We start from the raw sequence: 57,671 nt of genomic DNA on the forward strand, positions 1-57,671 counted from the left end.
TCTATCCTCTACGGCAAAAAAAGAAACAGCGGCGCTCAGGGCGTTCAGCTTCAGCATGTTCTCCACTCAAGCGCTCGTCGTATCCTTTATCCCGCTGTATTTCCTATCGAAAGGCTTCACCGAAAGCCAAATCGGCATTATCTATTCCTCCGGGCTGTTCATGTCGATCTTCGCCAACATCATAATGGGCATTGCCAGCGATAAATTCAGAACGATCCGAAAGCTGTTCTTCGTGCTGCTGTTCGGTCAGCTCGCGATGGTCGCGTTCATGTATTCCCTGAACGAATTCATCGTGATTTGCGTCATCATGGCAATATTCTACTTCTTCCAGACGCCGATGAATCCGCTGAGCGACAGTCTGTATCTCATGTCCAGCAAGCATACGGGAACGCCATACGCCTTGATACGCATCTTCGGCTCTCTGGGCTTCGCCATCAGCTCGTACGGCTTCGGCTTGCTGCTGAAGGCGATCGGCTCCCAGCATACGCTGCTCGTAGCCATGTGCACGATCTCCATTACGCTCGTGTTCGCTTACTTCATTAAGGATTATCATGGAGCGGCCAAAAAGGTCGAATATTCCGGCTTCTTCAAGCTGATGAAGCAACGCAATATCGTCTTGTTCTTCATGCTCATCCTTATCTGCTCGACCGCGCACCGCATGTACGAAAGCTTCCTTGCGGTAACGCTGAGGCATGCGGGAGCAAGCGATTCCTTGATCGGACTTTCCTTGCTGATCTCCGCAACGAGCGAAATTCCGATTCTGTTCCTGCTCGGCAAATACGGCCACAAGCTGAAGGAGCTGCCCCTGCTCATGCTCGCAGCGCTCATGTACGCGCTCCGGCTTTGGCTGCTCGGAGCGGTGAACGATCCGCGTCTGCTCGTCGCGACGCAAGCGATGCACAGTATTACGTTCGGCATCTTCTTCTCCACGTCGCTGCGTTATATCTCGATGCTCATACCGAATGAATTCCGGGCGTCCGGACAAGCGCTTTATACCGTCATCTGGACAGGCGCGGCAGGTCTTATCAGCGGGCTGCTGGGCGGCTATATTTACGAGCAATTTGGACGAGCGGCCTTCTACCATACCGCGGCGGGCATTGCGATTGCGGCCGCCTTGGGCTTCCTCCTCTACTTTCTGCGAAGGTGGGATCGGCTCGAGTGATAAAAAGAAAAGGAAACGTCCCTGCTGCCACCCGGCCGCAAGGACGTTTCCTTATGCGCATTACGCTTCTGTCATGCTTTCAATCCTATAGTTTATGGACGTTAGCCGCTTGAGCGCCGCGATTGCCTTCGGTAATATCGAATTCGACCGCTTGACCTTCCTCCAGTGATTTAAAGCCTTCGCCTTGGATGGATGAGAAATGTACGAACACATCTTCTCCGTCCTCTACTTGGATGAAACCATAGCCCTTCTCTGCGTTAAACCATTTCACTGTACCTTTCAACATGCACAACCTCCTAAAATGTAAACACTGCTGCTGCAGTGAATAGACCCATTATAACGATCCCAAAATCAAAAAGCAATTTCAGCGAATTCAGGGATTTATTAGGCGATTAATTCTCAAGTAGGATTGCGATCCGGGAATAAACGGCAGCTTGGACGGCATGAGCGTCGCCTCTGCGTCCGAAGCTCGAATATGCTCGATCAGCTCCTCCAGCTGCGGATAAGGCTTCCATCCTAATGAAAGCAGCGGATAGATGCGAATTTGACCGCCGGGCTTGCACACCCGCATGAGTTCGCTTACCGCGTCCAAGTGGAAGTCGAAATCGAATTGATCCGCATATAAAAACAAGAAATGACTGCATAAAACGAGCGAAAAGCTGTCATCCTCATAGGGAAGCTGCGGGAGCCTGCCCCCCTGATAACAGAGCCTGCCGTCGCAATCGTTCACATGATCGGCGAACAGACCCAAAGAGCGCTCTCTTCCCGCTCGATGATGATGAATGGATCCATAGTAGCTCCAATCGAAATGCTCCTGAAGCGCATCCAGTTTATTCGTCGATGTCTCGATCTCGTCAGACGCTTCGCGAATCCAATTCGCAATGTCTCCCTCATATCGCGGATCCGCTGCGCTCGCTTCATATCCGCGCCGCCTCGCTTCCGCGACAAAGGATGAGCTTCCTCCCGCGACATCCAGTATCTTGCCTCGATCCAAATCCTCTTCCAACAGATCAAACATTTTGCAATACTCGTCAAAGCTTCTGCAGGTCATGGCTACGCCAATCTGCTCGTAACGACTGCTGGCCATACTTTCACTCTCCTCATCTCATCTCGTCTCGACTCTTGCACGCTCTATCCCGAAGAGTCGTAAGTTACTAGCGTAATCTGCGTTCCATATTGATTAAGGATCGAAGAATAGCTATCATGTTACTATATACCAATACGCATGAATTGGAAAGAGGTGGGACTGCCATGTTCAAGAAGCATCAGATTTACAAAACGGACAAATATAATATGCTTACGGTCGAGGTGCAAGGCAAAACGCTCGTGCTCCGCGAAATTTCCGATCAATGGGGCGAGGATTGCCATACCTTCGTTAGCAGACAGGAAATGCTCCATTGGGCTCGCAACCGTTTCCGTCCCGAGGATTTCGCCGGACGCGAGGACGAGCTCGACAACATCATGTCCGCTTTCAAGGAAGTCTAGATGAAACGAACAGCACATAACTAAGCCGCGATCGGCATAGTTAACGATAGGAGGCAAGAAGCCGGCATGGATACGACAGCGGCTGTTATTTTTATTATTGCGGCTTTCTCATTAGGAGTTATCATCATTATGAAACGCGACAGCCTTCCCCAGCGCTCGCGCCGCACTCTTGCGCTGCTCTCCATTACGTTGATCGCGTTTGCGTTCTTCTTTATCGTGTATTACCTGTTCAACCTGGGCGCTTGACCATGCATATTACGGGACCGCCAAGGGCATAGTAGCGACAAACTGTGTCTTTGGGGGGATGGAAGTTGAAATGGCTGTCCTTATTGCTTGCGCTTGCGATAGCGCAAAGCGCGGCGACGATTCCGGCTGCGAGGGCCAAGCAAGCTGTTGAAAAGCAAGATCAAATCAACCCGAGGAGGAATACGATGAGTCAATTGCCAAAACGTTCAGAAACGGCCGAGGAGTTCCGTTGGAAGCTGGAGGATCTATTCGCGGACAGAAAAGCCTGGGATCAGGAATACAGCGCGGCAAAAGCATTGATCGAGAAGGCATCTCGATTCCAGGGCAAGCTGAGCGATCCGGCTGAGCTTAAGGCCTGCTTCGAGCTTGAGGATGAGCTCTCCCTTCATGTGGAGCGACTCTATGTGTACGCCAACATGCGCCATCACGAGGATACGGCCGAGGCAGACTATCAAGCGCTGTCCGACAAATCGAAGAAGCTCAGCGTCGAAACCGGCGAAGCGTTGTCCTTCGTCACGCCGGAGGTGCTTAGTCTCAGCGACGAGGCGCTCTCTGCGATGATCGACGACCCGTCGCTTGCGAAATATCGTCACACGCTGGAGGAAATGCGGCGCCAGAAGGCTCATGTGCTCAGCAAGAGCGAGGAAGCTCTGCTTGCTCAGGTTGGCAATGTAAGCTCCGCGCCAAGCACAATTTTCGGCATGCTGAACAACGCGGATTTGAAGTTCCCCAAGGTAAAGAACGAGAAAGGCGAAGAGGTCGAGCTGACGCACGGCAGCTATATTCAATTTCTGGAAAGCCGCAATGGGAAGGTTCGCAAGGAAGCCTTCGAGGCGGTCTACGATACATACGGCAAGCTGAAAAACACGCTCGCTTCCACTTTGAACGCGAATGTGACGAAAAATACCTTTTACGCAAAGGCCCGCAAATACGATTCCGCTCTCGACATGTCGCTCTATGGCGACAATATTCCGAAATCGGTATACACGAATCTGATCGATACCATTCACAAGCATTTGCCGCTTATGTACCGATACATGGAGCTGCGGAAAAAGCTGCTCGGGGTTGACGAGCTGCATATGTACGATTTGTTCGCTCCGCTGGTCGAGGAATTCGATATGGAGATTTCCTTCGAGGATGCGAAGAAAACGATTCTGGAGAGTCTGAAGCCGCTCGGCGACGATTATTTGGCGGTGCTGAGGGAAGGCTTTGAGGAGCGCTGGATCGATGTGTACGAGAATGAAGGCAAGCGAAGCGGGGCTTACAGTTGGGGCGCTTACGGCACGCATCCTTACGTGCTGCTCAATCACAAGGATAACCTCAACAGCATGTTCACCTTGACCCATGAGATGGGTCATGCGCTGCATTCCTATTATTCGGACAATGCGCAGATCTATCGCGATGCGCAATATACGATTTTCCTGGCGGAGGTCGCATCGACGTTGAACGAGGCGTTGCTGATGAATTATTTGCTGGACAAATCAGACGATGTCAAGGAGAAGATGTATCTTCTGACCTACTATGCGGATCAATTCCGCACTACGGTGTTCCGTCAAACGATGTTCGCTGAATTCGAGAAGATCGTTCACGAGCGCGCGGAAGCCGGAGAATCGCTCACGCCGCAGGAGCTCAGCAAGATCTATTATGATCTCAATGTGCTCTACTACGGTCCGGGCATGGTTGTGGATAAAAATATCGAGATGGAATGGGCGCGGATCCCGCATTTCTACACCAGCTTCTACGTGTACAAATATGCGACGGGCTTCTCGGCGGCCACCTCCTTCTCCAAGCAAATTCTCGACGAAGGCGCGCCAGCCGTGGAGCGTTATCTGGGCTTCCTGAAAAGCGGCGGCAGCGACTTCTCGATCAATATTCTGAAGAAGGCCGGCGTCGATATGTCTACTCCTGAGCCGATCGAGCAAGCGATGAGCGTGTTCGAGGAGCTGATTGGACAGTTGGAGGAGCTTACGGCGAAGAAGTGAGCGATTGAAACGAATACGAAAAGCGCGGCCAGTATCTTAAGCTCGGCTGCGCATTCCCTCTAAGATTGATGAAAGCGAGCTCCGGGAGGATTGCCTCTTGGAGCTCGTTTTTTTGTTTAGGAAAGAAATACAGAGTCAGAATGCGGTACAACGCAGGTTGACTTAGATTGCAGCTATGAGGTGCTGGTGGGCGCTGGAGCACCTATTAGGTGCGGATTTACAGTTAGATCGCAGTAGGGCCGTGCCCCGGTGCCGGCTTGGCCGCAGAATTTAGAGCAGCCGGCCAATGACGCAAGCCAGCAGGCCGGCGAAGAGCGACGACAGGAGGTTCACCCTGTCGTTGGTCAGCGCGGCGAAGCCGCGCACATGCCGAGCGGCGCTGCCGCAATGCTCGGCGCGTTCCGTATCGCTGCCGCATACCCGGCAGCGATACTGGGCCTGGCAGGCCGCGCCGAGCAGCGAGTCGGCGAAGGCGCCTGCCAGGCCTGCCGCTGCGCCAGCGGCGATGTACGCCGCCGCTGGCGCAGCGGCCTCGCCCGCAGCAGCCCATGCGGGCTGCGGGCCGAGCCGCAGCAGCGCTGCGGCGGCGGCGCCGATGAACGCGGCGCCGAGCAGCGCGGCTGCGCTGCCGAGCGGCGAGACGCCGCCGCTCGTGCCTGGCGCTACGCGCTTGCCGCTCAGAAGCGAGCGCGGCTTGCTCCGGCTCAGGGCACCGATTTCGGTCGCCCAAGTGTCCGCATTGACTGCGGCCATGACGCCGACATAGGCAAACAGCCAACCCTCCGCCGGCCCAATAGAGTTAGCGACGCACAGCAGCAGACCCGCTCCGCCGTTCGCCCACACTTGCCCGGCATCGCGTCTCCCGCTCTTCGCGTAGCCGGCCTCCGCCCTCTTCTTGACCCGACTCTTGCGCTTCCACCTCGACCAGAGCGAGGAGGAGACGAAGAAAGCCAGCAGCAGACCGAACCAAATCGGCTCGCCAAGCGTCACAAAGCCCGTCCCCATAATGAGGGCCGACCATGCGCCCGAGCCGGACAGCGAGCGAGCGCGATAGGCGAGCAGCGCAATGAGGCCGCTGCCGATCAAGCCGGCAAGCAGCCTCAGCCACCATTCCTCCCAAATCCCGACCATGCTCAATCACCGTCCCTGCACTGCGTCTGTGGCATGCCGGCCGTCAATCACTTCTCTCCAGCGGTCCGGAAAATTCGTGCAGATCATAAGCTCGGGATCAAGAGAGGCAAGCTTGCGAATCGTTCGCTTCTCATTCGCCGTCCAGGCCATTACTTGAGTACCCGCTCGATGAAGCTCGGCCAGACGAGCCTTGTTGAGCTTCGAATGTCCGATGGAGAGGAAATCCGAATGGAGATCCTCCAGCTCCTTCACCAGCGTAGAACGCCAATGATCCAGGATCAGTCCGATTCTCACTTGCTTCGACAGCTTTCTGATGCGATACAGCGTTCCGATATCGAAGGAGGTAAGCACAAATTCCTCAGTGTCATACGCCTCGAGCAGCTCCAAAACCTTGTCTGCGAGAAACGGATACCGAATGCCGTCCGTTTTCAGCTCGATATTCAGCTTGCAGCGTCCCTTCGCTTCCCGCAGCACCCCTGCCAGCGTCGGTATTCGCTCGCCTCTGAAAGCCGGGGAAAACCAAGCGCCGGCATCGAGCTCCGAAAGCTCGGCCGCCGTCTTGTCTCTTACCTCGCCGCGTCCATTCGTCGTTCGCTTCAAGTTATAATCGTGAATAATGACCGGAACCGCATCCTTGCTTAATTGCACATCAAGCTCCACCCACTCTACATCCTGCGCCTCGAATGCCATCCGAAAGGCCGCCATCGTATTCTCGGGCGCCCTTCCCGACCAGCCCCGGTGCGCTACGCATGTATTTCTCATCAGAAGCTATTCCTCCCTCTCGAGCCCTTTCAAGTCCAGCCTCTCACCCCGAGCACGGGTTACTCAGCCGTGATTTTCCCGTTCTCATCAAGCTTCGCTCCGAAGGATAGAGAAGATAGACGGGCAAGCATTGCCTCTGAGGCTTCTCCCTCCAGCGGATTCGGCTGTCCCTGGACAACAATCATCGGATTGAAGGCGAGCTCGCATTCGCCGTCCTTGGAGCATCTGGCGTCAAGCACGCCCGTTTCCGCGTTCGCGCCCTTGGGATAGGATGAGAAAATAAAGTTTCCTAAACTGTATGCGATCCATTTGCCGTTATACCTCTCGAAGCCCTGCAGCACATGGGGATGCGAGCCAATCACCAAATCCGCGCCGGCATCGATATACGCTCTTGCGTATTGCTTCTGATAATCGACGGGCATATCCTTGTTATCCTCGCCCCAATGCACCATGACTACCGTAATATCCGCTTCCTCTTCGGCAGCCTGTATCGCTTTCACTGCGCGAGTCGTTTCGTAGGTTTCCGCGATGCCGGGAACGTTGCTGTCCGCTTTGAGCTCTTTATACGGAATAACCTTGCTAACCCCGATGAACGCCACTTTAATGCCCTTTGCCTCCATCACATACGGCTTGAACGCTTCCGTATCATTATTCCCGGTTCCCATATGCCCTAGACCAGCTTCGTCCAAATACGCAATCGTATCCCGCATCCCTTCCACGCCTTGATCCATCGCATGATTGGTTGCCAGACTAAGCACGTCGAACCCGGCTTTCTTCAAAGCCGGCAGCGCGTCGGGCGAGCCTTTGTATACATATTGCGTCCCTTCGATCGGCGTACCTCCGAGCGTAATCGGAAGCTCCAGATTTCCTGCTGTAATATCGGGCTCGCTCAAATAGAAGAACGCCTTCTCGTAAGGATAGCCAAAGCCGTTCTGCTCCATCAGAGCATTCAAATATTCGCCCGGAAGCACATCGCCGACAAAGGATAAGGAAATGCCGGCAGCATCCCCTCCCTGATTCGCAGCGGCGTTCTCCTCGTTATCTCCATTATCGGACGACACAGCTTCATCCGTTCCTTGATTCGACGCTGCGTTCCCGCTGTCTTCATGGTTATCATCCAACGTAAATCCGTATGAACCGCCATTATTCCCATCATTTGATTTCGAACCGTCAGTGACAGTCTTCGGAGCGCTGTCCTGGTCCAATCCGAAAAGAGATGACAGCTTGCCGCCATTCGCCGCTGTTAACGCGACGCCTGTAAACACCAATACAATGCCGGCAGCCACGAGCGTCAAGCTCATATATCTGCGATTTTTCCGTTTTCGATTCTCTTTTTCCCGTTGACGGGCGGCAGATCTGGATAAGGTCATAAGGCAGACTCCTTCTGATTCGCGCAGCAGCATAAGCTTCTGCCGCTGAATTTCGCATCATTTGACAATCTACCCCATTATACAATCTATTGGAATTTCAGGCTATGATTCTAAGAGATCTATTATGAATGCGGTCATTGGGAGAGAATAGCAGCAGCCGCTTCCTTGCCCTGACGGATGCAGTCCGGCAAGCCGACGCCGTCGAACGCCGCGCCCGTCACCCAAACGCCCGGCAGCTTTTGCGCAAGCGCCCCCCGAAATTTCTTGATATGCTCGAGATGCCCGACAGGATATTGCGGCATCGAAGCATTTAATCTCGTCATTTCCGTGAAGAGCGGCTTCGTCTTAATACCCATGGACAGCTCCACATCGCGGCGAACAGCGGCAATCAATTCCTCGTCGGGAAGCTTTACCGATTCCTGATCCTCCGAATGTCCGACATAACAGCGCAGCAGCACCTTGTTCTCTGGACTGGAATGAAGCCATTTGCTGGAGGTCCAGGTGCAGGCCGTAATATGAAGTCCTTCCGAGCGCGGAACGAGAAAGCCCGAGCCATCAAAATCCAGTGGAAAGGCGGCTTTGTCGAACGCCATAACGACATTCGCCACCGACACATATCGCACTTGCCTCAGCATATCGCAATCGACATGCGACTCCAGCAATGCAGCCGCCGCGAACGCAGGCGCGGTCATGACGATGCGATCCGCGCCAAGCTCGCTGCTGTCGCTCAGCTTCAGTCTGTATCCATCCTCCGCTCTCTCGATTGCGGCAACGCGCACGCCGAGCCGCTTGTCCGCTGCGCTCAGCGCCTTCTCCAGCTCCTTCACCAGCGTCGTGAGGCCGCCCTTGAACGTCAGGAAGGCGCTGCTTTGCCGCTCGGCTCCCGCAGCTGCGGCGGCCGCCGCCGTAGTCCGTCTGTTATGCTTCATTCCTTTGATTAGGCTCCCGTATTTCTTCTCCGAAGCGGCGAATTGCGGGAAGGTTGCCTGCAGGCTCAGCTTTTTCAAATCTCCCGCATAGATACCGGCCAGAAGAGGCTCTGCAATACGACGCATCACTTCTGTGCCAAGCCTGCGCTCCAGAAATCCGCCGAGCGACTCATCCTGCTCGGACGGACGCGCGGGCAGCAGCATATCCTGCAACGCTCTAAGCTTCCCGCCCCAAGACAATAACCCCGATTTCAGGAAAGGCCGGATTTCGGTAGGGATGCCGAGCACAAGTCCAGGCGGCATCGCATGCAGCTTTTTGTCCCTCATAATATACGTCTTCTTGGCATTCGGATTCGTCCCGGTAAGCTCCCCCTCGATGCCAAGCTCCTTCGCCAGATCAATAATGGCAGTCTTGCGCGCAAGGAACGAATCCGGTCCCTTCTCAATCACAAAGCCATCCTTGCGCAGCGTATTGATCTTCCCGCCCAGCGAATCGGAGGCTTCCACAATCGTAAGGCTAACGCTTCTGCCTTGCCGCTCCGCTTCCTTCTGCAAATAAAAAGCGGAGCTCAGTCCGCTGATCCCCCCGCCAATAATGACAATTCGATCAATTGCGTCTTTGCTCCGCATGCTGCTCAATCCTTTCTCCCGGCTGTTGTCGCTTTGATAACCGTTTCGGCCAATGTTTCCATATATAACGGATCGCGATTCAGCATCGCAATTCTCTCTAAGGTCATCTCCAGACGGCGCGCTTCCTCTTTCGCCTCCAAATCCAGATCATACAGCACTTCCAGATGATCGGACACAAAACCGATCGGAGCAACGAGCACCGCCTGCACGCCCTCTTCCTTCAACGACGGCAGCGTCTCCAATATATCCGGACCGAGCCATGGCTCGCGGGTGCGTCCTGCGCTTTGCCAGGTGAACTGCCAGTCCTTCACGCCTGCTGCTTCCGCTACTGCTCCCGAAGTCTCCAACAGCTGCTGCTCGTAAGGATCGCCGAGCTCTCTAATTCGGACAGGCAAGCTGTGCGCGCTGAACAGCACCTTCACCGGAGTTTCCTCCCCTGCCGACTCCGCCGCAAGCTTCAGGCCGGCTTCGACACGATCCGTCAACGCTTGAAGCAGCTTTGGATGCATATGATAGCTGTCTATGCATGTCAATGCGATGCCAAGGTTCTCCGCCTTCTCCAGCGCGCGCTTATTATAGCTGCCGACGCTCATGATGGAATAATGAGGCGCGAGCACAATGCCGATCGCTTCCGTAATGCCGTCCGCAGCCATTTGCTCGACGCCGTCTTCAATATAAGGTTGAGCGTGCTTGAGGCCTTGATAGCACACGTAGGTGCCGGGAGCAAGCTGCTCCAGCTTATCCTGCAAGCCTGCAACCTGTCCATCCGTGTTCTCCCTAAGCGGGAATACGCCTCCGACAATAGCTTCATAACGCCCCTTCAGCTCCGCCAGCTGTTCCTCAGTCGGAGGATGGCCGCGTCTGATATGCGTATAATAAGCCTCTACATCTTCCAGCGACTGCGGCGTTCCGTAGGACATGACGAGCACGCCGATCTTATCCTTATGCTTAGACATAACCCGCTTCCTCCTTGCTCTGAGATGCGATTTTCTTCTCGGAATAGGCGTGTACGAACGCTGTCAGCTCCGCCAGCTTCTCAAGCGACGCTTCCGGGAACAATCCATGTCCCAAATTGAATACAAAGCCGTTTTCGGTTAGGCCTTGATCAATAATATCCGCCGCATACTGCTCGATCACGGGCATTGGAGCCGTCAGCACCGTAGGATCCAGATTGCCTTGCACCGCCGTACGGTGATTGAGCCTTCTTCTGCCCTCTGCGATGGAGACGCGCCAGTCGAGTCCGATCATATCGGCCTTCACCTCGCCCAGCTCCGGCAGTAGCTCGCCTGAGCTGACGCCCGGGAAGTAAATCTTCGGCTGAGGGAGATCCCACAGCTCCGCGAAGATTCTCTCTATCGTCGGCAGCACGAATCGGCGGAAATCGCCCGGCGTCAAAGCGCCTACCCAGCTGTCGAACAGCTGAAACGCCTTGCCTCCGGCTGCCATATGAGCGCGCAAATAAGCGATCGCCATATCGCCGAGCTTGTCCATCAGCTGAAACCAGACCTCGGGCTCGCCGTACATGAGCGCTTTCGTTTTCAAATAATTTTTCGAAGGACGTCCTTCTATCAAATAGCTTGCAATCGTGAACGGCGCGCCCGCAAAAGTAATAAGCGGCACCTGGAGCTCGCGGTTCAAAATCTTGATCGTCTCAAGCACATGACCCAAATCGCCCTCCACATCGATCGGCTTCAGACGAGCCACATCTCCGGATGATCGAATCGGGTTATGAATGACGGGACCGATGTTCGCGACGATGTCGAAATCAATGCCGAGCGAGGCGACCGGATTCATAATGTCGGAATAGAGAATAGCGGCGTCGACGCCAAGCTTCTTCACCGGCATCATCGTTATCTCTGCCGCCAGCTCAGGCTGTTTGCATATTTCAAGCAGCGAATATTTTTCTTTTATTTTGCGATAATCGGGATCGTATCTTCCTGCTTGTCTCATGTACCACACAGGCACACGATCCACTTGCTCCCGACGGCTTGCCCGAATGAAACGGTCGTTATAGGTCATTCCCGTTCCTCTTTTCTATGTAATTTCACCTGCTACCATTATGCCCTTTTTCCTCAAGGCAAACAACCATAAGCACGCTTGTTCCTATGACAATAGTATGACAATCAGACATGTCCAAATGACGTATGGAGATGATTATCAAAGTCTTATAATTAAAACAAAGACAGGACCTAGCCCTGTCTTCATTCCTGTATCGATATTCAATCAGCTATAAAAGCGGCCATGAATATGACGATCTAATCGTTGAACTACACATCATATTCCAACTGTTTCCTGGCTACAACGATGAAATCCAATGGAGTCGTAATCGTTTCCGGATTATAGAGAGTAGCGCCAATCTTGAAACTCAATTCAATTCTTTTTTTGTCTGTTTGTACTGTTGTGTTCAATTCGCTAGCTCTTTTTCTTAAACGATCGATGACGTTTTTAGCGCCTTCTTGATCTGTGAAAAGCAACATTCCCCATGTAGGATTATCTTTATTAAGCAGATATAAGGAGTCATTCGTGCGTATACTCGTCTGGCCGATTTGGGAAACATTCCTAATTGTCTCCGTCATAAACTCTTCGCTTATCATTCCCTTTAAATCATTCCAATATTTAATATTAATGACCATAAGCACAAGAGGAATATTGTATCTCACAGATAAAGCCATAAATACTGTAGCATCATTCTGAAAAGCCAAACTGTTCTTCAAATTGGTATTCTCGTCCATAGTTGCCAACCTTGAATTAATTTTCTTGAAATGTTCATTCTCGGTTTGAAGCTTTCGATTAGCGCTTGTAATCATCCATGCAATAACCGTATAGACCGGTGTCATAATCAACCAAAAATAACTTTGAAACTCAACCGATCCCCCAATAACCACGCTCTGATACATGACGAACGTCCCATAGCCAAACAGAAACAGAATATTAAGAATCAGGCCCGTTGTTACGGTTGTGAAATAGGTAATAATTGCGATAAGAAACGCTAAATTCAAAAAAATAATATTTTGTATATATTGATTTGGGTCTTCCGCCGTGAAAACGATACTAATGAAACAAGCAATAAAGAGAAGAAGAAAGGCGCTGTCCGACAATATGCTGCTTTGATTCTTCTTCATCTCTAATCACTCCTCTTTCGACGATATTTGCGAATCATAAGGATTAACGAGAGCAGTATTAGAAACAGAATCAGCATGACCGCGATCGTAAATGCCAGTACATCGCCGCGATCCATAATCGTTGACAGTGCAGAAGACTCCTCTTGCTCCATTTCTTTCTTAAATCGAAAAGCTTTAATAGTTCCATCTTTATCCGTTAATACACCATCGCCGTACACCTTCCACAAATCTCCGCTCGTCTTTAGCAATTTGGAAGCTAAATATATGCTTTCTTTATTTACTCCTGTAACAACAAGAAGTCCATGTTCTTCGGCAAATGGTGATTCCAATAATTGGATTGTACCGATTAGCTTCCCGTATTCCGAATCGATGCTAATCTTCTCATTGGAGAGAATCGTCGAACCTTTTTGGTCGAATTTGAAATAAAGATTTTGATTAACGGTACGAATGACTTGATTGTCCTCATAGCTCCCTATCGCAATGACTTGATGATTCTTAAGCTCGCTTTCATCGATATTATCATCCAGGAACTGAATCGTCCCTGTATTAGTCACTGCGAATTGTCCGAGCAAATTAAATAAATTAGAGATAGCTTGATACGAGTATGTGTCCATCTCCATAGGAAGCACGACATCCAATTGATTATAGCTTCCATCGCGCAAAAATGGATACGGATAGTTATTAAACGACAAATCCGCCTCGTCAGCGGTGTTTATTTGAATCATTGAATCTTTGGATATGAATGCCCATGGCATCTGATTCTGATTCTGCATGCATGTATTATTCAGAATTTCTAAATCGAACGCTACTGTGATAGAGAAATTTCCCGAAATATCTAACGTTTTCGGAATTGGAAGCTGAATTGTATCGCCATTGGCGAGCTCAGAGGTTAGTTTCTTGCTACCAATCGGTGTATTATTCACAAGTATCGTCATAAGCGAACGGTCGAAATCCAAGTTCTGTGAATAGCTGTAATCCAGACTAATCTTGCTAGCGTCTGCAATAGATCGATTGCCTGGTAAAGATACATAATAAGTTATCTCCCTGTGGAGGGCTCCTGTTAATTTATCGCCTGCATCAGTTAACTTCTGTGTACGGCTAACAAGCACATTTGGTGTGTCCACTTCTGTCGTAGCTTCGACCGCTTTCATCGATTTATTCATTTGTTGCATTAGATCTTGATTAGCAACAAGTCTTCCTGCTCTTATTAATAAATCCGGGCTGTTAGATGTCACTACCAGCATGGCTTGTCCATCAACAGTTATTAGCTGGAGCAATGCTTCATTATCCATATTTCTCGATTTCAGCTTGGATTTGATTTCATCGGGTAGATGATCATAGAGTGACACAAACACAACCGTTTTCTTTTCTTTTACCTCTTTGGATTCATAGGTTAGCAACGGAATAATGGATTCTTTGAGCGGATTAGCCTTTGCGAGACCCGAAAGAGCATAAACGGCTGCCTCCATCTCGATCTTATCATTTTTCTCCGGCAACACTATCGCGTTCAATTCCTCGCTAACGGTATCACGACCTAAAAACCGCTGATTGAAATCGCTAATAGTCTCTTTCATTGGTTGTGATAAATAATTGAGAGAGATGGTAGAAGTATCATAGATTTGTAGCCACTTATCCTGCGAATCAGTTTGAACGCACACTTGATTCAGATCAGTGCCAGTGGACTGCAGAAAACCTTCAATCGATAAAGTATTGCTACCCTTAATCAATAGATTCAAAGGCAGTTCAATAACTAAATCCTGATGTTTGGATTCATTCGCAACCGGACGGAATGAATAGAACGGTGTTCCATTCAAAGACAACGTTACACTGGAGCTTTCGCTCTGCATCAAAGCCGAAACCTCATAATTCAAATTTACCTTTGCATCATTTACCTGCCAGTATTCTTCTACATTAAAGTACTGCTGATTGCCAGTAGAATAGCCTTTCAATGTAACAGATTCAAATGAAGTAACATAGCTGCGACCTAATTCCTCTGATGCCGCATAAGTTGTAACGACGCCCATCTGAAAGGTTATCAGCATAGCTAAGATCAAGATAGCCATTTTCCTTAATCTACTTTGCATACATACACACCGCCTTAGAATCTTTCCGTTTTATACCATTTCACTTCTCGTTTGAAGATTACATCTTTGAAATATTGAATTAACCCGTAAGCAGCAACTATCATCCACATCTGGCAATACGAAACATACATGAGTAAGATGATCCAGATATTCGAAAGACGCATTTCTCCTTTTTCCGTAACCAACGTAATATACGTACCTATAACAAAAAGCAATATAGCCAATAACCACAACAAAGCACTGAAACTTGCAAGTGTCGTCTTAACAAGCCCCATTGTATTAAAGATTAATAACAAGTCTGAGACAACAAGCGAAGTCAACAATAAAATATATATAGCGAGCAAGTATAGGATATCGAACCGAATTCTTGAGGCTTCCGGTTTAAAGAGCAGACTCAGGTTTTTGACAATAACGTATATATTCCCTTTTGCCCACCGAGTTCGTTGTTTAAACCATACTTTTACTGTCTGGGGCTCTTGCTCCCAAGTTACCGCTTTAGGTTGAAATTTAATGAGATATCCCATCATGTAAATGCGAAAGCTAATTTCCGTATCTTCTGCAATCGCTTTAACGTCCCAGCCGCCAACGCGTTCTACAATATCCCGCCTTATGATGTAATTGGTTCCAGGTATCGTGCAAACTTTAAACAATTTCCAACGTCCTGCCTGTACCATCCATTGGAAGGATAGTGTCTCCACATTGATAAATCGCGTCAACAAATTCACGTTTCTATTACGGGTGCGAAACTTGCCTATAACGGCCCCGAGTTTCTTATTCAACATAATATCCCCTACCAAATACTTCAGCGCTTTTTTTTCCGGGGTATTATCTGCATCGTAAATCGCAATTAATTCACCTCTGCTCCGCTCAAATCCAATATTTAGTGCATTCGATTTCCCCTTGCCGCCTGTAATTGAATCGGTATTTATGATAATTAAATTACGATTTGGCACACTTAGTCGCAGATTTTCCAGCAGTAAACTGCTCTGATCTGATGAATTATCATTAATTACAATAATCTCATAAGCGTCATGAGGATAATCAAGAGCCAATAATGATTCGACAGTTTTGATTATTACTTTGCCTTCATTATGCGCAGGGACCATTATCGATACAAATGGCTGTTCTTCCGTCCATTCAGGTGCAGGCCTACCCTCATCCTGAACGTAGAATAAATAACCTGCAATAATCAATACCACATTTATAAGCAACAACGTCCAAATGCATATCGTAGATATAAGCATCAAAATATCCGCAAAGGTCATAGTTCTCTCTCCTGTTGAACAAATTTACGTTTGTATAATCGATGCCCAATAATGAGCAGGAACACAAAAATAATAAGTATCAAGATAATAATCACGCTAAAGATACGGTTCTGCAAAGAGAAAAGCGCCGATAATGATTTTTCATTCTCTTGAATATAGATATGCGGCGAAGTTGTATCTGAGGTTGAGTTCAGATCGACAGAATGATTATCGATGAATAAATGACCACCTGCAGAAGTCATGTGGTGAAGATTTGTTTGAACGGAATGCCTATCTGTTTTATAATCAGAAAAATGAATCCAACTGTCTGCCAAACTCTGAGTTATCTCGTCTAATTCATATTGAGTTTCCGGGAAGGAATACGTAAAAGCAACGTTAAACGGCAGGTCAATGAATTTCTTTTTTGACTCCAGATAATCTTGAAATTCATCCATATTTATACTGTATGGTGAAGATATAAAGGATTGTACTGATTCAGATTGAGTAGCCAGCTTAGCACTTTCATTCGAAAAAAAAATGACACTATCAAAAAAATGCAAGCCTTGTTCAACATATAGAGGATGGTCCAACCAATACAATTCCGTTGCCATACCAAGCGGAACAATCCCTTGGTCTGCTAATTGATTCATATAGAAATTCATATGATCCTTCAGGCTTTCGTTTACCAATCCTGCTTCAGAAGAAACAACGGGAGCCTCGATTAATATACTGCCATTGTGAGCTTGCGCATATTTCAATACATTTATATAGCGTTGCATTGCCGGAAAATCAGTATTGCTAAAAACTGGACTTGCACTAATTACAAAAGGAATTCCTAAAGCATAAAGTCGATCCGACATACTCTCTAATAGCTCGAAATCAGAGAAAGGTGTCACATTACTGAATAATAAAAAAGCTCTGCTGTCAAGTGATGCCTGAAGCCAATCCTTCATCACATCTGCTAACAAGATTTCACTCAAGCTTACTGCTGAGAGATAGGATACGTAGGCCACACCATCTTTCAAGCTGCCGTAAGGTCCTTGCATATGATCATTAGCAGAATACATATTTCCATAGGTCTTGCCTGCAGCATGTACAATTAATGGTACGGTCCCGGAATCGACGGCAACTTGCGAGTACGGCTCTTCTGCTAAGGATATAATGGCGTCTTCTTCGACCTTGATCGATAAATCCAACGTTTCAATTACCCTTTCAGGAGGAAATGCTCCAATATGCATATATTCTCCTTTATAATTCGCGAAATCTGCTTGAAAAGTCTGACTAACATCCGGCAAATCAAACGCATTCCTAATAGCAACAACCTTTTTAAACTCATTCATAGTTCCCTCTTGATAACGATCATAAGAGCATATAGTAACTTCCACTCCAAATGAAACGAGAAGTCTCTGCAACTGTTCTACATTGCCTTCGTTCGCTGAACCAACTGCCAAACTGTCATAGACAACCAATACACGGTCAACTTCGTTCTCTGCCGCAAAAACATCAGCAACAGGCAACGTAGTTAAAGATAAAGTCAACAGGAGCACGAACAGTATGGCTTTTTTCATCATTGATGAACGCTCCTTCCTTCCAATTGGTTTGCAGTTAGACTTCGTTGGGCTACAAAGACTCGTTCTGCCATATTCGTCTTGAAATGAGATCCGAGAATGTTAAAAAAGTAATTAGATCAAACATTACGGTAAACAAGAATTCGTGCTTGGCCAAATCTGCATCGCCTGCGCCTACAATAGCTATAACCATACTGGACAACGCAATTGCAATCATAGCAACAATTATAGGTAATCGAAAAGCTTGTCGCAGCTGCCTGTTCCGAATTGCAGAAATGAATGCTGGAATATACATTCCAGCAACAATTATGATCCAAATAACTACAAATCCAAATGTCTTAGGAGTAGCAACCTTCTTCAGAAAGCTATAACCGGAGAAGAAGTAGGTATGCTGACCAAAGGGTCGATTCTCCGATTTCTCGAAATTGCCCATCGCTGAGGGACGAATCGTGTATCCGTTAGCAGCAGCAAGATTTAACATTTTATTAAACTCAGTCGGTCTTGAAATATAATAGGCAAGAATGGAACCAAAACTAAACTTATTATAAAATTGCTCCTGCATCAACTCTGAATTCACATCAATAGTCGTATATGGACTGTAGTATATCGTACCTCTCAAGACTGCAAATTGTTTGTCAATGCCAAAATGCTCTAAAGTAGCTTCTGGATCCGGAGAGTTTAGCAGAACCCCTCTTGTCATAGCATGATATTTATTAATATTCACGAAATCTTTCGGAATCAGGATATACGAACAAACGCCGGCAATAAGAAAGCTTGCCATCATAATGCTTATCACGGCTCGAAAAGATTTCGATTTGCGAACAAATAGCAAGAAAATGCTGAACAACCCAAGTATTATTCCTATAGGTGCATTTTGCTGCTTGCTTGTTGTTAGCAGCAATGTACTGATTCCAAATAGGAACAGTAGAACATAATCATTGTAGCGATTCCGATAGAGAAGCACTCCGGAGGAGAATACGAGCATGGACATAATGAGCACGAGTCCCTCACTATAGAAGGAATTGAAATAAGCGGTGTAGCCAGTATCTCCAAATACGAACACAGCAATAGCCGCAATAATGTAACTCTGCTTCCTCTTGCATTTCCATGTCACACTTTCAACAAACAGATAAACAGCAATCGCGTACAATACTACATATATGGCTGCTTGAAATCGAATGTCAAATACATTATCATGCGTAAATAATTGATTAATCCATAATGAAAGCTTTATAAATATGGTTTGGGAAGTAAATAATGTTGCGCCATTTTCGTTATAATATTGAAAAATCCCAAACGATTTCACGAAATATCCCAGATACTGATTGCTATAATCCGGATCATTGAAGTAAAGTCCGTTGCTGTACAATATACGAAAGTAATCACCATTATCGGCCATTCCAATGTATGGAGGAATGAACAGAGCTACTATTGTAATGATCGAAACTGAAATGGATGCGAGCAATGCCGGGGATAGACTGTGACTAAAGAAATTGTACATGTGATTCCTGATGTTGCTAATAGCTCGATCCGCCACTCTTCACTTCTCCCTTCCTTGACATTTGCACTAGAAATTAATAAAAGAATTAATATGCGAATGCCAGTAAAGCCATTAAGTTGTCAAAAGAGTAGGCTTTCAATGATTGCGGATCTCCAAAAGCACCATATAATATACTTTTTTCCTCATGAACCTGATATTTTTCCATTTGACTTATACTCTCTTCATATAAAGAGATATCTCCAATCTGTGAACCAATTATAGCTGTCAGTGCGTAAATAGCAGTGGATTGTATCTCGTTAAGAGGCTCGCCGTCAATAGTATACTGCCCAAATAAAGACCCTTCGGCAACTTTATTCTTTATGAACGTAATACTTGACTGTTCCTGTTGATTCACCTCGGCGAGATGCAGAATTGTCAACAATGATTCAATCGTGTGAATAGACTCAGCTACATACTGACCTGTACTGTAATCGAAGCGTGTCATATAGAAGGGAAAATCATCCGACAAATACCCTTCTTCTAAAATTGAGAGCAGGTTTTTATTGAGAGCAGCTCTTTCATTTATTGGAACAGACAACATATTTATAGTCTTTAGATCGATGTAACACAAAGTAATAAAATCATTGGTCTCTTTATATGTCTCATCGTAGAAATCGTATAGATGGTTGCCCCGGATGTTATACTTGGCAAACCTCTTTCCGTACTGGTTAGCTTCTCGCGTCAAAGCAGGATCATCAAATGCAATTCCCGCCTCATACAGAGAACGGATAATTCTAAGATCATCAACTGCTGCATTCATTGTATAACGCTTTTCATTTTGGGGACTGTAACGATAGCTAAATCCCGATTCCGTGTTTAAATAACTTCTCGTCTTCATCCATTCCTGATTGAAACGTTCGCGGTTATCCATCAAAATGTCGTATTGCATTAATAATCCTGCTGATTCACTTAACACTTCATGTCCCGATGCCGCAGCTCCGTTTTGTCCAGTGTCTGTGAAATTTGTATAAATACCATATTTCCCAATCATTTTCTGACTCACAAAGGTATATGCCTGTTTATGATTAGTTTCCATATTTAATTGAATTCCGAAATGTTGAACAGGCGATTCATTCGGTGTTGATATAGTTTCATTCTTAGTATCGCGGCAAGCTCCTATGCCTATAAACAGGAAACAAGTCAAGACTAGAATTACTTTGTTCATCTTTACAGACAACCTCTCATCAGGAGACATTTTTCGACAAACTTATCGCGTATTATAAGCTATAGTAACATAATCCGGAGTATATATCACTATAAAGTCGTTTCTATTAGTTCTTATTATCTATTTCAAAATACTATTATGAGACTAAAGTATTAAATATGAGTAAATAGTTCTACCAGCGTGAAAACGTTTATCCAAACTCGATTGTGCTCCCAACAATTTCTTCTCCATATTTTAACATTGATAATGACAATTTTTATCACTACTATTTACCTATAAACATTTTGTTAACAGACACAGAAAAGAGACACGAAGCTAATGGAACAGTGGAAAAAGAATTTAATCGTGCTATGGGCCGGACAATTTCTCGTGATGGCCGGGATGACGATGATCATCCCCTTTTTGTCGCTATATCTGCAATTCGAGCTTGGTCTGAGCGATCCGCATGAGATAGGCGTATGGGCCGGCATCATATTTGCCGGCAATTTCGTAACGGCCTTTATCTTCCAGCCGATCTGGGGCAAGCTCGCCGACCGGTACGGCCGCAAGCTGATGCTCCTGCGCTCGGGGTTCGGTATGGCGCTCGTCATGGTCATGATGGGCTTTGCGACCAGCCCCTGGCACCTGCTCGCGCTTCGTATGCTGAACGGCACGATTTCCGGCTTCAATCCGGCTTCTATCGCGCTTATCTCCGCATCTACTCCGAAGGAGCGCATGGGCTTCGCAATGGGCTCGATTCAGTCCGGCGCCATTGCCGGGACCATTCTCGGACCGTTCATCGGAGGTCTGCTTGCGGATGCCGTCGGCTATCGTCCCATCTTCTACATTACCGGTTCGCTGCTATTCTGCGCTTCCTTGCTCGCTTTGTTCGTCGTGAAGGAAAATTTTGACGCGAAGAAAGCTGCCGCGCGCGTGCAAAGCTCCGTTATTGAAGGCTTCAAGATCATCAGCCGCATTCCACAGCTGATGTCGCTGTACGGCGTCTCGTTCCTGATTCAGTTCGCCAACATGAGTCCGATGACGCTGCTGCCGCTCTATGTGCAGCAATTGCACGGATCGGCGGACGACATCGCCTTCTACGCCGGCTTCGTCGGCTCCGTAACCGGCTTGTCCAATCTCGTCGCCTCTCCGATTCTCGGCAAACTCGGCGATCGGATCGGCGCGGAACGCATTCTCGCGGTATCCGTCATCGGGGCGGCCATCGCCTTCATTCCGCAGGCGCTAGCCGATTCGGTCTGGCATCTTCTTCTTGCTCGTTTTGGGCTCGGCATGTTCCTGGGCGGCTTGATTCCGGCCGTCAACGCGCTGATTCGCCAATATACGCCGGACGGCATGGAGAGTCGCGCCTACAGCTTCAACACCTCGACCATGAGCCTCGGCAATATGATCGGACCGATTACCGGAGGCGCGCTCTCTGCCTGGATCGGCATTAGCGGCCTGTTCTATCTGTCGGCGGCGCTCATGCTGCTGAACGGCTTTTGGGTCTGGTTTACGCTGCTGCGGCGTCAAAAACCGATTTCAAGAAAAACAGGCTGAGAGCGTTCATTTTCGAACGTCCCCAGCCTGTTTTCTTTTTTGACGCGTATCATGCGCCGATCAGCCCTTCACTCTGGCAATCGCAAGGCCGTCATAGCCCGGCAGAATCGTGCTCTCCAGCCTGTCGTCGGTAGCGATTCGTTCGTTGAAGGAGCGAACTGCAAGTACGGACGGGCCTTGCTTATTCACGTCGGTCGTTCTGCCCCGAAGCAGAATATTGTCGGCGACGATGATCGCACCAGGCTCCGCCAACTGCAAGGCGTAGTCCAGATAGACGGGATAACCCTCCTTGTCCGCATCGACGAAGAAGAAGTCGAACCTTCTTCCTTCTTCCTTCAGCTTGGCCAAGCTTTCCTTGGCGTCTCCGACGAGATAATCGACATAATCGCCGAATCCAGCCTCCGTTACATGCTGTTTCGCCACCTCCGCATACGGCTGCAGCAGCTCCAGAGAAAGCAGTCTTCCGCCTTGACGCAAACCCCTCGCGAGACAAATGCCGCTGTAGCCGCCAAGCGCTCCGATTTCCAGAAGCCTGCTCGCCCCCGACATTCGAACAAGCAGCGTCAGCAGTCTGCCGTAGCCCTCTGCAATTGATATTTGCGGCATGTCGTGCCTCTCCAGTCCCTTGATTACCCTATCGAGTTTCTCATCCGAGGCGTACAAGGAATCCACGTATTGTTCATTGCTTATCATACAATCTCCGCTCCTCATAAAAATGGTTTGAATGAAATTTGTAAATATCGCCCCAGTTGTCCTATACTTAATGTTAATTCAACAGAAATGAGTGTGCAAGATGAAGGAATTGCATTTGATCGCGACGGCGCCGATGGGTCTCGAATCCGTGGTGGCGCGCGAGCTGAAGGAACTGGGCTACAACGATCTGCAAGTGGAGAACAGCCGCGTCAATTTCAAGGGCGGTCTCGCCGACATCGCCCGAACCAATCTATGGCTCCGTACCGCGGGACGGATTCTCATTCATATGGGAAAATTCAAAGCCACGACCTTCGAAGAGCTCTTCGAAGGCGTCAAGGCGCTGGAGTGGCCGGAGTGGATTCCGGCTGACGGCGAGTTCCCCGTCGACGGGCGCTCCCACAAGTCGCTGCTCTCGAGCGTGCCGGCTTGCCAGAGCATCGTGAAAAAGGCTGTCGTCGAGAAGATGAAGGAGCGCTACGGGACGGAGTGGTTCCCCGAGGACGGCAGCAAATACGGCATAGAAGTGTCGCTTCTAAACGACGAAGCGCTGCTTACGCTTGATACATCGGGAGCAGGCCTGCATAAGCGCGGCTACCGACTGGTGTCCACTCTCGCTCCAATCAGGGAGTCGATGGCCGCCGCGCTGGTTCAATTGAGCCGGTGGAGGCCGGAACGACCTCTCTACGATCCGTTCTGCGGGTCGGGCACCATTCTCGTCGAGGCCGCGATGATCGGCTGGAACATTGCGCCGGGACTTCGGCGCAGCTTCTCCAGCGAGGGCTGGTCGCTCCTGTCGAAGGAGCTGTGGGACGCCGCGCGCGAAGAGGCTTACGATGCGGTCAAGGATGATATTCCGCTTCAGATATCCGGCTCGGACATTGATCCGAAAGCGATTGAGATTGCGGAGACCGCGATCAAGAGAGCCGGCTTCGCTGGCGAGATCAAGCTGGCCAACATCCCGGTCGCCAAGGCAAGGCCGCAAGGGGAATACGGTGTAATCATCACGAACCCTCCATACGGCGAGCGTCTCGGCGACGACAAGGAAGCCGAGGCGGCGCTGCGTCAATTCGGACTGATGAGACTGCATTATCCGACCTGGTCCGTATTCGCAATCTCGCCCTCCAATCAAGTCGAGCATTATATGGGCCGGCCTGCGGACAAGAAACGCAAGCTGTTCAACGGCCGAATACAAACGGATTTCTATCAATTTTTCGGACCTCTCCCGCCGCGGGAGAAGAAGCATGTTTAAGGAACGCGGCAGCTCGAACATGCATAATCGCATAATGACCGCATTAAGCTGGATCCTCCACTGGACGGACCGGCTTTTTCCCTTCGACCTGATTGTGTTCGCGATCGCAATTCTGATCAAGCTTTCCTTCTTCTGCAAGCTGCTGTCGGTGCCTTATATGGACATGACAAGAACGGACGCCGTCATGGAGACCAGCGCTATTCTCCTGCTTTCCTTCTGGACGCTGCTTTTGCCGCTGCGAGGACGAATCGCCGCGTTGATTGGGCTTAATCTGCTTCTGTCCGCCTTAATGTATGCGGATGCGATCTATTATCGTTACTTTCAGGATCTGTTGACGATTCCCGTTCTGTTCCAGCTAAAGCAGCTCGAGTCGCTAGGAGGAAGCATTGCCGAGCTGCTGCGGGTTCATGATTTCTGGCTGTTCGCCGATCTGCTCTTCGCAATTCCCTTCGGCATCTTCATAATATGGAAAGGACGACAATCGCTTCAGCGCTCACTGAGAGGCAGGAAAGCGCCCGCCCCGCGCAAATTCTGGCTTCGCATCTCAGCCTCTTTAGCGGCGGGCATTCTTGGATTCGCCTTGTTCTTCGCCAATTTGAATCATGCGACGAACACCTGGGCGAAGGGCTTGTTCGAGAAAAATTGGTGGAATCTCTCCATCTATAACGTCGCCGGAGAAATCGGCTTTCACGGCTACGACCTGTATCGGTACGCAAAGCTCAACTGGTTCGGAGCGGCTCGGGTAACCGCCGAGCAAGAGCTCGAAGCCCGGCTTTGGTTCGAAAGACTCGGCAACAGCCGGAGCAAGCTTGAATCCGAATCGCTGTTTGGCGAATTCGCCGGAAGCAACGTCCTCATGGTTCAGGTTGAATCCTTGCAGAGCTTCATGCTGGGCCAGTCCATCGGAGGAGAAGAAATCACTCCCGTTTTGAACGATTTGATCGACGATAGCGCCTATTTCTCCCGTTTCTATCATCAAACCGCGCAAGGACGCACCTCCGATGCCGATTTCGCCGTCAATTGCTCCCTGCAGCCAATGAAGAGCGGCTCCGTATTTTTCCAGTACGCATCGAATCGCTTCAACTGCTTGCCCGGCATTCTGAAGAGCAACGGTTATGCCGCTACGGTCTTCCATCCCTACCAGGGGGGCTTCTGGAACCGCAACATGATGTATGCCGGAATGAACTACGACCGCTTCTATTCAATGAAGGATTATACAATTGACGAGCGTCTGGGCTGGTCGCTTGGAGACAAATCATTCTATCGGCAATCCTTGGACATCATCGAGCAGCAGCCCGAGCCCTTTCATTCCTTCCTGATCACGCTGACCAGCCATCATCCGTACCGGCTGCCGGCGAAGGAGAAAGCATTGAACGTGGAGGAGCTCGAGGGAACGCTAATGGGCGATTATTTGCAGGCTGTGCATTATGCGGACGCTGCGCTTGGCGAGCTTGTGGATAGATTGAAGACGGACGGCTTATGGGAGCGCACGATTCTTGTTCTATACGGCGATCATGATAATTCGATTACGGACTGGAGCCTCTATGATCGATTTATGGAGAACACTGACAGCAAGCTAGAACGGGAACAGGTCGTTAAGAGCGTGCCGTTCCTGATCCATCTGCCCGGAGACAAGCTCGCAGGTCCTTATGCGAACGTTGGCGGTCAGCTCGATGTGTCGCCTACCCTTCTCTACCTGCTAGGTATCTCTACGGAACATACTTACATGCTCGGACAGCCTTTACTAACGCAAAATACGAAGGAAGGGCCTTCGAAGCAGGTCGTTCTGCGCGACGGCTCATGGACCGACGGCGAGCAGTTCTTCCTGTCGTCGCCTGACGGTCTGAAGGAGAATGGCGTATGCTTCGACGTTGGCAGCGGGGAGCCGCTTGGCAAGGCGAGCTGTCTGACGAAGTCGGAAGCGGCCGAGGAAGAGCTGATGATGTCCGACCGGGTCATCCTGAATGATTTGATTCAAGAATTTGAACATACGGATGCCGTTGAAGCAGCAAGCCCCTTTGCGCGGTAGTCGCAAGCTCGGCCTCCCATCCTATGTGAAATCGACTGCAAGCTTTGGCGACAATCGTATTACAATCGCATTCGCATTCGCATGAAACTCAAGCCTTCTTCCCATACTATGGCTTGAAAGCGGAGGTGAGCGACATGCCCAAGAACAGCGCAGATCCCAAAGGAAGCCGCGCGAATAACAAGGCAGACAAAAAACATACTATCGAAAGCGAGGCCCGGAACCTGTCCTGCGATAAATCCGGCGACTATCCGGCCAGCTTGAACGGAATTTCCAAAGAAGAAGGTTAGATGGCCAAATGCAAAGAGCTGCCCCAGAGTCTATAACAACTCTCAGGCAGCTCTTGTTTTGTTGATGATGTATCGGCTCTTCGCAAGCCATCGTACGGTCGTTGCAGTTAAGCTTGCGGCCGTATCGACCGCTCCGTATGACAGCTCCGAATTAGTTGGCCTGCAGCCAATTCAATATATCGTCGATGGTACCGACTCCGACAACATTAAGATCTGGAGCCGCCTCCTTGGCCGCCGTCTCGGCTTTAATCGGAACGAAGAAGACATCCGCATGCGTTCTGGCTACCGCGTACGCCTTCTGAGGCACGCCGCCCACCATGCCTACGGAGCCGTCTGCTTCGATCGTGCCCGTACCGGCGATATGCTTCCCCTTCGTTACGCCTCCCGGCGTCAACTGATCGATAATCGCAAGCGTGAGCATCGCGCCATGCGACGGACCGCCGATATGGGCCATATAATGCTGGAAATCGACCGCTAGCGGCGTGTCCAGCTTCACCTCCGTCTGCACGGAGATGCCGAATACGGCGCGGCTCGGGTCATCCTCGGAAGCAGCCGCAGGCATATCGACAGTCAGCTCTTCCCCGTTTCTCCGTATAGCGACCGATACATGATCTCCGGGCTTCACTTGCTCCGTCAAATAAAGAATCAAATCATTAACGCTTGTTATCTTCCGATTATCCAGCCCGTCGATAATATCCCCTGCTTGCAGCCGGGATTCGGCGGGGCTTCCCTTCACGATCGCCGTGATTCGCACGCCGTCGGGAACGGCGCCTTTCCCTACTCCGGCCTTCTCCATCGCAATGGCGGCCGCGACTTCGTTCGCGTTCGTCTTCATGGCGACAACCTCGGCATAGGCTTCGGACAAAGGCGGCTCATTCTCGGGAATCGGCTCGAAGCGATACATCGGGAACAGCTTGCCGAACAGCTTGTCTGCGAGAACGGCCGGACGGTCGAACACAAGCACCCCGTCGATCAACCCTCCCGGAGCGCCGTTCTCCACATGCGCGTACCGATTGAGATTCATGGTCATCGCCGGATAAGTCACTTGCGTATGCGTTGGAACGCCCAGCGCCGACAATACCAAGACGGCGACAACAAACAGCGCCGCGCTTCTCCACGGCATACGTCTGCGCATAATCGCCTCGCTGACGATCAGATCGACGAACATCAACGCTCCGGAGGCCGCAACCAGCTCCAGAAGCAGCTCCAGGCGGTTTCCGGCAAACCAGTTCACAGCAATAGCGGCAATCGATGCAACCATAACCGCAAGTCTGATAAGAATAAGCGCGATCGATGATTTCCCATTCCACAATCGCAGGAAAGAGCCGATTAGCCAACAAATCGGAATAAGGGACAAGCCGTAGAACAGCCAGTCAATCAGCTCAATCCATTCCATGCCTCCGCCGAGCACAAGCGGCGCAGGCAACCATATCAATTCCGCTGCGATGACGAACAAGATCGCAATGATCAGCCCCGCGAGGTAGAATCGAGTTCCTTGCTTCATGATCTTCAGTCCTCCCGCTTCTCCGCATGCTTGTCTATCTTCACAATAGACAAGCTGCCCGGGCAAAATCAAGCCGGCCGCTCCGCAAAGCGCGGCGCGGCCTTTATTTTTTCAAATACGTCATTGCCTTGGCGATGGCGTCATCCTCCGTAGCGCCCTTCACATATCGTCCGTTAATGAAGACGAAGGCATATCTGGCGCAGGGTCCGCAGTACGATTTGCAGCCGATCTTCACCTCGACATCCGGAGCCAGCTGCTCAATCTTCGTCACTGTCGTTTTCATACGCATATGCTTGCACTTATCGCACACTCTAATATCGTTAACAGCCATTTTTCATCTTCCCATTCCGCTCAAGCGCCTTCGCGCCTCGATTAATGATCGCCATGATTCCCCTTGGACGGATTCGTTACGGCAAAGCCTTCTTCCGGCGTGTAGAAATAATCGATTCGAACGCCGTCCAGCAACTCATTGTCCTTCTCCAATATAACGTCGATTCCCTTATCCGTGGACACAACGACATCCTTCTCGCCCGGTTCATCGATTCCCATTCCGTAATGAGCGTGATCGCCGTGCGAATGCGTAATATAAACGCGAAGCAGCTTGCCGCCGTGCTCTTCTTTGTTCAACTCCAACAATAGCATCTTTGCCGCGTTTCGAGAAATTTTGACCTTCATTTCCTTAAGCACTCCCCTGTTCGACTCTGCCTTGAAATCCATCAGGTTATATTATACTTCCTGCCCATCCTTCGGGCAAACCATTCCGCAATAATCATCGTAACCGCTATATCGTCTATCGGCAGGAACGGAAGCGCATCGGGCATCACCCAGTAGAGGAGCACTGGAACCGCGAAAATCAGCTTGTCCAGCAAGGCTACCTCCCTCGACTTCAAAACCTTGAAAATAAGGACGAACGTACGCTTCCAATGTCTGAGCGAAAACAGTTTCCTCATAGAAACCCCGCCTTCCTTACCCTTCTGCCTTCAGTATATCATATTCGTCAAATGCGAAGCGATTCCAGCAGCAACGGCTTCAGCTCCGCATAAATCTGCTCAAATCCGCTCATGGGAAGAGGATTCTCGCCAAAGCCCGCCTCAACGGTAAAGCCGGGCTTCCGATAACGATGAATGAACCAATCCTTATAACCGGCGTCGCTCCCGCTCAACTTCACGGGCTTATATCCGCTGACGGAACCGAGCCTTCGCGCAATCTCCTCGGAATGATTCGGCTCATAGTCGCGATAATTCCAATAAATTTCTCTGCCTTGCGTATGCAGTGCAAGCACCGCATCAAATCGAAGACGTTCCGTAAATTCCGCCATGGCAATCGCTTCGGGCTCGCTGAGCGGATATTGCCCGGGATAATCTCTCGGAGAAGGCCGCTCCACGCCTCTGCGCTTATATTCTTCCTCCCAGTAGGCGGGAAACTGATCATTCAAATCAATGCCTCGGATGTTCGCCTTCCATCCGCTGAAATCCGTCAACCCGCCATTCCATTGCAGCAGTTCTTCATAATGAGGCAGAGCCGCATCCGCTCCCCGCTGCGCCAGTTCCACGCCATCGGGATTGACCATCGGCACAATCCATAGCGTCACGCCTCTGCAGAGAAGTCCGGCATCCTGTCCGCCTATGCGGCTGCCGTCGATGAACGCTTGAGACAGCTCGGACGCAAACCGCATCAGCAGCAGCGATGTTATCCATTCATTGGCGTGGAACGACGCGTTCATATGAATCTGCCTTGAGCCGCAGCCGCAGCTAAGCGCGACAATCGGTTTGCCCAGAACGCTTCTGCCGATCACATGCTGCGCGATAAAGGGATAGTTCCGCGATAATTGTCCGCAATCGAGCATCATCTGCTCGTAGCTGTAGACGGTACCCATAGTCATAAGCCATGCACCTCCGCACAAAAGTATTCTCCTCTTCATCGTATGCGGGACATGGTTTGTCTTAGTTGCGCCGGTCGGCAAGGACTTGCGATTCGGCAAGAGAATACAGGCGCATCAAAGAGCGGACTCGTCATCGTCGAATCCGCTCTCACCTTCCAAATATCGTCGTTTGCTTATTCCCTGCTGCCGCGATCAGCTGATTCTGGGCACCTGCCAGACAACAGGAGTCAGATCTATTTGCTCGCCAAGCCATTGATGCGCGATTTGCTTGAAAATATGAGGATCTCCGCTGCAGAAAAATTGATGCACGGGAACTTGATCATTCCTTGCCAGCTTGCGCTTGTCGTGAAGAATGGTGCTGATCTCGCGCGCCGTCTCGTCCGCCGAGCTGATCAGGCTTACCTCGGGGCCGACGACCTCGGAAATCGTATCGGTCAGGAATGGATAATGGGTGCAGCCTAATATCAAGCAATCCATCGGATATTGCTTCAAGTGCGCGATAGATTCGCGGACTACGCTGTACGTTTCGTTCGAGCGAAAGTTGCCTTGCTCCACAAGCGGCACGAACTTCGGACAGGCCTCGCTAATCACCTGAACATGGGGAGACAACTCCAGCAACGCATTTTCGTATGCGCCGCTCTTGATCGTCCCCTCCGTGCCGATCACGCCGACGCAGCCGGTAATGGTCTTGCCAATGGCCGCTCGCGCGCCGGGATTAATGACGCCGACGACGGGAATCGCCACTCTCGAACGTATATCGGTCAGCGCAACCGCAGTTGCCGTATTGCATGCGATAACAATCATTTTGGGATGAAACTGAATCAAATAATCGACAATCTCTCTCGTAAAGGTCAAAACCTCTTCAGGCGATCGCGGTCCATACGGCGTACGGGCTGTATCTCCGAAATAGATAATTTTCTCACGCGGCAGTTGACGCATGACTTCCTTCACTACAGTTAGACCGCCTACGCCGGAATCGAGAATCGCTATCGGTTGCTGCACAAACACACCGCTTTCTGTAAACAAGATGGAATCAGGTGTCATAAATAGTCAAAGACAACATAGCATATGAACGCCGATTCAAAAAGGTACCTACATCTTATCTCATATCGGGACAACGATCAAGATTGGCTTCGACATCATTGTCGACGAAATCCGACAAAATTCTCCGTAAAAAAGCGGCGTCGAGACAGTCGCAGCGCAAGCTTGCTTGCGCTGCGATCCCGTCCTTCGCCGCTTCAATCATTGATTCCTTAATAATTATCGGATTGAATCCTATCCGTACGTTCTTCGCCCCCGTCGGAGAAAGCTTCATTCCCAGCTATTTCCTCAACGCCGTCATGAACCGCCGAAATCGCAGCAACCTCCCCCTCCCCCGTAGGTCTTCCTCGCAGATTCCGAATAGATCTGGCTGCCGATTCGGCCGCTTCTTTCGTGCGATCCGCAATTTGAACCGCTCCGCTGCCGATGCCTTTGGCCAAGCGTCCCGTCGCTTCGCCCACTTTGCCTGCGGTTTTCAGCGTGCTGTCTCCTACCTTATGCGCACCGGCGGATATATCCTCCCGCAACTCTTTGCCCGCCTTCGGGGCAAGCAGTAACGCGGTGATGGAGCCGATAACTCCCCCGGCGATCGCGCCGAACAGAAATCCTTTTGTTCCTTTTTTCGTTGACATGTCTGCACTGCTCCTTTCATTATGAACATACCTTTAGATTGCCTTCGTCTTACCTGCTTGATTCAGGGTTCGCAGAGTTTGCTTCAGGATCTGCTTGCTCTAAGGATTTCACCTTTGCCGCCTTTGCCGATCTGCTCGAATTCCAGAGCTGCCATGCGGTAAGACCCAGCTCCGTCCATTGCACGATGGCTTCTCCCTGCTTCTTCCGAGCGATGTTCTCGGCATGTTTGACTGCGGATGTCGACAACATACTTGCAGCCTTCTCCACCGCGGATACGGTATGCTCGATCGAATCTCCGGCTTGACGAACGGCGGAGAACAGCCCCTCCGTCGCATCCAGCCGCTTCTGCACGATTCGGATGCTCTGCTCCGCAGGCTGGAGCAGCGAGCTGACCTCGCCGGAAATGTGATGCAAATCATTCTGCAGTCGATCCGCCGTCGCTTGAATGCGCGCCAGCTTCGCGAGCAGCGCCCGCAGTGCAATGAGCACGCCGGCAACAAGCACAGCGAACGCAACAGCCGCAAGCGTCGCGCTCCATTCCATTGTCACTGCTACGCCTCCCTTCTGAGCTCCTTCCCATGCCGGAATCGGGCGAATGCCTACTTCTACTTATATGTATAAGCAAGATGGGCTTGACCTGTGACACAAAAAATCGATTTGTGAAACAACGTATTCAGAATCCTTATCGAGCACAGATGCTTCATGATAAAAACCTAACCTCTTCATTTAACGCAAGAGGTTAGGTTTTTTCTTTTTTCCAAATTATTTTAGTACAGGAACTAGCCTCCATTGTGGTTACGGGTTCGAAATATCTGAAAACAGGCTTACATCAAAAACCTTGTTGAAAGCTTCACTTCCTACATCTTTATCTGTTGGATCAACTTTAAGTTCTGCAAAATCAGATCGCGTAGTTGTAATTGCTCCCTCACTGTTAGATTCATTATAATCAGAATCAACTCGATACACTAAATATTCAATATAATTGATTTCTGGTACTTGTTTAAAGATTAACTGCGAAGCCGTAATTAAATCGTTCTGCAATAAAGATACATCATTATAACTAATGTCTACTCGAACCTGTTCCAAACCGGTGAATTTTATCTGACCAACCTTACGAGGCACATCCAGAACATTTTGCAGTTCAAATGTTAATCCCGTTATTGCTTCAACGGACCAGTAGGCATTATCATTCTCATCTTTTGATAAATATAAAACCTTGTCTTTAGCTAATTCCCGCATCTTAAATTCATTGTCTAACATTGCCTGCTTTTCAGGATCTAGAGGTTTCTCTGTTGGAGGTAACTTAGGAAGTAATGAAATTGCTCCCTGTTCCGATAGAGTAAGTCCCACATGACCCTCATCTTGAATAGGTGCAGAATGAAACGGATCGCCCATTACTGTGCTTGCAGATGTAATAATGGCTGTCAAACCTACAATGGCCACAATCATAATTGAAGCTCGTCGTTTGTTTTTTATCTTCACGACTAAATCCTCCTTTATTATTTGAATATATTACGGAGTAAACCCGGTAAATACAACAACATTCGGTGCATTCGCTCCTCCTGGAAGAATGTAATCAATATTAGCAGTTCGCCAATATGAACCCCATCTCCCCAAAATTCCAGTTTCTGAATTTCCAGATAATTGAGGTATCGCTACTCCACCAGTAACTCCAGGAATATCTGCTGTTGCCCAAGCACCACCTAAAAACGATCCACCTCGCGGATTTAATCCTGCAAATAATTGCTTTGTACTACTATTTGTAGCCCAAGTGCCTGTATTTACATTAAAATGATACAATAATCCAAAATTACCCACAATTTGTCGAGTTAATGGACTCGATGTATTCCAAGTATAATCATAAGCTGTAACTATCGTATCATTTGGATGTGTTTGACTTGGAGCACAGCAATTAACTCTAAGTCGTGCATTCTGAAGGTTATCTGGATTGAAGTTCACATTAATTGTCCTCGCATAAAGCGAGTCACCACGTGAAACACCACCAGATTGGGATGGAGGATAAGAGCTTGCATAATTATAATTCGCTTGTACAAAACTTAATGGACTAGAGTATGATGAACTCGAGGTGACATAAGCAACATATAGTCGAAACGTACCGTTAAAACTTAAATCCATATTAAGATCGACTGTCTGATTTACACCGATTGTCTTTTGCGCTAAAGTAACCCACCCATTAACCGGTATACTAGAAAATGTTTGATTCAATGGTGAATTACTAAAAAACTGCTTTACAGCTGTTCCACCAACATCCAAAGGATTATACAAATTCGCCCCATTTCCATCACCATATCTTCCAATAGTTATAGAACCTGAACTACTGCCTACATTTCTAGCTAGAATAGCTACCTTTACATCGAGAGTCAACGAATTATTATAATGATGCATAAAAAAACGTCCACCATCACTTCGAAATGCACTGTTAAAAATAATTCCTTCACCATAAAAGGTACCGTTAACGTATGGTATTAATTCGGGATCATTGCTGTAAAAAAGCCTCTTGTTTGATGTATCATCAACTGTAGTTGCAGAGACATCTGACCAACCCCCTGAAATAGGATCATATCCTGATTGAGATACCAATCCAGGTCGAGACGCGGTTTTTATTTCTGTTGGATATGCTGCGAAAACTGTGCTAACTCCAAAAACCGTAAAAAATACCGCAATCAATAAGATTACTTTATTAATCTTTTTTTTCATAATTTAGATTCCTCCTCACAACTTTCAAATTTAATTTCCTATGTTTATTCTCTTAACCCTTATACTAACATTTTTATATATCGCCTCCATTCTAAATAGATTCGTAGATTCGAGTTTAATTCCCAACAAAACCCTGTTTACTAATCATTACAATCTCAAATAAATTATTTTATGGGTTTTTATAATTATAAATCCTTTTTTTAATATTGTCAACCAAAATGTTCCAGCATAAATTACACTTTAAGTTTCAGTGTTAAAACTATTACTTTTCGCAGAACTCAAGACGTTTCGCAAATGACTGAAGCATATTTCGCGGATTAAGCAACAGCACCCGTTGAAAGCTATAAATCTAGCTCTTCTAATTTGCTTTTTACTACTACTGTTGACGTCTTAAAATATCATCCTGAAAGTAATCTGCTTCTTTGGGAAATACACAAAAAAAATCAACTTCAGCAAACTCTAAAGTTGATCTTCACTATTTCCATCTGTTATTACATAGCTGCAACGGCTTCCGCCCTTGGCCAGACATTCCGTCCGCTCGACCGAAACCTCAAGCAGAGACTGGAACAGACTCAGCTCGCAGCTGCAGGCTTGCTGATATTTCCCTGCCACTGCATTAATCGGACAATTATATTCATTAAGCACAAATGCCCCGGAGCCGGTTTGCTCCACCTCGGCCATATACCCTCCGGCGTTCTGAACCGCGGCGAGCTCCTGCACTCTCTGCTCCAGACTTTTGCCCGCCATTCTCGGCGCGTATCTCTCCTGCAGCTTGCGCTTTCTCCCCTCGAACATCTGGTCGATAAGCGGTGCGGTTTGCGGATCATCCTCCAGCTCGGACAGCAGGTCAAGCGCAAGCGAGTGATAATTCTTCGGGAATAACTCCTCGGAAGCGCGCGTCAGCTCGAAAGCGTGAACGGGCCGCCCTTGCGATTGACGGACGGAGATAATTGCGATGCTTCCCGCCTTCTCCAGCTCATACATATGTCTGCGCACGGCCATCTCGGTCAATCCGAGCTCTTGCGACAGCTCGCCGGCTTTCATTCGTCCCTTCGTCTTCAGGAGCAGGAGGATGCGCTCCCGCGTCGTTCCAGATGCTTTCTTCTCATCAAGTCTGTTTGCTCTCTCCGAATTCCGCTGCGCCATGCCCGCTCACCTCCGATACGAATTTCGACTGCCGTCATTGTTACAACTCTCGCTTCAGGTAATCCTCAACGGCCGTCTTGAAGCCGGTCAACAACTCGGGAAGCGCAACGCTCAATGAATGAAGCTCCCCCCTCGGCCATGAGTAATAATCCTGAACGAGCGGCTTGCGAAGCTGCACCAGCTTCAGCAAATCCGGCAGCATAGCCTTCGGAAAGACGCCTTCCTCGCCAATAATCTCCATAATATCCTCATAGCTGCTCGCATCTCTCATAATAAAGCCGTCGATGAGATAGCTGCCTACATCGGTTACCGTCTCAATCGCAAGATGAAGCGCTCGTTCTTGCGCCATTCCTTGCAGCGAATCGCCCTTCCAATTCTTCGAGAGCATACTGAGCAATTCAGCAAGCTCGGGTATGACGTCAAGTCTAACGGCGATTTGTTCCTGATTCACATAATACATCGCTTATACCCAACTTTCAGCTTTTCTTCTTGCGTTTGGCTTTTCTCTTCAGCCAGGCTGCCATGATAAAGCAGCTTGCAATAATGACGATCAAATAAGTCAATGTTTCATAAACATCCTGCATATCCGCCATAGCTTATGTCAACCCGCCTCTCAAGCCTCGAAATCCACGCTGACTGAAGCCTCGTTCACCTCAGCCATATGCGCAATGACCTTCTTATGAACCGGATGCACTTGATATTCGCCCAGCGCAGCCATCGAATCAAATTTGGTAATAAGCGCAATATCATAGGAGCGGTCGGAATGCAGCACATCCGTCCCAACCTCCAAATATCTCAGCTGTTCAATCTTGCCTTCCATATCCTTCAAAACCGCTGCCGTGCGGGCAACGCTCTCTGCGCTTCTATCCTTCAGCTTAAAGCAAACGATATGCGTAATCATCTTCATAACCTCCTGAACTATGTATCTTGCTTGTCCTTCTATCATAACAGGAATCTTAACAAAAAGGAGCCTCTCGGCTCCTTTTCCCATAAAATTGTTCGTTTATAATGACATTTATGCCGCTTCAACAATCAATTTGGCATTCATCGTGGAGTGACCTTGTCCGCAAGGAATATCGCAATAGATCAAATATTCGCCCGGCTCCGTAAAATCAAGCTCCTCCGATTTCGGATTGTCCGCGCTCAGCTCCACGCCTAGCTCATCAATTTTGGCGCCATGAATGCCAATCTTGTTGTTCAGTTTAATGAATACCTTGTCGCCAACCTTCACCTTGAACTCGTCTTGCCCGAACGAGAAATCGGTCGCGGACGCTTGCAGATTAATCAATACAGTGCCTTCCGGCAAGTTGGCCGATTCGTCCACCGGCTTCTCCGGCAATCCGAATGTAAGCAGATAAACGCCCAGCAGGGACGCTGCTGTGAATACGACGAACATAATCCATTTGTGCATTGCTACGTGCTCCCCTTTGCGATCATAATGTCTATTACCTATAATACATAAGATCGTCCGAAGTTCTCAACCTTAAACTACAGAATAAGGAAAAGTTTTTTTGCTTTTTTGACAAAACAATGAACAATGCATGAACAAATCTTGAATGGAGCAGGCTCAGCCCGTCATATATCGCCTCAGAACACGTTCGGACTCTGCCTTCACAAAGTTCCAGACCATGAAAAAATGATGATGGTAGCCGCGGCACACATATTGCGATCGGAGCCCGTCCTTCTCCCGCTTCTCTTCATAAACCTTGATGCCGATCTGGCGGAACTTGCGTCTGACATCAGCCAGATCCAGCAAAACCCTGTCCTGCAGTCCCCGCAGCAGCGATTCGTACAATCGCGGCAGCTTCATCCCCGACTTGTCTATAACGCGAATGTCATGATCAAGAATCTGCATGACAATGCCAAGCAGCACATATTGCTTCACGAGCGCCAGCTCTTCCTCCGTCTGAATCTTCTGAATCGGCGGAGCGCACGCCAATCGCACTTCGCCTGCGGCTTCCCTGTCAGCTGCCATTGCCACCCCTCCATGCCTATAGCTATACTGGCTCATGCGGCATTTCGCACAACATGAATAGAACACTTGTTCTTATTATAGCCAATAAACGGCGAGTTATGCAACCGGCAAAATAACATGACTTTCATCCGAAGCCCGATTCCCCTCAAGGAATGCGATCTGCAGGCTCACTCCCCCTTCTTACTCTTGAGCACCTCGATCATCTCGCGAACGCGATCCGGCAGCGGCAAACCAAGCTTGCCGTAATTCTCTGTAATCGAAATCAGCTCATTGGCAATGTAGAAATATATGGCCGCGCCCAGCGTCATGCTGCCCGTTCCCATCAGCACATCGATGCGATGCGCCAGCAGCAGCACTAGCAGGCTGAGCCCCTTGCGGGCCAGTCCCCAGGAACCAAGCGAGCTGCTCAGCCCCTTCTTCATTTTCAGAGCTGCCGCTACGCCGGTTACATAATCCACGCCCATGGCCACCATCAGAAATGTGAGCGACTCCATCCAGCTGCCGAAAGCAAAAGTCACAATAGAGCCGAGCAGTCCGCAAGTCGAGCAAACCCATACAATCGGCATTTTCGCCACCTCTCTCCTAAACTCCGCTATGCGATACTATATGCGGCGTGAAATCGCATTGTCCGTCAACTTGTCCCCTCAGTGAACGCAATCCAAAGAAAAGGGCGAAAAACGGGTATCTCGCGCTTCCATGAAAAAAAGCCAGTCCGATCAAAAGTCCGCAGACTCATCGGCCAGGCTTTGAATATCGTCAAAAGAAACGAAAAAAATCGGATAACCGTCTCTCTGCTGTCGTTGCATAGCTTTCTGGAGCATGAATCTCGGACTGCCGGAAGCTTCTTCATCGTAGACGACGATCATCGCGTCGCTCTTGCGCAGCAGCAGATTATCTCTTGCGGCGAATTGACGCGGATTGGAGTAGGACCCCTTGTGCACGGCCGCGTAATAATCCACATCCTTCAGCAATTGCTGGTAATAATGCTTCTTGTCGTCCTTCCAATCTTGCTCCGGGTTGCTGAAAGCCGTCAGAATGGACAACTTAAGCTTGGGAAACTGCGGCTTAAACGCGATAGCCGCCTCGCAGGCCCATAGATCGACGCCAAACCCGCCTGGCGTTATGACCCATTCCAATCCTTCCTCGAGCAGCGGAAGAAGCTTGTTCGCTATCGCCTGCTTGATGAAGGGAATCCCAGGATGCTTCTGATTGAATATGTTCAGCTCATGCGCGCGGTAGCCGGTAATCAGCACCGTCTTCATCTAGCGATTGTCGACCTTCTCCGGATAGAGATCATGATTCATGAGGCGATGCTCGGCCATTGCTTCGTACTTGGTTCCGGGACGCCCCCAATTGCAGTAGGGATCGATGGAAATGCCACCGCGCGGCGTGAATTTCCCCCACACTTCGATATAACGCGGCTCCATGAGCGCGATGAGATCATTCATAATGATATTCATGCAATCCTCATGGAAATCGCCGTGATTGCGGAAGCTGAACAGATACAGCTTGAGCGACTTGCTCTCCACCATGCGTATATCGGGGATATAAGAAATATAGATCGTTGCGAAATCCGGCTGTCCCGTTATCGGACACAGACTCGTGAATTCCGGACAATTGAATTTGACGAAATAATCCCTTCCCGGATGCTTGTTATCGAACGCTTCGAGGGAGTCCGGCGAGTAGTCGAAGCTATAGCTTGTTCCCTGATTGCCGAGATGAGTAATGCCGCCAAGCTCCTCTTTGTTTCTTCCTTCCATCGTATAAGCTCACGCCTTTCCTCCAAATTAAACGCCCTTCTTGTTGCCCCAAATCCACGTATGAAGCTGCGGCAGAACGTACACGCTTCTGAACGCTTCGCTCGCCATCGCCTGCTCGACCAGCCACAGATATCTCTCGGCCAAATAAGGCAGCAGGTTCGCAGGCTGGGTTTCGGTTAGATTGTCATTGCCTGCTTGCAGATAGAACGGCACGTTTCTGTATCGCTCATGAACTTGCCGCGCATAAGCCAGATCCTCTTCGTCGAAAATAACGATCTTAAGGCAAAAGCGGCGTTCTTCAGCCTGGAGCTTCGCCACAATGCCGTCAAGCATGCTCCAGTCGGTTGTCATACCCGAGCTAGGCGGCTTCGGGGAGAGCGTCAAATCGTCGACCTCGAGAAACCAGGGCTGCCAGCGACTCCCCTGAGTCTCCAAAGCAACCTTAATCCCTTCGTCATGCAAGAGGTCGATCAGTTCGCCAAGCTGCGGGAGAAGCGCCGGATTGCCTCCTGACAGCGTCACATGATCGAAGGCCTCTCCACCGAGCGCACGCAGCTCTGCGGTCACTTCCGCCGGCGACAGAAGTCTGATATCCTGTTTGCCGCTGCCGTCCCAGGTAAAAGCCGAATCGCACCAAGAGCAGCTGTAATCGCAGCCCGCGGTGCGCACGAACATCGTCTTGCGGCCGATGACTCTGCCTTCACCTTGCACTGTTGGTCCGAAAATTTCCATCACAGGCAGTTTCCTTGCGCTAGTCATTTGTCTTCACCTTAAGCTTCGGACGGTATACACAGTAGGAGGTGGGCGTTTCCCGCAGAAATACCTGAAGACAACGCGGTTTATTCGTCGTCCCGTCGAGAAAATGCTGAACAAGCTCGCAAATCGTCCGTGCAACAACCTCTGTCGTCGGGTATAGATCAGAATTGCTATTGTCGAAGCTTTCCTCATCATCATTCAGAAGCGTATGGTCGAACCTTCCGTGAATCAGCTTCTTAATATGCGAGAAATTAACGAGAAAGCCGGTTTCATCGAGCACGTCTCCGCCGATTGTCACATTTGCGAAATACGTATGACCGTGCACCTTGCTGCATTTGCCCGCAAGCTCGGAAGGTACAAAATGAGCTGCCGCGAATTGAAAATCCTTGTTCAGCTCATAACTATAATCATGCGGCACTTGAGGATAGATTTGCTGCAGCATCAGCGCTCAGCTCCTCTCGAAGCATCGCCGTTCAGGTAATCCTGGAGTCCCTTGCGGCGCAGCTTGCAAGCCGGGCATTCGCCGCAGCCGTCCGCTATTACGCCGTTATAGCAGGTGAGCGTGCGCTCTCTGACGAAGTCGAAAGCGCCGAGCTCATCCGCAAGCGCCCAGGTTTCGGCTTTGTTCAGCCACATAAGCGGCGTGTCTATCACGAAGCTGAAATCCATGGACAGGTTAAGCGTCACATTAAGCGATTTGATGAACACGTCGCGGCAATCCGGATATCCGCTGAAATCCGTCTCGCAGACGCCGGTAACGATATGCTTCGCGCCGATGCCCTTGGCCAGCACGGCGGCAAAGCTCAGGAAGAGCAAATTGCGCCCGTCAACGAAGGTGGTGGGGAGCTCGCCGTCCTTCTGCTCGATCGCAATATCGTCTCGAGTCAAGGCGTTTGGTGCCAATTGGTTCAACAAAGACATATCGAGCACATGATGCTTGACGCCCAGTTCGCCCGCGATCGAGGCTGCGCATTCCAGCTCGAGCTTGTGGCGTTGTCCGTAATTGAAGGTAATCGCCACAACCTCGGCAAACCGCTGCAAAGCCCAGAACAGGCAAGTGGTGCTGTCTTGGCCGCCGCTGAACACGACGACCGCTTTATCCTGCTTCATTCTCAATTCCGCCTCTCTTCATGAAGAGGAGCTTCGCGAATATTGCATATTCTTTCTTTCGTCAAGACCGTCGAATCCCGAACGGTCGCTGCTACAAGAAACGGCGCGAGCAGTCTCCCTGCGAGGAAACCGCTGCGCGCCGAACACAAAAACTAGCGTTGCCCTTTTTTATCACCCGGCAATCGCTTCGTTTTAGTTTTTTATAGAGGGAGTTCGCGAACCTCTCCCGGCGATGAAAAGCCGGATTTTCTTCTTCAATTTGTCATTCGTACTATAGCACAGCCGGAAGGAAATGAAAACAGCTGTCTTTGCGATAATTTTTGACAAATGTTCATCGTTTCGACGTGGAATGAATTTGCGTTGGGGGATTATTTCCGTATACTTATAGTAGGAACAGAATTGATCTAGATCTTCATAACTAAATTGAGGTGAAACAGTGGACGATTTGAGCAAGCTGAAGAAAGCTTATGAAACGATGGATCTTCCGGAATTCGCGTCGAGAGAGGATGTCGAGAAGCGGTATACGCTCTTGCTGCGCCGCGAACGCTCCAAGCCAAAGCAGGAAGACGATGAAGCCGCAGCATCCAGTGAGAGCGGTTCCGAATTCAGCAAGGTGAATGAAGCGTACAAGTTCATTCTTGCCTATGAGGATCGCAAGATTACGGACGCCTTCAACGAACAGGAATATGGGAAATATAAGAAAATGGCCGGACAAGCTCAGAAATTCGACCATTTCTGGCGTTATTACAAATTTCATACGCTCGGAGCGATTGTGCTTATTGCCATTATCATTTACGGTGTAAACGCTTATATGAATCATCGCGAGCATGAGAAATATTTGGCCAGCCTGCCTCCGGTCGATGTGTCGATTTCATTCTACGGACTGTTCGCCAACATGGATCAGGATCAAGGAGATGTCGAGGAATACAACAATATTGACAAAGCGATTCTGGAAACATTCCCCGATTGGAAGCGCGTGAAATCCAGCATCGTCTATGTGCCGCAGAACGAAGCCGAGCAATACGTTTACTTGCAGAAAGCCGTAGTGACCCTGGTCTCCGAGAAATCGGACTTGTACATCGTCGACAAGAGCATGTTTCAGTGGATCGGGCAGCAAGGAGTATTCATGAACCTGGACGACAAGCTGACGGCAGAGGATGGCTTGAGCGATGATATTGCCATGAAGCTTAGCACGGAGGATGTGCCGGAGGAGCATGTGTACGCCGTCAATCTGACGAACTCGAAGCTGGCGGACGATCTTCCTGTCCAGAAGGTCGACCTGATCGTCGGCATTCGGGCCAATGCCAAAAATCCCGACAAAGCGCTGCAGTTTCTGAAAACGTACTTGAAGACGGCGGAAAAGCCTTAATAATCATTGGATTCAAACAAAGCAGGCTGTCCTTAGTTTATATGCTCCTTACAGTAGACAGGTTAACGATTAAACCTTGCCTGCGTGAGGGGGCCTATTACTTTGGGGACAGCCTTTTCGTCGCTTATGGTTAATCCGTTCGTTCAGATTCCAGATTCGATGAAGAGCTGGAACGCTAACGAATCCTCATAACGTTATATGCCATTTTCCTGCATGATTGGAGGTCTAACGAAGATCTATATGCTTATTCGTCATTATTTAGCGGAAAAATGCCTCACTTTGCTGCAATAACGTTATGAGTCTTCGTTAAATCTATGAAACAGACGGCAAGAAGAGATTAACGCTATGAGTCTTCGTTAGAATAAAACGAGAGGCGCAGCGGCGCTCCGCTCTCACCCAACCAGCAGCGCATAGACGATGCCGGGGCCGTGAACGCCGATCGTCAGGTCGTTCTCGATATCCGAGGATCGGCTCGGTCCGGATATGAAGTGTATGCCGGCCGGCAGTTGTTCTCTGCCCGCTTCGTCAAATGGAATCAGCACCTCGCCGAGTCTTGTTTTCAAACGCTCAATCGGGATAATAATGAACAGCACTGTCGGCAGCAGACTGACGGAGCGTCCCTTCTCCTTCGCGGACAGCACGGCAACCGAGCCCGTATAGGCTACGGCATGATCCGCCTGAACGACGCCGAAATCCGCCTGAGCGGCCTCCGCCTTCCAAGCCGTATCGCTATCCGAATTCCATACGGAAATATGGGCATTCGGCAGCGCTTCCTCCAGCCTCAATGCGGCCAGCTCCGGCTCATCCTGACGAATGACGCGCTTCGCGCTCATCTCCGACGCCTTGCCCGCGATAAAATCCGTAATCTCATCCCAGCCGCCCAGCCTCTCCACATGCCCGCCGACAGCGAGGAAGTTGTCCGTGAACCGTTGCGCCTTCTCCTCCGGTGTCCAATCAACCTCTCTCCAGAAGTTGGGCGCGCCGCGGTATGGATGCTTTGGCTTATCCGTCATAAGAGGATGACCGAGTCTGCCCGCTATATGCTTCATAAAGCCGGCCTGTTTCTCGCGCGACTGCGCTTCGAGACGGGCCAGCCATTCTTCATGCGTTTCCCTGTTTGCCATTGCTTGCACCTCCCTGCTCGCTCACGCTAAGCAAGCTCTCGCCTTGTTCATACATGTCTGGAGCCTTGCGCCACTCTCGCCCATTCAGCTAATACTGAAGCCGTTCTACGCTAGCACCAGCATCACTAATGCCGCGAATCCTTCTTGCCAGACAGCTTCTCCATTCGCGCTCTCATCTCGGGATCCATCTCGCGCAGGCCGGATTTCAGCTCTTGATCGAGCGTCGCCCAGTTATCCCGGAACGATTTCTTCGGCAGGCTCGGCGTCACGCGATATTTGTTCCAGCCCTTCAGCGGCCCAAGCTTCGTGCGGATATAGCCGTCGCGTACGACAAGCTTCTGCCCCAGCTTGCCGAGTCTCATCAAGCCGCCCATCCGGCCGGAATTGCCCATTACCGTCGCGAAGCCCTGCATACCCACGCCCTCGAGCTTGCTGCCGTTGCCGCTCTCCACCTTGCGCCGACGGAGATAGACCAGCATCTCGTGCAGCGGAATTTTCACGGGACAGGCCTCGTAGCAGGCTCCGCAGAGCGATGACGCATTGGCGATATCATCCCATTCCGCGATATTCTTGTTGAGCGACGGCGTAAGCACCGCGCCGATCGGACCGCTGTACGTGCTGCCGTATGCATGTCCGCCGATATGCCGATATACGGGACAAGCGTTCAGGCACGCGCCGCAGCGAATGCAGTTGAGCAGCTCCTGGAATTCCGGATCGCCGAGTTGCAGCGAACGACCGTTGTCGACGATAATAATATGCATCTCGTCCGGTCCGTCCGCATCCTCGGAGCGGCGCGGTCCGCTAATGCCGGACATGTACATCGTCAGCTTCTGGCCTGTCGCTGAACGCGGCAGCAGCGTCGCCATAACCTCCAGATCCTCGAAGGAGGGAATAATGCGCTCCATGCCCATCAGCGTAATCTGCGTCTTCGGCACAGTGCTGACCATTCTCGCATTGCCTTCATTCTCGAACAGCACCATCGAGCCGGTCTCCGCGATTGCGAAGTTGCAGCCGGTCATGCCAATATCCGCCTCGAGAAATTTCTCCCGCAGCTTTTTGCGGACAAACCCTGCAAGCGCGGTCGTCTCTGGCGGCAGCGTATAGCCCGCTTCCTTGGACAGCAGCTCGGCGATTTGATAGCGATTCTTGTGAATCGCCGGAATGACGATATGCGAAGGCATCTCTCCCGCGAGCTGAATAATGTATTCGCCGAGATCGGTCTCCACCGCCTCGACGCCGATTGATTCCAGCGCATGATTCAGATGAAGCTCCTCGGTGACCATCGATTTCGATTTCACAACCGACTTCGCGTCCGCATGCTCCGCAATATCAAGCGACAGCTTCACCGCCTCTTCCGCGGTAGCCGCGAAATGCACATGAACGCCGTTCGCGCGGGCGTTCTCGACGAACAGATTCAAGTAATAGTCGAGATGGGCGATCGTATGCAGACGAATCTGTCTGCCGCGCTCCCGCCATTCCTCCCAATTGCCATGCTCGGTCGACGCATTCTTCTTGCCGTTCCGCAGCCGCTCTGTCGTGAATTTCACCGCCTTGCGAAGAAACTCATCATTCAATGCGAGCTCGGCTCTTCCTTTGACAGTGCCGGGGGTCTTGCCGCTTACTGCGCTCATGCTCCCTTCACTCCCTCGTAGAGCAGCTCCGCCAGATGCATGACGCGCACCGGCTCGCCGCGGAATCGCAAATTCCCCGCAATATTCATAAGACAGGCCAGATCAAGACCGACCAGCACCTCGGCTTCGGTCTCCAGCACATGATCCGCCTTCTCCGTCACCATCGCGCCGGAAATATCGGCCATCTTCACGGCGAAGGTACCGCCGAAGCCGCAGCAATCCTCCGCAAACGGCAGATCGACAAACTCCATTCCCTTCACCTGAGCCATCAATTGCATCGGCTCGTCCTTGATGCCGAGAATACGGGTGCCGTGGCAGGACGGATGGTACGTAACCTTATGCGGGAACGTCGCTCCGAGATCGGTCACACCGAGCACTCCCACTAGAAACTGCGTAAATTCGTAAGATTTTGCCTGCAACGCCTTCGCGCGCTCCAGCATGACGGGATCATGCTCGAACAGCTTGGGATAATGATGAATCATGCCCGTGCAGGAGCCGGAGGGCGAGATAACATAATCGCTGTCCTCGAACGCGTCCAGCAGCGTGCGGGCCGTCTCTCTCGCTTCCTTCCAATAGCCGCTGTTGAAGGCGGGCTGGCCGCAGCAGGTCTGCAGTCTGGGAAACTCCAGAGCAACTCCATACCGCGCAAGCAATCTTGCCATCGCTTCGCCCACCGGCGGAAACAAAGCGTCGCTTAAGCATGTTATAAATAAAGAAACCTTCATTTCTATCACTCCGTTCAAACGGAAGTCAGATCAATCTCTCTTTCCCGAAGCTCTCTTGCCAGCTGAGGTGAAAGTCCGTTGTCTGTAATCATATGATGAATCGCGTTCAAATCGGCCACATGGGTAAAAGCCTGTACGCCGAACTTGCTTGAATCCGCCAGCAGGACAACCTTATCCGCCATTCCGACCATGCGATGCTTGATTCGGGCTTGAAGCTCGTTCGATTCGCTCATACCTCTCTCCAGATGCACGCCCTTGCAGGACAGGAAGGCCTTGTCGACATGATAGGCGTCAAGCGACCGCTCCGCAAGGGGACCGACATAGGAGAGACTTCGAGCGGCGAGAATGCCTCCGGTCGAGATAACCTCGACCCGCTCCTTCGAAGCAAGCTCCAGCGCCACCTTGATCGAATTGGTCAGAACGGTAAGCGGAATATCCGGCATCGTCTGCGCCATATACCACGCGGTCGAGGAGGCATCCAGCAGAATGCGCTCTTTCGGGCGAATCAGCTTTACAGCCTCCTCGGCAATGCGGCGTTTCTCCTCCGCATTGGCGATTTCGCGCTCGGAATAAGGGGTCTCAGGCTGCTGGTCCTTAACGCTGACAGCTCCGCCATGCGATCGGCGCAATCGCCCTGCCTGCTCGAGCCGAGCCAGATCGCGGCGGATTGTCTCCTCGGTCACCTGACACAGCTCGCTCAGCTCCGTCACGCGAATGCTTCCTCTCTCACCCACAAGCTCGACAATTTTGTCATAACGCTCCGCAACCAGCATTTCCAGCCCCTCTTTTCATTCAAAAATAAATAAACATGGGATGCCGCTAACGCCCCGTAATGCGGACAAAGCTCGCATAAGCCCGCTCCCACTGCTCTTCGCCTTGGGGCTCGTAAGTCTCTATGGGGAACGAGTCCTGCACGAGCTTCCTCGCTTCCCATATATCCGGAATATCGCCAAGCGAAATCCATTGCACCAGCATATTGCCGATTGCGCTGCCTTCAACCGGCCCCGCCCAGACCGGCTTGCCGATCGCGCTTGCCGTCCACTGGCAGAGCAGGGTATTCTGTATGCCGCCGCCTACCATATGAAGGCCTTCGTACTCTTTGCCCGACAGTTCTTCCACCTGCTGCAGCGCGGAACGGTATTTGAAGGCCAGGCTCTCAAGTATAACGCGCGTGACGGCGCCTGCTCCGCTTGGAGCAAGCTGACCTGTCTGCTCGCAGTAGCTCGTAATCTGAGCAGGCATGTCACCGGGCTGCAAGAACCGTTCGTCATCCACATCAATGAAAGCCGCGAACGGCTCCGCTTCGGATGCCAGCTTAACTAATTCGGGGAAGGAATACGAAATTCCTGCCCGCTCCCACGCCCGCCGGCATTCTTGAAGAATCCACAGGCCCATAATGTTCTTCAAGAGGCGGAAGGTGCCGTATACGCCGCCTTCGTTCGTGAAGTTCAACTCCTGCGCGCGCGGGGAAAGCACCGGCTGCTTCACCTCTGTGCCGATCAGCGACCAGGTGCCGCAGCTTAAGAAGGCAAACGACTGCTGAAGCGCGGGCACCGCCGCAACCGCCGAGCCCGTATCATGCTCCGCCACCGCGTAGACGGGAACGGATTCGATGCCCAGCTCTTCGCAGACCGCTTCGCTTAAGCGACCGACCGCCGTTCCAGGCTGGACAACCGGTCCGAACAGCGAGGGGGCCGCTCCAATAGCCTCAAGCAGCTCCTCATCCCAATCTCCCGTCAGCGGATTGTACATCTGCGTCGTCGAAGCAAGCGAGAACTCATTATGCATTTCTCCGGTAAGAAAGTATCTTAACAGCGCAGGAATCATTAGAAAATGCTTCGCTTCCCGCAGCAAAGGGGAATCCATTCGCTTAAGATGCGATAACTGATACAGTGTATTGATCGACATGAACTGAATGCCCGTTTTGCCGAAAATTTTGGTTGCCGTCAGCTGTTCGACAACCTTCTCCATCTCGCCGTTCACTTTCGGATCGCGATAATGATAAGGATTGCCGAGAAGCTCGTTGCCTTCGCCCAGGAAGCCGAAATCAACGCCCCAGGTATCAATCGCGATGCTGCTCAGCTTGATTTTGCGATGCTTGGCCTTCAGCAGGCTTTGCTTCAATTCATGAAGCAATCGCAGAATATCCCAATGCAGCCGGTCGCCGGCCTGCACGGGATCGTTGGAGAAGCGATGCAGCTCCTCCAGCTCGATCTTGCCGCCGTTGATCCGCCCCAGCATCGCTCTGCCGCTGCTTGCGCCTAAGTCGAATGCCAGAACATGGTTCACCAGCTGGCACCGCCCTTCCCTCTCGCCAAAATATCCTTGCCGTAGCTGCTGTCCAGATACGCTTTCATCGGATCCAGCGGCAAGCCCTGCTCCTCGCGAACAGCGTGCAGCAGAGGCGTCACGTCGAATTCGAAGGCTCTGCGAACAGCATCCTCCGCGCCAAGCACATCGTTGCGGTTCGCCGCTTCCGCCACTTCTGCGTGATTAATAAGCAAAGCCTTCGCGAATTGCGTCTGCACGTTCAGAACCGAACGCAGCATTGCCGGAATTTTCTGCTCAATGCTGTGCGATTGGTCGATCATGTAGGCAATGCCGTCCACACAGCTGCGAATGGCCGCATCCGAATCTCCCGCCGCGTCGAGAATTTGATAGAAAATAAGGAACAGCTCGTAAGGATTGACGGAGCCGACGATGAGATCGTCGTCCGCGTATTTGCGGCTGTTGAAATGGAAGCCGCCAAGCCGCTTCTCGTCGATAAGATAAGCGACGATATGCTCAATGTTCGCACCTTGCAGATGATGGCCGGTATCCACGAGCACCTCAGCCTGAGGTCCCAGCTTCAGCGCCATATTGTACGCCATGCCCCAGTCTGCCAAGTCGGTATGATAGAACGCCGGCTCGAAGCATTTGTATTCGATCAGCATGCGCATCTCCGGCGTCATGGCGTTGTACATTTCCGTCAGAGCTTCCTGCATCCATGCCTTGCGCTTCCGAATATGGCCTTGTCCCGGATAATTCGTGCCGTCTGCGAACCACAGGCTGAGATCTCGCGAGCCCGTCTCCTTCGCGATGTCCACACATTCGAGCAGATGCTGCGTCGCCTGCTTCCGAATCGCCGCATCCGCGTTCGTCACGCTGCCGAGCATATAGTTGTCATCCTGGAACAGGTTCGGATTCACGGCCCCGATCTTAAGCCCCAGACTCTCCGCGTGGCTTCTCAGCTTGCCGTAATCCTCGCACTTGTCCCATGGAATATGAATCGCGACGGATGGCGCAAGACCCGTTAATTTGTGCACCTGGGCCGCATCCTCGAACTTCTCGAAAGGCGTGCGGGGCACGCCCTCCTTCTGGAATACTTTGAAGCGGGTTCCCGAGTCTCCGTAACCCCATGACGGCGTCTCGATTTTTAAGCCTTTGAGACGAGTCTTCACTTCTTCCAGGTTAATGCCTCTTGCCTGCTGCTGCTCTTCGAACAAAGTATAGGCGCGATCGCTCATATACAGACACCTCTTTCGCTCATTCATATTAAATTTCCGCCGCAATTGACGCGTGAATGCTTGAAGCTTGCGATTATCTCGTGAATGCGGCAGGAACGCCGCCGTCGATCGTCAGCATGCAGCCGGTTGTTTTCTCCGACTTCGAGGACGCGAAGAAGGCGATGCCCTCTGCGATATCCCGCGGATAAATATTAACGAGCAGCGTCGTGCGCTTGCGATAATGCTCTTCCAGCTGGTCCGGCTCAATGCCGTAAGCCGCCGCGCGCTCGTTGCGCCAGCTGCCGTTCCAGATTGCCGAGCCTTGCAGAATCGCATCTGGCAGAATCGTATTCACACGAATGCCGTGCTCGCCGCCTTCCGCAGCAATGCAGCGCGCAAGATGCGCTTCAAGCGCCTTGACCGAGCTGTAAGCCGTCACATTCTTGCCGGCATAGACGGAGTTCTTCGAGCCGATGAACACCATGCTGCCGCCGATGCTTTGCGTCTTCATCAATTTGAACGCTTCGCGCGCCACGAGGAAATAGCCCGTTCCAAGCACATTCATATTCAAATTCCATTCCTTGAGCGAGGTTTCGTCGAACGGGCTGGAGGTCGCAAGACCTGCGTTGTTGACAATAATGTCCACGCCGCCGTAAGCCAGAGCCGTCTCCGCATACGCCGCCGCGATCTGCTCCTCGCTCGTTACATCCATCTTCACGGCCAGAGCGCGATTCTCGCCATACTTCTCGTTGATTTCCTCAGCGACCTTCTGCGCGCCTTCGAGGTTCAGATCGGCAAGCACGACATGAGCGCCTTCCGACACGAGACGGCGAGCCGTCTCGCTGCCTATTCCGCCGGCGCCGCCTGTAATGAAGGCAACCTTGCGGGAGAATTCTGCCTCTGCGGGAGCAAGGGAAAGCTTGTACAGCTCCAACGGCCAATATTCCACGTTGAACGATTCGTTCTCGCTAAGCGATACGAATTCGCCCAGCGCCGTCGCGCCGCGCATAACCGCGATTGCGCGATGATAGAGCGCGCCGCTGACCTTTGACATCGCCCAGCTCTTGCCGGTGTTGATCATGCCTACGCCCGGTATAAGTATAACGCGAGGCGCCGCTTCGAACATTACATCGCCTTCGCTGCTGTTGCGTTCGAAATATTGCTTGTATTGCTCCTTATATTCGCTGACAGCGGCAACCAGCTTCTCCTTGAGGCCTTCCGCGTCTTCCGCGTTTGGCGTCCAGTCCACGAACAGCGGCACAACCTTCGTGTGCACGAGATGATCCGGACAAGCCGCGCCGACCTGGGACAGCTTCGCGGAATTTTCTCCGCCGACGAAAGCCAGCACATCGTCGCTGTCGTCGAAGGACAGCATCATGCGCTTCTCGTCGCTGACCGCGCCGCGCACGGCCGGCATTACCGCTGCCGCCAGGCTGCGGCGCGTCTCTGCAGGCAGGGCCGCATGCTTCTCGCCGCCGAACAGCTTCGCTTCGTCCACGCGGGCTTCGATGAACGCTTCCGCTTCATTGATAATTTTGATCGTTTGCGCATAGCAAGCTTCGGACGTATCGCCCCAAGTAACCAGGCCATGCTTCTCCATCAACACCAACTCAGCGTTCGGATTCGACAGAACGCCTTCCGCGATCATCTTGGACAGGTTGAAGCCGGGGCGCACATAAGGCACCCATACAAAGCGGTTGCCGAAAATTTCCTCAGCGAGCTGACGGCCGTTGTCCGCGCAGCAGAGGGAAATAATCGCGTCCGGATGCGTATGATCGACATGCTTGAACGGCAGGAACGCGTGAAGCAGCGTCTCGATCGATGCGCGTGGATGCTTGGCGTCGATCATGCAATTGGCCAGATAAGCGACCATCTCCTCATCCGGCATCTCCGAACGTTCGAACAACGGACGGATGTCATCCATGCGCAGACCCGTGAAATTGCCCGCTTTCATCGTTGCCAGGTCGGAGCCGCTGCCCTTGACGTACATCACTTCAATATCGCGGCCGCGGAAATCCTTCACGGTTGTTTTGCTGGAGGTGTTGCCTCCGCCGAAATTGCACACCCGGCGATCCTCGCCGATAATGTTGGAGCGATAGACCAGCTCGTCCAAGCCGCCTTGCAATTGCGAAGCCTTCGAATCATTCCATAAGGATTGCACCATGTTTTTTTACCTCCGAATAATGTTTGTTTGTTTTTATAAATCCTGAATGCATCCAGCATAACATCTTTGTTTTGATTTGAATATATAATATTTCAAAAATAAACGGACATTCCAAACAAAAGCAACGAAAGCTTTCTATGGAATGTCCGTATGGTTTCGCACGGCGAAGGTTGATCCCGACAACATCAAGCTTCCCTGCGATTTGCTAGATTATTTGCGGTTATTTGCATCGAAGAACAACCTCGATATCCTGATTGTAATTGCCGAAGCCTTTGCCGAACAATGTCACTCCCCCGCTGTTTCTCGCGGTGTCGCTGCAGGATATGCGGAACAGAATTTCTTTGTCGTAGGTCAAAGCAAGCTTCTCCATCGTTGTGTCGGACAGCTTGATTCCGTCAACGAAGGAGCCCTGCTGCGTAATTCGGATCGTCTTCATCAAGCCGTGCTGAATGTTCTTGCGCCACCATGCAGGCGTATATTGTCCTCTCGCGCCGCCGAAATTGCCGGGATACGTCCACGTCCCGATCTCCTTGCCGTTAATGGAGAAAACAATGTCGGACGGCAAATGCTCCACCGTGCAAGGCGTTTCCGAGCAAAGCTCAAGCGAGATTTCGAGCGATTCCGGAATTTGGTGATTCACCATATAATTCGGAATTCGGTATTCCACAAAGCCGGAACCGAACCACAGCACCTTGGCGTGCACATGCTCCGGGTTGGCGAAATATCTCGGATCGTCGCACATGCCGATCATCCCGGTATCGGAGGCAAGTCCGCAGGTCGGCCTTACTTCATAGGAGGAATAGATGCCGACGGGCAGAGACACGGAATACCGGCTGTGCGTCTCCTCCAGGCTCTCATCCCGTTTGAAACGCAATGTAACCTGCGATAGGTCGAGGAAGCAAAGCTTTTGCATCCCTCTTTTGCCCGGCATGCTCTCGCATCTGACGATGCCCGCTTCCTCCAGCATATGTATATGTCTCGTTACAATCGGAGACTTTATGTCTAGCGCCTCGGACAAGCTTTTGATATTCATGGGCCGTTCACTGAGCAATTCGATCATTTTCACGCGCGTCGGCGAGGAGAAACTCTCGAGAAATTTCATATTGCGGCTTGATACTTCGATTTCCAATTTGATTTCTTCCTTTCCCTGTTCCATCTTGCTGATAACGATTGTATAACTTTAAAGTTAATCTTTCAAGCGGTACGCGGCTTGACAGAGCCATCTATATTCCATAAAATGAATCGCGTATACATAATTTGCGGGTTTCATGCTCGCTAATTAGTTATCTCAAAAGTTAATCAATAGAAGGAGGACGCCTATGAACAGCTTTCAATTCCACAATCCTACTCGTATCGTATTCGGCTCAGGAGAAGTCGACAAGGTCGGCGAGCTGACGGCTGGCTTCGGCCGCAACGTCCTGCTGGTATACGGCGGAGGAAGTATCAAGAGCACAGGACTGTACGATCGCGTTATGAACAAGCTGCAAGCGGCGGGATTGGTCGTTCACGAGCTTTCCGGCATTGAGCCTAATCCTCGTTTATCCACAGTCAAGAAAGGCATTGAAATAGCTAGAATCAACAGCGTCGACTTCATCCTCGCCGTTGGCGGAGGCAGCGTCATCGACGCGTCCAAAGCCATTGCCGCCGGCGTTCCGTATAAGGGCGATGTATGGGACTTCTTCACGAATAAAGCGCGAATCGCCGAGGCTCTGCCGCTTGGGACAGTGCTGACGCTGGCTGCGACAGGCTCCGAGATGAACGGCAACACCGTCATTTCGAACTGGGAGGAGAAGCTGAAGCGAGGCAGCGGCAGCCCGCTGGTTTATCCAAAGTTTTCCATTCTGGACCCGACTTTGACTTACACGGTTCCCGCGAATCAAACCGTTTACGGATCGGTCGACATCATGTCCCATGTTTTCGAGCAATACTTCAGCTTGACGCCGAATACGCCGCTTCAGGAGCGATTCTGCGAATCGATTCTGCTCACCGTCATCGAAAATGTGGAAGCCGCTCTCGCCGACCCGGAGAATGCCGCGGCGAGGGCGAATCTGATGTGGTGCGGCACCATGGCGCTCAACGGCGGACAGATCAGTCTAGGCATGGCCAATGACTGGGCCTCGCATGGCATCGAGCATGAAATCAGCGCCATCTACGACATTCCGCATGGCGCAGGCCTCGCGATCGTGTTCCCGAATTGGATGCGCTACGTCTACCGGGAGCGTCCGGACCGCTTCGCGCAATTCGCGGAGCGTGTATGGCAAATTCCTCGCAACGGCAGGTCCGATGAGGAGCTTGCGGAGGCGGGCATCGCGGCAACAAGAGCATTCTTCAGCCGCATCGGAGCCCCTGCTTCCCTTGCCGATTACGACATTAAGGATGATCAGCTCGACAGGATGGCGTCGGAAGCCGTACGTTACGGAACCATCGGTTCTTTCAAGAAGCTTGGCGAAGAAGATGTTAGAGCGATTCTGGAAGCCTGTCTCTGAATTAATTCAAATTCGAAGGGAGAAATGACAATGATCACATCGGCAAAAGACTGCACAACGCTCAGCAATGGCGTGCAGATGCCATGGCTCGGATTGGGCGTATGGAAAATGACCGGCGAGGGCGAGGCGGAGACGACGGTCAAGACTGCCATTGAAGCCGGCTATCGCAGCATAGACACGGCAGCCGTGTATGGGAACGAGAGCGGAGTCGGCGCCGGCATTCGCGCAAGCGGAGTCGCAAGAGACGAGCTGTTCGTTACGACGAAGGTGTGGAATGGGGATCAAGGCTACGAGCAGGCGCTGAGGGCGTTCGACGAAAGCCTTCGCAAGCTCAACATGGATTATGTGGACCTTCTTCTCATTCATTGGCCGGTGAAGGACAAATACAAAGATACATGGCGCGCGCTGGAGCAAATCTATCGCGACGGCAAAGCGCGAGCCATCGGAGTGAGCAACTTCCAGATTCATCATCTGCAGGATCTGATTGCGTCCTCCTCCCTTATTCCCATGATTAATCAAGTGGAATTCCACCCCCTTCTGTCACAGGTGGAGCTTCGCGAGTTCTGCAAGACGAACAAAATTCAGCTTATGGCATGGAGTCCGCTTATGCAGGGCAATCTGGATCAAAGCGCGCTTGTCGAAATTGGGGCCAAGCATGGTAAATCTCCGGCCCAGGTCGTGCTGCGCTGGGATTTGCAGAATGAGGTGGTCACCATTCCGAAGACCTCGACTCCCTCCCGTTTGAAGGAGAATGCATCCATTTTCGACTTCGAGTTGTCCCCAGATGAAATGAAGCAGATTGATTTGCTTAATCGCAATCAGCGCTTCGGCGCGGATCCGGACAATTTTAATTTCTAGAAACGTTCATCGCAAGGTGAACCGGGCCGCATCATCTTTGGATGATGCGGCTTCTCTCATTTTCCGGAGCCATGTTAAGCTTGACAAGGACATGTTCGCAGGCATACACTCAATTTATAATAAAAAGTGAGTGATTACTCACTTTTAAATTGAATGTTCGAGGTGATTGAATTGAGGCATACAACAGAGCCATGCATCGTTCTAAAGAATGTGAATCGAAGCTTTGGAGACAAGGAAGTCATCAAAGGCATCTCGCTTGACGTCGCTCCAAAGGAAATTTTCGGACTATTGGGTCCTTCCGGCTCTGGTAAAACAACGCTGGTCAAAATGATCGCCGGCATCGACGAGGCATCTTCCGGCAGCATTACGCTTCTGGGAGCCGTCATGCCGAAGCTTGCCATGATGACGAGAATCGGCTATATGGCGCAATCCGATGCGCTTTACACCGAGCTGACCGCCAAGGAAAATCTCGCGTTCTTCGCCGCCTTGTTCGGCCTGAAGGGCGAGCTGCGCAAGGAGAGAATGTCGTATGTCATGGACCTGGTCGGCCTGAGCGAGCATATGAACAAGCCCGTTTCCGCTTTCTCAGGAGGCATGAAGCGCCGCTTGTCGCTTGCTATCGCATTAATGCACAAGCCCGAGGTGCTTATTCTCGATGAGCCGACGGTCGGCATTGATCCCGTGCTTCGAAAGTCGATCTGGCATGAGCTGGATAAGCTTAGCCAGGAAGGCGCCGCCATTATCATTACAACGCATGTTATGGATGAGGCAGACAAATGCAATCGCCTTGGCATGATTCGAGAAGGCGAATTGATTGCTTCCGGCAGCCCGGAGGAGCTGAAGAAGGAAACGGGCGCTGATTCCATAGAAGGCGCGTTTCTGTATTACGGAGGTGTTCGCTCATGAGAATACGGGCATTGATTCTGCGCATCACTCAACAGTTCATTCACGACAAACGCACGATGGCGCTGCTTATTGTCGCGCCTTTGCTTGTGCTTACTTTGATGTATTTAGTCTTTAACGGGGATTCGTATAAGCCCGCGCTGGGAGCGGTCAATCTTCCTTCCGCTTTCGCTTCGGCTCTGGAGAATCATGACGCGGAAATCACCTCTTTTCCTTCTCAGGAGGAAGCGGCAGCCTCGCTCGAGAAACAAGAGATCGACGGCATCATCTCCATTAAGGAAGGAAAACCGGACATCAGACTGGAAGGAAGCGATCCAAAAAAGAGTCAAGCCATTATGATGCTCATCCGGACCGTTCAGCAAGAGCTGCTCTCTTCGAGCGCTTTCGCTCCGAACGCAGCGGCGTCAGACTCATCAGACGCAACAGCTTCAAGCGCGGATGGACTGACCCCAACCGCATCCCCCGAGATCAGCTATTTGCACGGAGGGGAAGAAATGACCTCCTTCGACAGCTTTGGCCCGGTACTGATCGGCGTGTTCGCCTTCTTCTTCGTCTTCCTGATCGCCGGGGTCTCCTTCCTGAAGGAACGAACGAGCGGAACATTGGAGCGACTGCTTGCCACACCGCTTAAACGCTGGGAAATTGTAGCCGGGTATATTGCGGGCTTCGGCATCTTCACCGGCATTCAAGCCGTGCTCATCGCCATCTATTCGATACACGTGCTCGGACTTATGATGAACGGCTCCATCTGGCTCGTGCTGCTGATCACCTTGCTGCTTTCAATAACGGCGCTCAGCTTCGGAACCTTCCTATCCGCCTTTGCCAATACCGAATTCCAGATGATTCAATTTATTCCGATCGTTATTGTGCCGCAGGTTTTCTTCTCCGGCCTGTTTGATCTCGACAATATGTCGCCGTGGCTGAGATGGCTCTCGACGATTATGCCGCTCAAATATGGAGCCGACGCGCTGCGAAGCGTAATGATTCGAGGTCAGGGCTGGCAGGACATTGATCTGGATTTGTACATTCTCATCGGATTGTCGCTCCTTTTTATGGCCGCCAATGTGCTGGCGTTGCGCAAGCATCGACGGATATAATAGCGGATAGAACATACCAAGAGAATCAAAGGAGAAATATCAATGTCAGAGCAGAAAGAACAGTGGCTGGAGGAGCTCGTCCGGTTGGCCGAGAAAGATGACGGCAAGAAGACGGAGAAGCAAGCCCGAATTCTGGAGGCGGCCATTGAAATATTCGCGGAGAAGGGCTTCGCTGCGGCTTCGACCAGTGAAATCGCGCTGCGGGCCGGCGTCGCCGAAGGCACGATCTTCCGTCATTACAAGACGAAGAAGGATCTGCTTCTTTCCATCGCCGGACCGATTGCCGTCAAGATTGCAGCTCCATTCCTGCTTCGCGACTTCGCCTCAAAGGTGCTGGATCTTCCCTATCAGCATGCGGACGAGTTATTCCGGGCCATAGCCAGAGACCGCATCGCGTTTGCCCGCAAAAATATGAAGCTGATTCGTATTCTCGTGCATGAGATACCGTTTCAGCCCGAGCTGCTGGAGCAAGTGAAAGGGCTGTTCCGCTCCATCGTCTTGGCGCGAATGGAAACGATTATTCAGCATCTTCAGGAGCAAGGGCAAATTATTCAAGCGCCCCCTTGGCGCATTTTGCGAACGGCGATCAGCATGTTCATCGGCATGTTCATTACGCAGATCCTGCTAGTCCCGGAGCAAGCATTGGACGACGAAGAGGAGATCGAGCATACGATTGATCTCTTATTGCACGGCATATCCGCAAGCCCTCGAGTCTGACGGGAGCGGGCCGGAGGCAACCGAGGCCGATAATACAGCATGGACTGGCTGCATTCCATACTTATTATCGGCCTCTTTCAAATGTTTGGAGGAGATGCAGCCTCGTATGTCGAACCATTTGTTAAGGCTTACCTAGAAGGGAGGCGCAAGCACTGAACATGAAGATGAAGGTTGGGTTCGGCATCTTCGGAAATGGCACGGAATGGACCAAGGAGATGGAGAATTACCGCGAAGCGCTGCGCCGCGAAGAGAAGCAACTGCTTCCGATCGATATGCTTTTAAGCTATGTGCAGCAATTGAGCGATCGCGAGAAGCAATTCATCGCGCAGACGCTTGATTACCCCTTTGCAAAGCGAGATCTTCGGAAATGGCC

59 protein-coding genes and 1 riboswitch (2 of these 60 running past the window's edge) are annotated in these 57,671 nt (G+C 50.8%); of the genes, 15 read left to right on the forward strand and 44 right to left on the reverse strand.

Going from position 1 to position 57,671, the window contains the following annotated elements; genetic code table 11:
- On the forward strand, positions 1-1,162 hold the 3' portion of the coding sequence (locus HFP08_RS04875; protein WP_168119360.1) for an MFS transporter. It extends 29 nt beyond the left edge of the window; 1,162 of the gene's 1,191 nt are visible here — the last part of the coding sequence; its start codon lies beyond the left edge, outside the window; the stop codon is at positions 1,160-1,162.
- A gap of 85 nt (positions 1,163-1,247) precedes the next feature.
- On the opposite strand, the gene HFP08_RS04880 is transcribed toward HFP08_RS04875, so the two are convergent.
- Together HFP08_RS04880 and HFP08_RS04885 are read right to left on the reverse strand one after the other, a co-directional pair.
- Entirely contained in the window at positions 1,248-1,445 is a 198-nt protein-coding gene (locus HFP08_RS04880; RefSeq protein ID WP_168119486.1) for a cold-shock protein, read from the reverse strand.
- Positions 1,446-1,535: 90 nt separating this feature from the next.
- Positions 1,536-2,249 carry a class I SAM-dependent methyltransferase gene (locus tag HFP08_RS04885; protein ID WP_168119361.1) on the reverse strand — a complete coding sequence of 238 codons (714 nt, stop codon included), beginning with the start codon at positions 2,247-2,249 and terminating at the stop codon, positions 1,536-1,538.
- Between the two features lie 164 nt (positions 2,250-2,413).
- Between HFP08_RS04885 and HFP08_RS04890 the strand changes: the two genes are divergently transcribed.
- From HFP08_RS04890 to pepF, 3 genes are all read left to right on the forward strand, one after another.
- Positions 2,414-2,647 carry a hypothetical protein gene (locus tag HFP08_RS04890; RefSeq protein ID WP_168119362.1) on the forward strand — a complete coding sequence of 78 codons (234 nt, stop codon included), beginning with the start codon at positions 2,414-2,416 and terminating at the stop codon, positions 2,645-2,647.
- Positions 2,648-2,713: 66 nt separating this feature from the next.
- Entirely contained in the window at positions 2,714-2,893 is a 180-nt protein-coding gene (locus tag HFP08_RS04895) for a hypothetical protein (RefSeq protein ID WP_168119363.1), read from the forward strand.
- Between the two features lie 185 nt (positions 2,894-3,078).
- The gene (gene pepF, locus HFP08_RS04900; RefSeq protein WP_168119487.1) at positions 3,079-4,875 is read left to right on the forward strand and encodes an oligoendopeptidase F; all 1,797 of its coding nucleotides are present in this window, start codon (positions 3,079-3,081) and stop codon (positions 4,873-4,875) included.
- Positions 4,876-5,145: 270 nt separating this feature from the next.
- Here the strand turns inward: pepF and HFP08_RS04905 are convergent, their stop codons facing one another.
- The 12 genes from HFP08_RS04905 to HFP08_RS04960 all read right to left on the reverse strand — a co-directional run bounded on the left by HFP08_RS04905 (position 5,146) and on the right by HFP08_RS04960 (position 20,420).
- A complete protein-coding gene (locus HFP08_RS04905) occupies positions 5,146-6,006 on the reverse strand; it encodes a DUF92 domain-containing protein (RefSeq protein WP_168119488.1) in 861 nt (286 codons plus the stop codon).
- 6 nt (positions 6,007-6,012) lie between these two features.
- On the reverse strand, positions 6,013-6,768 hold the full coding sequence (locus tag HFP08_RS04910; RefSeq protein ID WP_168119364.1) for a glycerophosphodiester phosphodiesterase: 756 nt from the start codon (positions 6,766-6,768) through the stop codon (positions 6,013-6,015).
- Between the two features lie 59 nt (positions 6,769-6,827).
- On the reverse strand, positions 6,828-8,138 hold the full coding sequence (locus HFP08_RS04915) for a CapA family protein (protein ID WP_168119365.1): 1,311 nt from the start codon (positions 8,136-8,138) through the stop codon (positions 6,828-6,830).
- 134 nt (positions 8,139-8,272) lie between these two features.
- Positions 8,273-9,697, reverse strand: a complete 1,425-nt coding sequence (gene hemY / locus HFP08_RS04920) for a protoporphyrinogen oxidase (RefSeq protein ID WP_168119366.1) — start codon at positions 9,695-9,697, stop codon at positions 8,273-8,275.
- A 5-nt stretch (positions 9,698-9,702) separates the two neighbouring features.
- Positions 9,703-10,653: a ferrochelatase gene (gene hemH / locus HFP08_RS04925; protein ID WP_168119367.1), complete on the reverse strand. Its 951-nt coding sequence runs from the start codon at positions 10,651-10,653 to the stop codon at positions 9,703-9,705.
- A complete protein-coding gene (hemE, locus tag HFP08_RS04930; RefSeq protein WP_168119368.1) occupies positions 10,646-11,716 on the reverse strand; it encodes a uroporphyrinogen decarboxylase in 1,071 nt (356 codons plus the stop codon). Before hemE ends, hemH begins: the two co-directional genes overlap by 8 nt.
- Before the next feature lie 248 nt (positions 11,717-11,964).
- Positions 11,965-12,819, reverse strand: a complete 855-nt coding sequence (locus tag HFP08_RS04935) for a GGDEF domain-containing protein (protein WP_168119369.1) — start codon at positions 12,817-12,819, stop codon at positions 11,965-11,967.
- Between the two features lie 2 nt (positions 12,820-12,821).
- Positions 12,822-14,903, reverse strand: a complete 2,082-nt coding sequence (locus tag HFP08_RS04940) for a cellulose biosynthesis cyclic di-GMP-binding regulatory protein BcsB (RefSeq protein WP_168119370.1) — start codon at positions 14,901-14,903, stop codon at positions 12,822-12,824.
- Between the two features lie 14 nt (positions 14,904-14,917).
- Positions 14,918-16,168, reverse strand: a complete 1,251-nt coding sequence (locus HFP08_RS04945) for a glycosyltransferase family 2 protein (protein WP_168119371.1) — start codon at positions 16,166-16,168, stop codon at positions 14,918-14,920.
- Entirely contained in the window at positions 16,165-17,718 is a 1,554-nt protein-coding gene (locus HFP08_RS04950; RefSeq protein WP_168119372.1) for a DUF2334 domain-containing protein, read from the reverse strand. Before HFP08_RS04950 ends, HFP08_RS04945 begins: the two co-directional genes overlap by 4 nt.
- A gap of 49 nt (positions 17,719-17,767) precedes the next feature.
- Positions 17,768-19,252 (reverse strand): glycan biosynthesis hexose transferase WsfD, encoded by a 1,485-nt coding sequence (gene wsfD / locus HFP08_RS04955; protein WP_206109178.1) that lies wholly within the window; start codon positions 19,250-19,252, stop codon positions 17,768-17,770.
- 49 nt (positions 19,253-19,301) lie between these two features.
- On the reverse strand, positions 19,302-20,420 hold the full coding sequence (locus tag HFP08_RS04960) for a hypothetical protein (protein ID WP_168119373.1): 1,119 nt from the start codon (positions 20,418-20,420) through the stop codon (positions 19,302-19,304).
- Between the two features lie 318 nt (positions 20,421-20,738).
- On the opposite strand from HFP08_RS04960, the gene HFP08_RS04965 reads away from it, so the two are divergent.
- Positions 20,739-21,956, forward strand: coding sequence for an MFS transporter (locus HFP08_RS04965; RefSeq protein ID WP_168119374.1), 1,218 nt, complete (start codon positions 20,739-20,741; stop codon positions 21,954-21,956).
- 60 nt (positions 21,957-22,016) lie between these two features.
- Here HFP08_RS04965 and HFP08_RS04970 read toward each other — a convergent pair whose 3' ends face one another.
- Positions 22,017-22,649, reverse strand: a complete 633-nt coding sequence (locus HFP08_RS04970) for an O-methyltransferase (RefSeq protein WP_168119375.1) — start codon at positions 22,647-22,649, stop codon at positions 22,017-22,019.
- Positions 22,650-22,749: 100 nt separating this feature from the next.
- Between HFP08_RS04970 and HFP08_RS04975 the strand changes: the two genes are divergently transcribed.
- The 3 genes from HFP08_RS04975 to HFP08_RS04985 all read left to right on the forward strand — a co-directional run bounded on the left by HFP08_RS04975 (position 22,750) and on the right by HFP08_RS04985 (position 26,214).
- Entirely contained in the window at positions 22,750-23,898 is a 1,149-nt protein-coding gene (locus HFP08_RS04975) for a THUMP domain-containing class I SAM-dependent RNA methyltransferase (protein ID WP_168119376.1), read from the forward strand.
- Positions 23,891-25,927 (forward strand): LTA synthase family protein, encoded by a 2,037-nt coding sequence (locus HFP08_RS04980; RefSeq protein ID WP_168119377.1) that lies wholly within the window; start codon positions 23,891-23,893, stop codon positions 25,925-25,927. The genes HFP08_RS04975 and HFP08_RS04980 overlap by 8 nt, the downstream gene beginning before the upstream one ends.
- Positions 25,928-26,061: 134 nt before the next feature.
- Positions 26,062-26,214, forward strand: a complete 153-nt coding sequence (locus tag HFP08_RS04985; RefSeq protein WP_168119378.1) for a hypothetical protein — start codon at positions 26,062-26,064, stop codon at positions 26,212-26,214.
- 151 nt (positions 26,215-26,365) lie between these two features.
- Here the strand turns inward: HFP08_RS04985 and HFP08_RS04990 are convergent, their stop codons facing one another.
- The 21 genes from HFP08_RS04990 to queC form a co-directional block, all read right to left on the reverse strand.
- Positions 26,366-27,718 (reverse strand): PDZ domain-containing protein, encoded by a 1,353-nt coding sequence (locus tag HFP08_RS04990; RefSeq protein WP_168119379.1) that lies wholly within the window; start codon positions 27,716-27,718, stop codon positions 26,366-26,368.
- Between the two features lie 103 nt (positions 27,719-27,821).
- Entirely contained in the window at positions 27,822-28,049 is a 228-nt protein-coding gene (locus HFP08_RS04995; protein WP_168119380.1) for a YuzB family protein, read from the reverse strand.
- A gap of 41 nt (positions 28,050-28,090) precedes the next feature.
- Positions 28,091-28,393: an iron-sulfur cluster assembly accessory protein gene (locus HFP08_RS05000; protein WP_168119381.1), complete on the reverse strand. Its 303-nt coding sequence runs from the start codon at positions 28,391-28,393 to the stop codon at positions 28,091-28,093.
- Between the two features lie 41 nt (positions 28,394-28,434).
- Positions 28,435-28,668, reverse strand: a complete 234-nt coding sequence (locus tag HFP08_RS05005; protein ID WP_168119382.1) for a hypothetical protein — start codon at positions 28,666-28,668, stop codon at positions 28,435-28,437.
- Between the two features lie 47 nt (positions 28,669-28,715).
- The gene (locus HFP08_RS05010) at positions 28,716-29,600 is read right to left on the reverse strand and encodes a M14 family metallopeptidase (RefSeq protein WP_240941085.1); all 885 of its coding nucleotides are present in this window, start codon (positions 29,598-29,600) and stop codon (positions 28,716-28,718) included.
- 192 nt (positions 29,601-29,792) lie between these two features.
- The gene (racE, locus tag HFP08_RS05015; RefSeq protein WP_168119383.1) at positions 29,793-30,608 is read right to left on the reverse strand and encodes a glutamate racemase; all 816 of its coding nucleotides are present in this window, start codon (positions 30,606-30,608) and stop codon (positions 29,793-29,795) included.
- Positions 30,609-30,853: 245 nt separating this feature from the next.
- Positions 30,854-31,273: a YtxH domain-containing protein gene (locus HFP08_RS05020; RefSeq protein WP_168119384.1), complete on the reverse strand. Its 420-nt coding sequence runs from the start codon at positions 31,271-31,273 to the stop codon at positions 30,854-30,856.
- A gap of 49 nt (positions 31,274-31,322) precedes the next feature.
- The gene (locus HFP08_RS05025) at positions 31,323-31,817 is read right to left on the reverse strand and encodes a DUF948 domain-containing protein (RefSeq protein WP_240941099.1); all 495 of its coding nucleotides are present in this window, start codon (positions 31,815-31,817) and stop codon (positions 31,323-31,325) included.
- Positions 31,818-32,069: 252 nt separating this feature from the next.
- Positions 32,070-32,756: a hypothetical protein gene (locus HFP08_RS05030; RefSeq protein ID WP_168119386.1), complete on the reverse strand. Its 687-nt coding sequence runs from the start codon at positions 32,754-32,756 to the stop codon at positions 32,070-32,072.
- A gap of 30 nt (positions 32,757-32,786) precedes the next feature.
- Entirely contained in the window at positions 32,787-33,992 is a 1,206-nt protein-coding gene (locus HFP08_RS05035; protein ID WP_168119387.1) for a hypothetical protein, read from the reverse strand.
- A gap of 459 nt (positions 33,993-34,451) precedes the next feature.
- Positions 34,452-35,138, reverse strand: coding sequence for a helix-turn-helix transcriptional regulator (locus HFP08_RS05040; protein WP_168119388.1), 687 nt, complete (start codon positions 35,136-35,138; stop codon positions 34,452-34,454).
- A gap of 40 nt (positions 35,139-35,178) precedes the next feature.
- The gene (locus HFP08_RS05045; RefSeq protein ID WP_168119389.1) at positions 35,179-35,598 is read right to left on the reverse strand and encodes a DUF86 domain-containing protein; all 420 of its coding nucleotides are present in this window, start codon (positions 35,596-35,598) and stop codon (positions 35,179-35,181) included.
- A 153-nt stretch (positions 35,599-35,751) separates the two neighbouring features.
- A complete protein-coding gene (locus HFP08_RS05050) occupies positions 35,752-36,039 on the reverse strand; it encodes a Dabb family protein (RefSeq protein ID WP_168119390.1) in 288 nt (95 codons plus the stop codon).
- A 114-nt stretch (positions 36,040-36,153) separates the two neighbouring features.
- On the reverse strand, positions 36,154-36,549 hold the full coding sequence (locus HFP08_RS05055; RefSeq protein WP_168119391.1) for a cupredoxin domain-containing protein: 396 nt from the start codon (positions 36,547-36,549) through the stop codon (positions 36,154-36,156).
- A 156-nt stretch (positions 36,550-36,705) separates the two neighbouring features.
- The gene (locus HFP08_RS05060) at positions 36,706-37,113 is read right to left on the reverse strand and encodes a YhjD family protein (protein ID WP_240941086.1); all 408 of its coding nucleotides are present in this window, start codon (positions 37,111-37,113) and stop codon (positions 36,706-36,708) included.
- A gap of 167 nt (positions 37,114-37,280) precedes the next feature.
- A complete protein-coding gene (locus tag HFP08_RS05065) occupies positions 37,281-37,679 on the reverse strand; it encodes a phage holin family protein (RefSeq protein WP_168119392.1) in 399 nt (132 codons plus the stop codon).
- 150 nt (positions 37,680-37,829) lie between these two features.
- Positions 37,830-38,375: an SLOG family protein gene (locus HFP08_RS05070; RefSeq protein ID WP_168119393.1), complete on the reverse strand. Its 546-nt coding sequence runs from the start codon at positions 38,373-38,375 to the stop codon at positions 37,830-37,832.
- Positions 38,376-38,873 (reverse strand): preQ(1) synthase, encoded by a 498-nt coding sequence (gene queF, locus HFP08_RS05075; RefSeq protein WP_168119394.1) that lies wholly within the window; start codon positions 38,871-38,873, stop codon positions 38,376-38,378.
- Between the two features lie 27 nt (positions 38,874-38,900).
- The gene (gene queE / locus HFP08_RS05080; protein WP_481856536.1) at positions 38,901-39,605 is read right to left on the reverse strand and encodes a 7-carboxy-7-deazaguanine synthase QueE; all 705 of its coding nucleotides are present in this window, start codon (positions 39,603-39,605) and stop codon (positions 38,901-38,903) included.
- A 19-nt stretch (positions 39,606-39,624) separates the two neighbouring features.
- Positions 39,625-40,071 (reverse strand): 6-carboxytetrahydropterin synthase, encoded by a 447-nt coding sequence (locus HFP08_RS05085; protein WP_168119396.1) that lies wholly within the window; start codon positions 40,069-40,071, stop codon positions 39,625-39,627.
- Complete coding sequence (gene queC, locus HFP08_RS05090) at positions 40,071-40,739, reverse strand: 7-cyano-7-deazaguanine synthase QueC (RefSeq protein WP_168119397.1); 669 nt, start codon at positions 40,737-40,739, stop codon at positions 40,071-40,073. Before queC ends, HFP08_RS05085 begins: the two co-directional genes overlap by 1 nt.
- Positions 40,740-40,925: 186 nt before the next feature.
- Positions 40,926-40,969: riboswitch (PreQ1 riboswitch) on the reverse strand.
- Between the two features lie 206 nt (positions 40,970-41,175).
- Between queC and HFP08_RS05095 the strand changes: the two genes are divergently transcribed.
- Positions 41,176-42,108 (forward strand): J domain-containing protein, encoded by a 933-nt coding sequence (locus HFP08_RS05095; RefSeq protein ID WP_168119398.1) that lies wholly within the window; start codon positions 41,176-41,178, stop codon positions 42,106-42,108.
- Between the two features lie 392 nt (positions 42,109-42,500).
- Here the strand turns inward: HFP08_RS05095 and HFP08_RS05100 are convergent, their stop codons facing one another.
- The 8 genes from HFP08_RS05100 to HFP08_RS05135 form a co-directional block, all read right to left on the reverse strand.
- Entirely contained in the window at positions 42,501-43,232 is a 732-nt protein-coding gene (locus tag HFP08_RS05100; RefSeq protein ID WP_168119399.1) for a LutC/YkgG family protein, read from the reverse strand.
- 125 nt (positions 43,233-43,357) lie between these two features.
- Positions 43,358-44,863 carry a LutB/LldF family L-lactate oxidation iron-sulfur protein gene (locus tag HFP08_RS05105; protein WP_168119400.1) on the reverse strand — a complete coding sequence of 502 codons (1,506 nt, stop codon included), beginning with the start codon at positions 44,861-44,863 and terminating at the stop codon, positions 43,358-43,360.
- Positions 44,860-45,588 (reverse strand): (Fe-S)-binding protein, encoded by a 729-nt coding sequence (locus HFP08_RS05110; RefSeq protein WP_168119401.1) that lies wholly within the window; start codon positions 45,586-45,588, stop codon positions 44,860-44,862. The genes HFP08_RS05105 and HFP08_RS05110 overlap by 4 nt, the downstream gene beginning before the upstream one ends.
- A gap of 14 nt (positions 45,589-45,602) precedes the next feature.
- Entirely contained in the window at positions 45,603-46,361 is a 759-nt protein-coding gene (locus HFP08_RS05115; protein WP_168119402.1) for a DeoR/GlpR family DNA-binding transcription regulator, read from the reverse strand.
- Positions 46,362-46,407: 46 nt separating this feature from the next.
- Positions 46,408-47,877, reverse strand: coding sequence for a rhamnulokinase (locus HFP08_RS05120; protein ID WP_168119403.1), 1,470 nt, complete (start codon positions 47,875-47,877; stop codon positions 46,408-46,410).
- Positions 47,874-49,094: an L-rhamnose isomerase gene (gene rhaI / locus HFP08_RS05125; RefSeq protein WP_168119404.1), complete on the reverse strand. Its 1,221-nt coding sequence runs from the start codon at positions 49,092-49,094 to the stop codon at positions 47,874-47,876. The genes HFP08_RS05120 and rhaI overlap by 4 nt, the downstream gene beginning before the upstream one ends.
- 73 nt (positions 49,095-49,167) lie before the next feature.
- The gene (locus tag HFP08_RS05130) at positions 49,168-51,237 is read right to left on the reverse strand and encodes a bifunctional aldolase/short-chain dehydrogenase (RefSeq protein ID WP_168119405.1); all 2,070 of its coding nucleotides are present in this window, start codon (positions 51,235-51,237) and stop codon (positions 49,168-49,170) included.
- 220 nt (positions 51,238-51,457) lie between these two features.
- Entirely contained in the window at positions 51,458-52,366 is a 909-nt protein-coding gene (locus HFP08_RS05135) for an ArsR/SmtB family transcription factor (RefSeq protein WP_168119406.1), read from the reverse strand.
- Between the two features lie 190 nt (positions 52,367-52,556).
- On the opposite strand from HFP08_RS05135, the gene HFP08_RS05140 reads away from it, so the two are divergent.
- The 6 genes from HFP08_RS05140 to HFP08_RS05165 form a co-directional block, all read left to right on the forward strand.
- Complete coding sequence (locus HFP08_RS05140) at positions 52,557-53,723, forward strand: iron-containing alcohol dehydrogenase (RefSeq protein WP_168119407.1); 1,167 nt, start codon at positions 52,557-52,559, stop codon at positions 53,721-53,723.
- Between the two features lie 30 nt (positions 53,724-53,753).
- A complete protein-coding gene (locus HFP08_RS05145; protein WP_168119408.1) occupies positions 53,754-54,581 on the forward strand; it encodes an aldo/keto reductase in 828 nt (275 codons plus the stop codon).
- 171 nt (positions 54,582-54,752) lie between these two features.
- A complete protein-coding gene (locus HFP08_RS05150) occupies positions 54,753-55,487 on the forward strand; it encodes an ABC transporter ATP-binding protein (protein ID WP_240941087.1) in 735 nt (244 codons plus the stop codon).
- On the forward strand, positions 55,484-56,581 hold the full coding sequence (locus HFP08_RS05155) for an ABC transporter permease (RefSeq protein WP_168119410.1): 1,098 nt from the start codon (positions 55,484-55,486) through the stop codon (positions 56,579-56,581). Before HFP08_RS05150 ends, HFP08_RS05155 begins: the two co-directional genes overlap by 4 nt.
- Positions 56,582-56,623: 42 nt before the next feature.
- Entirely contained in the window at positions 56,624-57,298 is a 675-nt protein-coding gene (locus tag HFP08_RS05160) for a TetR/AcrR family transcriptional regulator (protein ID WP_168119411.1), read from the forward strand.
- Positions 57,299-57,456: 158 nt separating this feature from the next.
- Positions 57,457-57,671, forward strand: partial view of a hypothetical protein gene (locus HFP08_RS05165; RefSeq protein WP_168119412.1) — the beginning only. Its footprint extends 1,864 nt past the window's final position; only the first 215 of its 2,079 coding nucleotides appear in the window; its start codon is at positions 57,457-57,459; its stop codon lies off the right edge, out of view.

Source organism: Paenibacillus sp. HB172176 (assembly GCF_011947265.1).
Lineage (GTDB): Bacteria > Bacillota > Bacilli > Paenibacillales > Paenibacillaceae > Pristimantibacillus.

Bases quoted from the DNA above. Each gene is read 5' to 3' on its own strand.
- HFP08_RS05105 (WP_168119400.1), bottom strand. From the start codon at position 44,863: ATGAGCGCAGTAAGCGGCAAGACCCCCGGCACTGTCAAAGGAAGAGCC.
- HFP08_RS05065 (WP_168119392.1), bottom strand. From the start codon at position 37,679: ATGCCGATTGTATGGGTTTGCTCGACTTGCGGACTGCTCGGCTCTATT.
- HFP08_RS05035 (WP_168119387.1), bottom strand. From the start codon at position 33,992: ATGAAAAAAAAGATTAATAAAGTAATCTTATTGATTGCGGTATTTTTT.
- queE (WP_481856536.1), bottom strand. From the start codon at position 39,605: ATGGAAATTTTCGGACCAACAGTGCAAGGTGAAGGCAGAGTCATCGGC.
- HFP08_RS04970 (WP_168119375.1), bottom strand. From the start codon at position 22,649: ATGATAAGCAATGAACAATACGTGGATTCCTTGTACGCCTCGGATGAG.
- HFP08_RS05110 (WP_168119401.1), bottom strand. From the start codon at position 45,588: ATGAAGGTTTCTTTATTTATAACATGCTTAAGCGACGCTTTGTTTCCG.
- HFP08_RS05085 (WP_168119396.1), bottom strand. From the start codon at position 40,071: ATGCTGCAGCAAATCTATCCTCAAGTGCCGCATGATTATAGTTATGAG.
- HFP08_RS05005 (WP_168119382.1), bottom strand. From the start codon at position 28,668: ATGAGGAAACTGTTTTCGCTCAGACATTGGAAGCGTACGTTCGTCCTT.
- HFP08_RS05045 (WP_168119389.1), bottom strand. From the start codon at position 35,598: ATGTATTATGTGAATCAGGAACAAATCGCCGTTAGACTTGACGTCATA.
- pepF (WP_168119487.1), top strand. From the start codon at position 3,079: ATGAGTCAATTGCCAAAACGTTCAGAAACGGCCGAGGAGTTCCGTTGG.
- HFP08_RS04890 (WP_168119362.1), top strand. From the start codon at position 2,414: ATGTTCAAGAAGCATCAGATTTACAAAACGGACAAATATAATATGCTT.
- rhaI (WP_168119404.1), bottom strand. From the start codon at position 49,094: ATGAGCGATCGCGCCTATACTTTGTTCGAAGAGCAGCAGCAGGCAAGA.
- HFP08_RS05025 (WP_240941099.1), bottom strand. From the start codon at position 31,817: ATGGAATGGAGCGCGACGCTTGCGGCTGTTGCGTTCGCTGTGCTTGTT.
- HFP08_RS04990 (WP_168119379.1), bottom strand. From the start codon at position 27,718: ATGAAGCAAGGAACTCGATTCTACCTCGCGGGGCTGATCATTGCGATC.
- HFP08_RS05070 (WP_168119393.1), bottom strand. From the start codon at position 38,375: ATGAAGACGGTGCTGATTACCGGCTACCGCGCGCATGAGCTGAACATA.
- HFP08_RS04885 (WP_168119361.1), bottom strand. From the start codon at position 2,249: ATGGCCAGCAGTCGTTACGAGCAGATTGGCGTAGCCATGACCTGCAGA.
- HFP08_RS04940 (WP_168119370.1), bottom strand. From the start codon at position 14,903: ATGCAAAGTAGATTAAGGAAAATGGCTATCTTGATCTTAGCTATGCTG.
- HFP08_RS04935 (WP_168119369.1), bottom strand. From the start codon at position 12,819: ATGAAGAAGAATCAAAGCAGCATATTGTCGGACAGCGCCTTTCTTCTT.
- HFP08_RS05055 (WP_168119391.1), bottom strand. From the start codon at position 36,549: ATGCACAAATGGATTATGTTCGTCGTATTCACAGCAGCGTCCCTGCTG.
- HFP08_RS04965 (WP_168119374.1), top strand. From the start codon at position 20,739: ATGGAACAGTGGAAAAAGAATTTAATCGTGCTATGGGCCGGACAATTT.
- HFP08_RS05020 (WP_168119384.1), bottom strand. From the start codon at position 31,273: ATGTCAACGAAAAAAGGAACAAAAGGATTTCTGTTCGGCGCGATCGCC.
- HFP08_RS05115 (WP_168119402.1), bottom strand. From the start codon at position 46,361: ATGCTGGTTGCGGAGCGTTATGACAAAATTGTCGAGCTTGTGGGTGAG.
- HFP08_RS04910 (WP_168119364.1), bottom strand. From the start codon at position 6,768: ATGAGAAATACATGCGTAGCGCACCGGGGCTGGTCGGGAAGGGCGCCC.
- HFP08_RS05050 (WP_168119390.1), bottom strand. From the start codon at position 36,039: ATGATTACGCATATCGTTTGCTTTAAGCTGAAGGATAGAAGCGCAGAG.
- HFP08_RS05155 (WP_168119410.1), top strand. From the start codon at position 55,484: ATGAGAATACGGGCATTGATTCTGCGCATCACTCAACAGTTCATTCAC.
- HFP08_RS05000 (WP_168119381.1), bottom strand. From the start codon at position 28,393: ATGAAGGTCAAAATTTCTCGAAACGCGGCAAAGATGCTATTGTTGGAG.
- HFP08_RS05160 (WP_168119411.1), top strand. From the start codon at position 56,624: ATGTCAGAGCAGAAAGAACAGTGGCTGGAGGAGCTCGTCCGGTTGGCC.
- HFP08_RS04995 (WP_168119380.1), bottom strand. From the start codon at position 28,049: ATGGCTGTTAACGATATTAGAGTGTGCGATAAGTGCAAGCATATGCGT.
- HFP08_RS04895 (WP_168119363.1), top strand. From the start codon at position 2,714: ATGGATACGACAGCGGCTGTTATTTTTATTATTGCGGCTTTCTCATTA.
- HFP08_RS05130 (WP_168119405.1), bottom strand. From the start codon at position 51,237: ATGGTGCAATCCTTATGGAATGATTCGAAGGCTTCGCAATTGCAAGGC.
- HFP08_RS04915 (WP_168119365.1), bottom strand. From the start codon at position 8,138: ATGACCTTATCCAGATCTGCCGCCCGTCAACGGGAAAAAGAGAATCGA.
- hemY (WP_168119366.1), bottom strand. From the start codon at position 9,697: ATGCGGAGCAAAGACGCAATTGATCGAATTGTCATTATTGGCGGGGGG.
- HFP08_RS05140 (WP_168119407.1), top strand. From the start codon at position 52,557: ATGAACAGCTTTCAATTCCACAATCCTACTCGTATCGTATTCGGCTCA.
- HFP08_RS05060 (WP_240941086.1), bottom strand. From the start codon at position 37,113: ATGGCAGCTGACAGGGAAGCCGCAGGCGAAGTGCGATTGGCGTGCGCT.
- HFP08_RS04945 (WP_168119371.1), bottom strand. From the start codon at position 16,168: ATGACCTTTGCGGATATTTTGATGCTTATATCTACGATATGCATTTGG.
- HFP08_RS04975 (WP_168119376.1), top strand. From the start codon at position 22,750: ATGAAGGAATTGCATTTGATCGCGACGGCGCCGATGGGTCTCGAATCC.
- hemH (WP_168119367.1), bottom strand. From the start codon at position 10,653: ATGTCTAAGCATAAGGATAAGATCGGCGTGCTCGTCATGTCCTACGGA.
- queF (WP_168119394.1), bottom strand. From the start codon at position 38,873: ATGGAAGGAAGAAACAAAGAGGAGCTTGGCGGCATTACTCATCTCGGC.
- HFP08_RS05100 (WP_168119399.1), bottom strand. From the start codon at position 43,232: ATGGCAAACAGGGAAACGCATGAAGAATGGCTGGCCCGTCTCGAAGCG.
- HFP08_RS04905 (WP_168119488.1), bottom strand. From the start codon at position 6,006: ATGGTCGGGATTTGGGAGGAATGGTGGCTGAGGCTGCTTGCCGGCTTG.
- HFP08_RS04960 (WP_168119373.1), bottom strand. From the start codon at position 20,420: ATGAACAAAGTAATTCTAGTCTTGACTTGTTTCCTGTTTATAGGCATA.
- queC (WP_168119397.1), bottom strand. From the start codon at position 40,739: ATGAAGCAGGATAAAGCGGTCGTCGTGTTCAGCGGCGGCCAAGACAGC.
- HFP08_RS05040 (WP_168119388.1), bottom strand. From the start codon at position 35,138: ATGGCGCAGCGGAATTCGGAGAGAGCAAACAGACTTGATGAGAAGAAA.
- HFP08_RS04980 (WP_168119377.1), top strand. From the start codon at position 23,891: ATGTTTAAGGAACGCGGCAGCTCGAACATGCATAATCGCATAATGACC.
- HFP08_RS04985 (WP_168119378.1), top strand. From the start codon at position 26,062: ATGCCCAAGAACAGCGCAGATCCCAAAGGAAGCCGCGCGAATAACAAG.
- hemE (WP_168119368.1), bottom strand. From the start codon at position 11,716: ATGACCTATAACGACCGTTTCATTCGGGCAAGCCGTCGGGAGCAAGTG.
- HFP08_RS05145 (WP_168119408.1), top strand. From the start codon at position 53,754: ATGATCACATCGGCAAAAGACTGCACAACGCTCAGCAATGGCGTGCAG.
- HFP08_RS04950 (WP_168119372.1), bottom strand. From the start codon at position 17,718: ATGATGAAAAAAGCCATACTGTTCGTGCTCCTGTTGACTTTATCTTTA.
- HFP08_RS05010 (WP_240941085.1), bottom strand. From the start codon at position 29,600: ATGACTATGGGTACCGTCTACAGCTACGAGCAGATGATGCTCGATTGC.